This is a genomic window from Brevibacillus sp. NL20B1, from assembly GCF_018195675.1.
Lineage (GTDB): Bacteria > Bacillota > Bacilli > Brevibacillales > Brevibacillaceae > Brevibacillus > Brevibacillus aydinogluensis.
Genome location: NZ_JAGTPT010000014.1, coordinates 1 through 57671 on the forward strand (window position 1 = coordinate 1; position 57671 = coordinate 57671).

Annotated in this window: 50 protein-coding genes and 2 tRNA genes (1 of these 52 running past the window's edge); 13 read left to right on the forward strand and 39 right to left on the reverse strand. The window is 50.7% G+C overall.

Annotation, left to right across the window (positions count from 1 at the left end; translation table 11 throughout):
* The 22 genes from KDN35_RS11070 to KDN35_RS11170 all read right to left on the reverse strand — a co-directional run.
* On the reverse strand, positions 1 to 222 hold a 222-nt coding region (locus KDN35_RS11070), incomplete at its 3' end, for an SRA domain-containing endonuclease (RefSeq protein ID WP_481752771.1).
* Positions 223 to 515: 293 nt separating this feature from the next.
* The gene (locus tag KDN35_RS11075) at positions 516 to 908 is read right to left on the reverse strand and encodes a VOC family protein (RefSeq protein ID WP_212132725.1); all 393 of its coding nucleotides are present in this window, start codon (positions 906 to 908) and stop codon (positions 516 to 518) included.
* Between the two features lie 364 nt (positions 909 to 1272).
* Complete coding sequence (locus KDN35_RS20240) at positions 1273 to 1662, reverse strand: hypothetical protein (protein WP_481752772.1); 390 nt, start codon at positions 1660 to 1662, stop codon at positions 1273 to 1275.
* A 93-nt stretch (positions 1663 to 1755) separates the two neighbouring features.
* Positions 1756 to 2553, reverse strand: coding sequence for a phosphoadenosine phosphosulfate reductase domain-containing protein (locus KDN35_RS11080; RefSeq protein WP_249179046.1), 798 nt, complete (start codon positions 2551 to 2553; stop codon positions 1756 to 1758).
* 14 nt (positions 2554 to 2567) lie between these two features.
* Positions 2568 to 5942, reverse strand: coding sequence for a hypothetical protein (locus KDN35_RS11085; RefSeq protein WP_212132726.1), 3375 nt, complete (start codon positions 5940 to 5942; stop codon positions 2568 to 2570).
* Complete coding sequence (locus KDN35_RS11090) at positions 5943 to 6818, reverse strand: DUF4007 family protein (RefSeq protein ID WP_212132727.1); 876 nt, start codon at positions 6816 to 6818, stop codon at positions 5943 to 5945.
* 19 nt (positions 6819 to 6837) lie between these two features.
* Entirely contained in the window at positions 6838 to 11847 is a 5010-nt protein-coding gene (locus KDN35_RS11095; protein WP_212132728.1) for an FtsK/SpoIIIE domain-containing protein, read from the reverse strand.
* Positions 11840 to 13441, reverse strand: a complete 1602-nt coding sequence (locus KDN35_RS11100; protein WP_212132729.1) for a hypothetical protein — start codon at positions 13439 to 13441, stop codon at positions 11840 to 11842. The genes KDN35_RS11095 and KDN35_RS11100 overlap by 8 nt, the downstream gene beginning before the upstream one ends.
* Positions 13442 to 13471: 30 nt before the next feature.
* Positions 13472 to 15145 carry a hypothetical protein gene (locus KDN35_RS11105; RefSeq protein WP_212132730.1) on the reverse strand — a complete coding sequence of 558 codons (1674 nt, stop codon included), beginning with the start codon at positions 15143 to 15145 and terminating at the stop codon, positions 13472 to 13474.
* A 1159-nt stretch (positions 15146 to 16304) separates the two neighbouring features.
* Positions 16305 to 16994 carry a glycosyltransferase family 2 protein gene (locus tag KDN35_RS11110; RefSeq protein WP_171564469.1) on the reverse strand — a complete coding sequence of 230 codons (690 nt, stop codon included), beginning with the start codon at positions 16992 to 16994 and terminating at the stop codon, positions 16305 to 16307.
* Positions 16960 to 18435 (reverse strand): alkaline phosphatase family protein, encoded by a 1476-nt coding sequence (locus KDN35_RS11115; RefSeq protein ID WP_171564470.1) that lies wholly within the window; start codon positions 18433 to 18435, stop codon positions 16960 to 16962. Before KDN35_RS11115 ends, KDN35_RS11110 begins: the two co-directional genes overlap by 35 nt.
* Positions 18432 to 19379, reverse strand: coding sequence for an NAD-dependent epimerase/dehydratase family protein (locus KDN35_RS11120; RefSeq protein ID WP_212132731.1), 948 nt, complete (start codon positions 19377 to 19379; stop codon positions 18432 to 18434). Before KDN35_RS11120 ends, KDN35_RS11115 begins: the two co-directional genes overlap by 4 nt.
* Positions 19376 to 20302 carry an FTR1 family iron permease gene (locus KDN35_RS11125; RefSeq protein WP_212132732.1) on the reverse strand — a complete coding sequence of 309 codons (927 nt, stop codon included), beginning with the start codon at positions 20300 to 20302 and terminating at the stop codon, positions 19376 to 19378. Before KDN35_RS11125 ends, KDN35_RS11120 begins: the two co-directional genes overlap by 4 nt.
* 5 nt (positions 20303 to 20307) lie before the next feature.
* Positions 20308 to 21849 (reverse strand): glycosyltransferase family 39 protein, encoded by a 1542-nt coding sequence (locus KDN35_RS11130; protein ID WP_212132733.1) that lies wholly within the window; start codon positions 21847 to 21849, stop codon positions 20308 to 20310.
* Positions 21850 to 21852: 3 nt separating this feature from the next.
* On the reverse strand, positions 21853 to 22617 hold the full coding sequence (locus KDN35_RS11135) for a hypothetical protein (protein ID WP_249179047.1): 765 nt from the start codon (positions 22615 to 22617) through the stop codon (positions 21853 to 21855).
* Between the two features lie 42 nt (positions 22618 to 22659).
* Positions 22660 to 23835 carry a hypothetical protein gene (locus KDN35_RS11140; protein WP_212132734.1) on the reverse strand — a complete coding sequence of 392 codons (1176 nt, stop codon included), beginning with the start codon at positions 23833 to 23835 and terminating at the stop codon, positions 22660 to 22662.
* 104 nt (positions 23836 to 23939) lie between these two features.
* Positions 23940 to 25244, reverse strand: coding sequence for a UDP-glucose dehydrogenase family protein (locus KDN35_RS11145; protein WP_212132735.1), 1305 nt, complete (start codon positions 25242 to 25244; stop codon positions 23940 to 23942).
* Positions 25237 to 26184, reverse strand: coding sequence for a lysylphosphatidylglycerol synthase transmembrane domain-containing protein (locus KDN35_RS11150; protein ID WP_349290974.1), 948 nt, complete (start codon positions 26182 to 26184; stop codon positions 25237 to 25239). Before KDN35_RS11150 ends, KDN35_RS11145 begins: the two co-directional genes overlap by 8 nt.
* Positions 26185 to 26664: 480 nt before the next feature.
* Positions 26665 to 28191: a restriction endonuclease gene (locus KDN35_RS11155; RefSeq protein WP_212132737.1), complete on the reverse strand. Its 1527-nt coding sequence runs from the start codon at positions 28189 to 28191 to the stop codon at positions 26665 to 26667.
* 679 nt (positions 28192 to 28870) lie between these two features.
* Positions 28871 to 28946: transfer RNA gene (locus KDN35_RS11160), tRNA-Val, on the reverse strand.
* 32 nt (positions 28947 to 28978) lie between these two features.
* A tRNA-Ile gene (locus KDN35_RS11165) sits at positions 28979 to 29055 on the reverse strand.
* Positions 29056 to 29336: 281 nt separating this feature from the next.
* A complete protein-coding gene (locus tag KDN35_RS11170; RefSeq protein ID WP_171564492.1) occupies positions 29337 to 29897 on the reverse strand; it encodes a phosphatidylglycerophosphatase A family protein in 561 nt (186 codons plus the stop codon).
* A 220-nt stretch (positions 29898 to 30117) separates the two neighbouring features.
* Between KDN35_RS11170 and KDN35_RS11175 the strand changes: the two genes are divergently transcribed.
* Entirely contained in the window at positions 30118 to 30822 is a 705-nt protein-coding gene (locus KDN35_RS11175; protein WP_212132738.1) for an alpha/beta hydrolase, read from the forward strand.
* Positions 30823 to 30824: 2 nt separating this feature from the next.
* Here KDN35_RS11175 and KDN35_RS11180 read toward each other — a convergent pair whose 3' ends face one another.
* Entirely contained in the window at positions 30825 to 30983 is a 159-nt protein-coding gene (locus tag KDN35_RS11180) for a hypothetical protein (protein ID WP_171564494.1), read from the reverse strand.
* Positions 30984 to 31135: 152 nt separating this feature from the next.
* On the opposite strand from KDN35_RS11180, the gene KDN35_RS11185 reads away from it, so the two are divergent.
* Complete coding sequence (locus KDN35_RS11185; protein ID WP_171564495.1) at positions 31136 to 31645, forward strand: 2'-5' RNA ligase family protein; 510 nt, start codon at positions 31136 to 31138, stop codon at positions 31643 to 31645.
* 110 nt (positions 31646 to 31755) lie between these two features.
* The gene (locus tag KDN35_RS11190) at positions 31756 to 32211 is read left to right on the forward strand and encodes a GNAT family N-acetyltransferase (protein ID WP_171564496.1); all 456 of its coding nucleotides are present in this window, start codon (positions 31756 to 31758) and stop codon (positions 32209 to 32211) included.
* 54 nt (positions 32212 to 32265) lie between these two features.
* Here the strand turns inward: KDN35_RS11190 and KDN35_RS11195 are convergent, their stop codons facing one another.
* Entirely contained in the window at positions 32266 to 33108 is an 843-nt protein-coding gene (locus tag KDN35_RS11195) for a PHP domain-containing protein (RefSeq protein WP_212132739.1), read from the reverse strand.
* Between the two features lie 108 nt (positions 33109 to 33216).
* Here KDN35_RS11195 and KDN35_RS11200 point away from each other — a divergent pair, with 108 nt between their 5' ends.
* Entirely contained in the window at positions 33217 to 33579 is a 363-nt protein-coding gene (locus tag KDN35_RS11200; RefSeq protein WP_171564498.1) for a YugN family protein, read from the forward strand.
* On the opposite strand, the gene KDN35_RS11205 is transcribed toward KDN35_RS11200, so the two are convergent.
* Positions 33570 to 34475 carry an MBL fold metallo-hydrolase gene (locus KDN35_RS11205; protein ID WP_481752773.1) on the reverse strand — a complete coding sequence of 302 codons (906 nt, stop codon included), beginning with the start codon at positions 34473 to 34475 and terminating at the stop codon, positions 33570 to 33572. The genes KDN35_RS11200 and KDN35_RS11205 overlap by 10 nt on opposite strands.
* Before the next feature lie 45 nt (positions 34476 to 34520).
* The gene (locus KDN35_RS11210) at positions 34521 to 35156 is read right to left on the reverse strand and encodes a YitT family protein (RefSeq protein ID WP_212132740.1); all 636 of its coding nucleotides are present in this window, start codon (positions 35154 to 35156) and stop codon (positions 34521 to 34523) included.
* A 260-nt stretch (positions 35157 to 35416) separates the two neighbouring features.
* On the opposite strand from KDN35_RS11210, the gene KDN35_RS11215 reads away from it, so the two are divergent.
* Both KDN35_RS11215 and KDN35_RS11220 read left to right on the forward strand, forming a co-directional pair.
* Entirely contained in the window at positions 35417 to 36787 is a 1371-nt protein-coding gene (locus KDN35_RS11215; protein WP_171564500.1) for a hemolysin family protein, read from the forward strand.
* Positions 36788 to 37271: 484 nt separating this feature from the next.
* Positions 37272 to 39638, forward strand: a complete 2367-nt coding sequence (locus KDN35_RS11220) for an ATP-dependent helicase (protein WP_212132741.1) — start codon at positions 37272 to 37274, stop codon at positions 39636 to 39638.
* A gap of 158 nt (positions 39639 to 39796) precedes the next feature.
* On the opposite strand, the gene KDN35_RS11225 is transcribed toward KDN35_RS11220, so the two are convergent.
* The 4 genes from KDN35_RS11225 to KDN35_RS11240 form a co-directional block, all read right to left on the reverse strand.
* Complete coding sequence (locus tag KDN35_RS11225) at positions 39797 to 41032, reverse strand: MFS transporter (protein WP_212132742.1); 1236 nt, start codon at positions 41030 to 41032, stop codon at positions 39797 to 39799.
* 136 nt (positions 41033 to 41168) lie between these two features.
* Positions 41169 to 41942, reverse strand: a complete 774-nt coding sequence (gene fabI, locus KDN35_RS11230; protein ID WP_212132743.1) for an enoyl-ACP reductase FabI — start codon at positions 41940 to 41942, stop codon at positions 41169 to 41171.
* Positions 41943 to 42048: 106 nt separating this feature from the next.
* Complete coding sequence (locus KDN35_RS11235) at positions 42049 to 42216, reverse strand: hypothetical protein (protein WP_212132744.1); 168 nt, start codon at positions 42214 to 42216, stop codon at positions 42049 to 42051.
* Positions 42217 to 42288: 72 nt separating this feature from the next.
* Positions 42289 to 43011, reverse strand: a complete 723-nt coding sequence (locus tag KDN35_RS11240) for a ZIP family metal transporter (protein WP_171567026.1) — start codon at positions 43009 to 43011, stop codon at positions 42289 to 42291.
* A gap of 305 nt (positions 43012 to 43316) precedes the next feature.
* Between KDN35_RS11240 and KDN35_RS11245 the strand changes: the two genes are divergently transcribed.
* The 6 genes from KDN35_RS11245 (at position 43317) to KDN35_RS11270 (ending at position 48364) form a co-directional block, all read left to right on the forward strand.
* Positions 43317 to 43934, forward strand: coding sequence for a MerR family transcriptional regulator (locus KDN35_RS11245; protein WP_212132745.1), 618 nt, complete (start codon positions 43317 to 43319; stop codon positions 43932 to 43934).
* A gap of 707 nt (positions 43935 to 44641) precedes the next feature.
* The gene (locus KDN35_RS11250) at positions 44642 to 45163 is read left to right on the forward strand and encodes an ADP-heptose synthase (protein ID WP_171567030.1); all 522 of its coding nucleotides are present in this window, start codon (positions 44642 to 44644) and stop codon (positions 45161 to 45163) included.
* 147 nt (positions 45164 to 45310) lie between these two features.
* Entirely contained in the window at positions 45311 to 46738 is a 1428-nt protein-coding gene (pdxR, locus tag KDN35_RS11255; RefSeq protein ID WP_212132746.1) for a MocR-like pyridoxine biosynthesis transcription factor PdxR, read from the forward strand.
* On the forward strand, positions 46735 to 47469 hold the full coding sequence (locus KDN35_RS11260) for an AzlC family ABC transporter permease (protein ID WP_171567034.1): 735 nt from the start codon (positions 46735 to 46737) through the stop codon (positions 47467 to 47469). Before pdxR ends, KDN35_RS11260 begins: the two co-directional genes overlap by 4 nt.
* Complete coding sequence (locus KDN35_RS11265) at positions 47466 to 47786, forward strand: AzlD domain-containing protein (RefSeq protein WP_171567036.1); 321 nt, start codon at positions 47466 to 47468, stop codon at positions 47784 to 47786. The genes KDN35_RS11260 and KDN35_RS11265 overlap by 4 nt, the downstream gene beginning before the upstream one ends.
* A 98-nt stretch (positions 47787 to 47884) precedes the next feature.
* Positions 47885 to 48364, forward strand: a complete 480-nt coding sequence (locus tag KDN35_RS11270) for a chemotaxis protein CheW (protein WP_171567037.1) — start codon at positions 47885 to 47887, stop codon at positions 48362 to 48364.
* Positions 48365 to 48508: 144 nt separating this feature from the next.
* On the opposite strand, the gene KDN35_RS11275 is transcribed toward KDN35_RS11270, so the two are convergent.
* From KDN35_RS11275 to KDN35_RS11300, 6 genes are all read right to left on the reverse strand, one after another.
* Positions 48509 to 49177, reverse strand: coding sequence for a hypothetical protein (locus KDN35_RS11275; RefSeq protein ID WP_171567039.1), 669 nt, complete (start codon positions 49175 to 49177; stop codon positions 48509 to 48511).
* A 192-nt stretch (positions 49178 to 49369) separates the two neighbouring features.
* Entirely contained in the window at positions 49370 to 49780 is a 411-nt protein-coding gene (locus KDN35_RS11280; RefSeq protein ID WP_249179048.1) for a hypothetical protein, read from the reverse strand.
* Positions 49781 to 50044: 264 nt separating this feature from the next.
* Entirely contained in the window at positions 50045 to 51094 is a 1050-nt protein-coding gene (locus KDN35_RS11285; RefSeq protein WP_171567042.1) for a hypothetical protein, read from the reverse strand.
* Positions 51091 to 51891 carry a 5'/3'-nucleotidase SurE gene (gene surE, locus KDN35_RS11290; RefSeq protein WP_171567043.1) on the reverse strand — a complete coding sequence of 267 codons (801 nt, stop codon included), beginning with the start codon at positions 51889 to 51891 and terminating at the stop codon, positions 51091 to 51093. Before surE ends, KDN35_RS11285 begins: the two co-directional genes overlap by 4 nt.
* A gap of 204 nt (positions 51892 to 52095) precedes the next feature.
* Positions 52096 to 52521 (reverse strand): tellurite resistance TerB family protein, encoded by a 426-nt coding sequence (locus KDN35_RS11295; protein WP_171567045.1) that lies wholly within the window; start codon positions 52519 to 52521, stop codon positions 52096 to 52098.
* A 116-nt stretch (positions 52522 to 52637) separates the two neighbouring features.
* Positions 52638 to 54443 (reverse strand): SgrR family transcriptional regulator, encoded by a 1806-nt coding sequence (locus KDN35_RS11300; RefSeq protein WP_212132747.1) that lies wholly within the window; start codon positions 54441 to 54443, stop codon positions 52638 to 52640.
* Positions 54444 to 54567: 124 nt separating this feature from the next.
* Between KDN35_RS11300 and KDN35_RS11305 the strand changes: the two genes are divergently transcribed.
* A complete protein-coding gene (locus KDN35_RS11305) occupies positions 54568 to 55803 on the forward strand; it encodes an MDR family MFS transporter (protein ID WP_212132748.1) in 1236 nt (411 codons plus the stop codon).
* Between the two features lie 10 nt (positions 55804 to 55813).
* On the opposite strand, the gene KDN35_RS11310 is transcribed toward KDN35_RS11305, so the two are convergent.
* The 3 genes in view from KDN35_RS11310 to KDN35_RS11320 are tightly spaced (at most 21 nt apart) and all read right to left on the reverse strand, a layout consistent with a single transcriptional unit that may run on beyond the window.
* Positions 55814 to 56608, reverse strand: a complete 795-nt coding sequence (locus KDN35_RS11310; protein WP_171567050.1) for an ABC transporter ATP-binding protein — start codon at positions 56606 to 56608, stop codon at positions 55814 to 55816.
* Positions 56601 to 57533, reverse strand: coding sequence for an ABC transporter permease (locus KDN35_RS11315; protein ID WP_171567052.1), 933 nt, complete (start codon positions 57531 to 57533; stop codon positions 56601 to 56603). Before KDN35_RS11315 ends, KDN35_RS11310 begins: the two co-directional genes overlap by 8 nt.
* A gap of 21 nt (positions 57534 to 57554) precedes the next feature.
* Positions 57555 to 57671, reverse strand: the end of a protein-coding gene (locus KDN35_RS11320; protein ID WP_171567053.1) for an ABC transporter substrate-binding protein. It continues 915 nt past the right edge of the window; 117 of the gene's 1032 nt are visible here — the last part of the coding sequence; its start codon lies off the right edge, out of view — the gene reads right to left on this strand; its stop codon occupies positions 57555 to 57557.

Consider the following 57671-nt stretch of genomic DNA (forward strand, 5'->3'; position numbering starts at 1 on the left):
ACCGGTATAGAGGAATATGCCATTTTCTGTCCAGCCATCTTTGTAGCCATATTCTTCTCCTCTGTCCCCTGTGAAGATCATGATAAAAGGGTGTTTCGAAGGTGTTGATATCCCACCGTATCGTTGGCCGCCATACATGTCATGCAAATCACGTCGACGATACTCTTTACCTGTCTTGAAAACGTCTACCATTTTACTTTGGGACTTATCTCGTAAATTCATCGCAGTCACTCCACAAAAAACGACATGATCTAGTAAAATTTTACACCAATAGTTTCAATAATAGTAGATCATTGGCCCCAACAATTCAATATCACTAGCATGTACGTACGTAAATCAGGGTGTTTCACATAAAAACTACTTGGGATAACCTCCTACTTTAGGATCACAAATCATCTCCCTCACCATTTCTGGCCGCCCGCAACTGTAAACAAAAAAACATCAGGGATTTCTCTGATTCCAAAGAGAATTACCCTGATGTTTCTGCTCTTGTCCGAATCGGTCAAATCGATGAGCTACTTTTCTTCGCCGACGTAGTTGGCAATCTCGATCAAATTCTGGTCGGGATCGCGCAGGTAGACAGAGAGGATCGGCCCTGTCGCTCCCGTCCGTCGCACCGGTCCTTCAACGATCTGCCCGCCGTGCGACACAATGTGGCGGATCACCTCGTCAAGCGGCGTCTCGGTGATAAAGCACACATCGGCTGACCCCGGGGTCGGGTGCAGCGCTTTCGGTTCAAACTCCTTGCCCGCCTCATGCAGATTGATTTTCTGCTGCCCGAACTGCAGCGCCTTCCTGCCGTTGCCAAACGTGACCTCTTCCATTCCCAATATTGTCGTGTAAAAACGGACCGTCGCATCGATATCCTTGACGGTCAAGACAAAATGGTCCAGCCGGTCAATCTTCATTTGTTCCGCCTCCTGTCAAACTCTCACGTTTTTCCAGGGTGAGAAAAGGATGATGGTGGAGTTCGCCTGCTTCTTGCCGACATAGCCACCGTCTATTAGCCAGCTTGGCTCGTCTGACTATTTTCGAAGGGGGTATATTTGAGTTTCTCATTCTAGTGAACCTAGATCAATTATTATCCTGCAGTTTCGTTATTCGACACAAAAATAGTGTAGACCTTGTGCCTTTGACACTTTGTCTACACCATGAACTCTTGAATATCTCAAGGGTAATTTGTTTCTTAATACCATTACACCAGATGTTGTAGTTATATCAGTTTACTGTGTTCTAGCACTATATTCACAGAATTTCGCTTGAAAGCGTTAATTAATGTAAATAATAAACGCTCTTTCCAATACAATATATAAGTGTAGCCCTGGTTAATGGCTCCAAGGTTATTTTATCAATAAAAGTCTCAGTTACATAAGGATTATAGTACGCCTTTTTCCACGGCAGGTCATTTCCTATTTCTTCCTTACAACAAACTGTACCTCGAATGAAAGCATGAACATTTTTTCTTCGTTCTTTGAGTACTCTTTCACGTCCTTTAGGATAGACAATAAACGTAGCAGAATTTAAAAATATATCATTAACATAGGCAATAACTCTTCTTGTGGTAGCATCCCGCACGGAAACACATTGTTTCGGGATATGATACGCGATAAGCACAGTTTTCCCACTCAATGAACAGCTATCAATTAAATATGGAACAGACATACTGATCAGCACTCCATACTTATTAATACTAATCAGTATGCTTTAACAGATGGTTTTTATACCTAATTTATATTTATTTTTAACTAACAAAATTTACACTGTGCATACGCATGGTACAGTATCTTCCTCTTGGCAAAGGTATTTATCTACTCCTTCACGTTCCAATAACTCACGGAATTGCCTTAATGTGAATGGTCCTCCATTTCGTTTGAGGATTGATACGTCCTTATTAAAAGTCTGTCGAAAACGTTCCTCCATCTCTTCCTGTTCATAAAATACATCAGGCCAAATCTTGTAAAGTTGAGCATAATGCCTAAATCCCCCTCGGACGCATCGCCCACCACAATTGGCATGCGCAAATCCTAATTTATACATTTCCGGTAAACGAATTCCCCACTCCTCCTCGATGATTTGCTTAACATTTACTTCTTCCTTAAAAGTTGTAATCAATGGGAAACGGGTTTCAACAGGTTCCAATGGGTAATGTTCATAAAATTGCTTTAAATTTTCCGCTCGATGTTGTTCATGGCGACCAATCCCAAAGTAAAGGATTGGTTCTAGTCCATGATCAGAACGCAGTTCTTCTATAAATATTACTGTTTGTCGCACTTTTAATTCTTCAGAGCACTTTGCCAATCGGGAATTACCCATATATCGGTAATCATAGAATACTTCCTCTGGAGTTCTACCATCCGTTCGGTACGTAATTTCTAATCCAATATAGTCTGCAACTTCGTGCATAAAACGATAATTATCTTCATGTTCCCATAAGGTATTCGTAAAGAACAGAATGCAGTTTTCTTTCCCAAACGTTTGAACCATATGGTATGCAACGAAGGCCGAAGAGGCACCCCCACTGAACATTGAGACGTGTACAGGTTTTCTCTTCATTAGTACTTACTCCTTTAGATTTCTTGTAATAGTTTCCATAAAAGATATTTTAATTCTTGCTCTGTTATATCGCGTCCAGCGTACTTTAACATATTTTTAATATTTGCATACAAAAGCTGTGACTTCTTGGATAGCTCTATAGGGTGCATAGTGCCTATGTACGCTGCCGCCTGTTCAAGCAAAAATTCGTTTTTAGCCCGTCCGGTCCGTATCGTTAAAAGCTCCCACTCATGCTTAAATTGTTTTAAAAACATTGATTGAGTAGTATCAGACCATTCGCTTCGATGAACACCTACTAAATGTTCCGCAATCTCATCAATCCCCCGATCCTTTGCTCTCTCAATCGACAAAGTAACAAGTTTGCTGTTCATCTCTACCGAATCAATCACTGTTTTCCCAATAGCATCTAATAGCATTTCAAAAGACTGATAGCCTGTCATCTCCAGTAGAGTTTGGGTTAACTCCAAGCGATTCGTTTCCATAAATGTTTCAATTTCGCTTTTTATTGCATCCAAACGATCTTGCAAATCCATTAATTGTTCAATAAGACGGAAAGGATCGATTTCTCCAGCTCGAATGATTGATTTAAATTGAATCGCATCTTCAGACATCTGGTTAGTCACTTGTGTAAATTTTGGTAAGGAACGTAACCATTTTACCATTATATCTGCTACAACAGTGAGGTGATTGGATTCCTTATCAATTTCAAATAAATGTCCAATGCTTTCTAGCACACTTCGATGTTCGGGTCTAATCTCAATAAAAATGTATTCGTAGTCTTCAGCGCGCTCGAACATTTCGAAGATAACTTCTCCTCTTAAATGAGGAACATGCATACCGTAAGAATAAAAGATTAGTTGATCCCAATAATCTCTTAACAATGCAACGCACAACAAAGGGATGATCGGTTTCCTAATACCGAACGGAGAATCAGAGAACAATTGTACAACTTTGTTTAAACGCCCCTTTGGATTTTGTTTTAAATACTGAATTAGACAGTTTCGAAGTTTCTCTAATGAAAGCGAAGTGAATTGAATGATGCCATCCGTACTTACCTTATAACCATGGTTTTTTAAAACACTAGTGTAAATCAAATAGTTAGGCCCGAATCCTTCAATAGCAAGGTTCGGCTCATAAGGGCAGGAAATCAACCTATTTACCACATCTATTGCCGCTCTCTTTTGAACATGCGTGATTTGGTTACGGTTAAACGACTCATTTCGTATTTCAGGTGTATCTGGGTAAAGTTCAAACATTAATTCTGAAACAAAATGTTCCAAATGTGCTTGCGAATGCACATAGATTTTTTCTTGGTTCTTCCACCACCTCAACGTTTCATCAAATTGTTGATAACGTCGAGAAAACTTGCGTATAAAATGAACAGTCTCCTGCATCAGATGAGTGAGTTCGAATCGAACTCGATTATCTTCTGCTGAGAGAGATGGGTCTTGTAGCATTTTCTCTAACGCTTCATAACGATAAAGAAATTGCTCAATGTCGCGTATTGTAAAGTTTGGAACACAAAATATTCCTTTCAAAGGCATAGTAGTACTATCTTTTAATTTTTCCTGTATGGCCTCTTTCTGTTCTAAATGATCTAACAAGATGTAATATATGTACCCATCAGCATTAGATTGACTATCTTGTTTGATACTACCGTTAAGCAATTCTGTAGCCCAAATCCAGCAAACCCGAGCGTAACGGGTCATACTTTTTTCATCATTATATTCTTGTGCCAATACATATCGATTTTCTAGAACATGTTCTAAAATTTCACCTTTTTTCTTACTACTCATGGCACAAGTTTGAATTCGTTGATTGATGAGTGATTCTAAATCAAGTGAACTACCTTCTACAAGTTCCCACTGGCCTAGTATTTTATTAAATCTAACGACTTTTAATCTAACCATTTCGTTCAAGACTTTTTCTATTTCGGAAAACTCGATTCCTAAAGCATAGGCCATAAATTCAGTTGTTAATGACTGCTTGGATCTCGCGTTTACGATATTCCAAAGTGTCATAAGCTTCAAAATACGATGCATTACTATATTCGTATCAGAAGTAACAGAAACGAGTTTATTGTACAGTGCAACTTCAGGTATTGGACCGCCACTTTCTCCTTGAAAAAAATACAAGAATAGCTTGTCAGCAAAGTAATAACCTTGATCGGTATTAATGTGATGAAGTAAAGAATAAGGGTCTCTACTTTCAAAGAATGAGAACATCGTCCGTTCATTCTGTCCCAAAACATGTGAAAGTAATGGAAGTAAAAAAACAGAAACCGGGTGCAATGGATACATGTTACAAATAACATGCTGTTCAACTTGATAAGGAGACATTTCTGGAAACAGCGAATACTGTAGCGTATTTCTTACGATTTCTTCAACGAGTGCTGTATCAACATCTTCTTTATTGATAGTTGCAATGGCCTGTTGTGCTAGTCGTAAAAAAGTAGCAGAATCTGTCTCTACCGGATATATTCGAAATCGTTTTTCAACCTTCTCAAACTCAGCTTGAATCCATTCACTATGCGCGAGAGAATAATATCGTATGTTTTTATGTCCAATAAACACAACATGAAAGTTATCTCGACTGTTGGCCAGTTCAGCCATCTCTTGTAAATCTTGCATTGTATCTAACACACGAGAATTAGAAATTGACTGTAGTAAACGTCCAAATTCGTCATAGACAATAAACAGCCCAAGTCCTCTATCTCGTAATTCATCTAATAAATGCTGTAGATGTTCAACCATAGGACCGTCAAAATCGCTAACAAAAACGGCCCCTGCGCTTAGTTCAGAGTAGATTACTTTAAAACCTTCGATCAATTTTTCGTCATATCGCTGTATAGCATAAAGCCAATCATTTACAGAGTAACCCAAACTAGATACATATTGACAAAAACGATTATAGGTTACAGGAAATTCTTTTTCCCACTTTTGAATGACACGTTGAATAGTCCTGACCTCGCTGAAAACATTGATTTCGATTTGGTGCTCTCGTAATGCTTTCATTATGGCCGATAGTATAGCTTGTTTAAAATTCCCTCTATTTCCACTAAGAATAACAGGTATGTAGCGAACCTTAGTCTTCGCTTTTAACCATTGACATAGTTCTGGATCAATTGATTGAGCTTGTTCTATTAATCGATTACTATTTTCGTGAGACAACCCTCCAATAAGCCAATTGATAAGCAGAACTGATAACAAGGATTTTCCGGTACCATAAGGGCCTATCACAAAATGAGAATGCATTCCGTTTTCAGTTTGCAAGCCTTCAATTATTCCCCGAAAAATTTGGGAATGGGAAGGTGTTAGGATATAGTAGTCAACTAAATTTGGATTTTGGAGATCTAATTGCAAATGAATGCTTGATTTGAAGGTCTTCACTTACAGCGTCACTCTCCTCTGGTACGCCATTTCCAAGAAGTTATATCTATCAATTGAAGGGATATGAAGCTCATAAATCTGATTTGTTCTTACAAACTTGATTTCATAGAAATCGTCCGCTTCCATTTGTTCGATAACTTGTAACATTTGATTAATCGACAAATTAAATATTTTTCCCCACAAACCACTTCTAAGTTGCAATTCATCCAGCGTGACACTGAATGAATTCGATTTAAAACACCAGTCTAGTAACAAAAAATACAATGCATCTAAACCGATCCGTTCTAATTTTGGTTGACTTTTCATCCACACACCACGATGTTCTTCTATAAGCCCCAAAGACGACAATGGACTTGCGATAACCTCTTCTGGATCGGCAAACTGGACTGTCCCAATAGTATAAACTTGTTTTATGCATTCAATATCGCGTCGAATGGAACTGTCTGAAACCGGGCGTCTAGAAATCATCGACGCCCAGTTTCTCAATTGTTCTTGAAGTTCTTGTGTTGTACTTGTTCCCATAGAGAATTCATTAAAAAACCAATACCAACTTGTAGCCAAATCCTTTCGAGAAATTAAAAAATAATGTAGCAAAGCCCGCGTTAGAGGTAATCGTATAAAACGGTCATACTTATAAAATAGCTGCCCAAATTCTGTTAATTCGTGTATAACATATTTGCTTGAAACCTTATTTTCTCTAATAATGTTTGTTGCTAATGCCCAAAATTTCAGTGACTTAAACATGTTGCGGCCTAAGCCTATTTTTTCGAAACCAAAATCATCAAAGAAAAAGCGTGGGTCTTGATTAACCATCTTCGCTGCTTTTGATAACCAGTTTACACGAAGGTGAAAACTTTGATGCTGACCAAATCCCATCGTCTCGACAGCCTTTCTCTTATGTTGTCAATGTCTTTGAACTAAAATGTTGCAATAACGCTCGTTTAACAGTAGTTGTTAGGAAGGGACTTTTACCACGCAACACTTGCCCTGATGTTATTTTTGCTAAAAAATCACCTTTACCACCTAATTTCTCCGCCCCTTCTTCATCCAAAATTACTCCCGATGCATTGTGATCTGCCATTTTTAGAGCTAATCGTGCGCCAAAGTTATTGCGAATGTTGGTTGGTATAATATCCGCCTTTGGATTCTGGGTACAAACAAGGAGATGAATACCAGCTGCACGCGCTTTATTGCCAAGACGTTCAATAGCATTTTCTACTCTCTTCTTTAAGGCAGCGTCTTGTAACATAAAATCAGCGAACTCATCAAAAATCACGATCATACGTGGTAAAGAACTATTTGTTGCTTCAATATATTGATCGATACTTGTAACATATTCGTTTTTAAACATTTCATAGCGCTGTTCCATCTCTTGAACTACTTGCTCCAACATATCTACTGCTTCCCTTAAGTCAGTTAAAACCGCTCTTGTATGAGCACATCTTTCAAATATGCTAAATTCTACTTTTTTGGGGTCAATAAATATAAATCTTACATTTTCTTGGGTATACAAACACATAATAGATAGAATTATAGAGTTGATCGTAACACTCTTTCCGCTACCTGTTTGGCCTCCAATTAATAGATGTGCCGTCTCAGAGTTCGCGAAGTCAAAATAAATTATGTCATTAAGAGGACCAACACCCAAAGGTGCAACCATGCGACCTGATAATCTAACTTTTTCTAAAGTAAACTGCTCTCGAACCAAGGCCATAAACTTTTCAAAATAGATAGTTTGTGGCTTTTCGCGATTAATATCAATGTTTAATCCTCTATTATTTATAAAAATATGTGGACTGGAGTTTAATTGCAGCCACAATTGGACATCGTCGGCCTTATGTTTGATTTTATTCACGGACAAATTACTCGGGATGTCCACAAGCATTCGAATAACACTCGAACCAATAATTGTCTCTCGTACACGAATCGGTATTCCATTCGCATCAAAATTGACTCGCAATTTTTTGGCGTAACGTTCAGCAAGTTCTGCTATATTATCCTCCTCATCATCGTATGTTAGCTGCAAGTTCTGTAACGCAGATTGTTCAGGATACAATGCTACTTCATTCATCTCTGTTAACTCAATCTCATCTTGTAAGGTCTCAACAGCTTCTTCTTTTGTTACAGCTACCAGATCGAATACTGACGTATTATCTTCTTTTAAAATCACATCTTGATCAACTTTATCTCTACCAAATTCATTATTTTGTTCTTGTAGCTCTAGATATTCAGGCACGACATTTTCTTGCTTAGCCCCCAAAGCTCTCAAAATGTATGAACGATTGTATATATTCGTTACTGTGTCTTCCGCTTGCTGTTCAGAAACCTTTCCATCAATCATACTGGTAGCAAACGGATAATCCACTAAATTTGAAGTATACACATAGATATCAATCGAACCTGAAACAGTAGTATGAATTCGTTCCAAAGGTAATTGTTGTAACGTCTTTAATAAATGTGCATCGGAAACAGAGTAGGTACTCAGCTCGACCAAATATCGAACCAATTCTTTGCGCCAATATTCAGCACTAATTCTTAGCTCAGACAAATTAACCAGGCGCTTGTATTGTTCATTACCGGCCTTAATTTGCTTAATTGCATCATAACGTTCCTTATCTAATAGCGTATGGTTAATAAATTTAATCTCAATTAGCTCAAATTGAATTGAAATACCATTTTCGGATGGGTAAATATTGATTCGAATAACATCTGGACGCCGTTGATTTTTTTGGAACCAGGGTAATTCATCGCAAAGTGCCCAAACCTGTAAACCATTGTCATTTTCTGCACGTGCCTCACAAGCCAGGTACAACCCTAAAAGTTCATGTGCGAATTTACCCGGACCGATAGCTTTCATGACAACGCCACCAGAAATGTCCTTTACCCGATCAATGGCTCGAATTATAATGTCCCGTTCAATATCCTGATTCTTTAATAACGCAACATATTTATGGTACAAACGATCATAGTAATCGTGATCGTTCGTTTGATTAGCTAGTTTTCGAATGTATTTGGAAGACGAGAGGATCGATTTATATCTTCTTTGTTTACCTGCTCCTGATTTGTATCTGATAATTTGCGCCTTAGATGAGACTTTCCTAAGCAACGACTTATCCATAAACCGATCAATTATCAAAGACCAATTAGCTTTTCCGTGAATATAATTAATCAGATACATATCTTCCTGACTAGATATAGAAACGATACTTTTCAGAAGATAATCCTCATTCGCAGGTAAAATTTGTTGTGTATGCAATGTATATTGCAACTTATAAAATTGTTGCATCACCTCAGGCAACTGCTCACTGACAATAGCTAATCGCTTAACAGCTTCCTCTTTTTTCAATGGTTCTTGACAGATAGTACCAAACCAATTATCAGTAGTCTGTACGGAAACCTTTTCAAATTTGTACTGTATGTTATTGCTTTGACCAAAATAGTTAAGCAAAATTGCAATGTCAACATCACTCATCGCACCATTAATAGCTTCGGTAATCTTGTTAACATTTTGTTCTCCTATCACTTGGATTTCCAGTAATGGAATTTTACTATCGGAAACAATAAATTCTTCACGCAGTGCCATCCATCCATTTAGGTATTGATGAAATTTTGCAGCTTCCCTATCACTATGAACAAGAATCTTCATTTTCCGAACATCTGTTTGCTTAAATATAAGCTCTACAGCATGCGTTACGTACTCGGGATGGGGACAATATAAGAATAATATGTCCAAACAATCTTTCGCATATGGATATACTTCTAAGTAGTTTTTTACACAAGCTACCAATTCATCTGCCATCGCATCCATTAAATATTCCGTATCTTCGCTATGTCCGTTTAAAATAAACGTCCCTTCTCCACACAATTCTTGTTGTTCAAGTAGAAAAGCATCATAACCTTCGGCGGTAAAATACTGAGGTGCGAGAGCAGAGTTCTTCTCAAATACATATTGTAAGTACTCATTTAATTCTTCCACGCTTATAGATTGAGCAAAATTTGGATCCTTCCACTTTAGTAACTCTTCTTGTATAAAGGTTAGCCGTTTTACAAAACTAAGAAGTCGTATTGGATTGAGTAATGTTAATACTCGTTTTATTGGTTTACCAACTTGTCCCTTTTTACAAGTAAATGTATCAATGCTTCCTAAACATCCGATGTATTGAAAAATATGTCGTGATAGCAATACAGAATGGTTCACGCGTAAAAGAAGATGATATAGTTCTCTCTCTAATTCGTTTATAGAAATCGAACCTAATCCATTTTCCAATGACTCCCGTATCCAGTTATTAAAACGATTAATAAAGTTAACAAAATCTTGGATATCGTCTTGCTTTATTTCGCCTGTTGTAACATATTCTTTTACTTGTTCTTGTACTGAAACCGCGAGATCAATGGTTTCGGCCTGTTCATCCGCATAAGTTTTTATGTACGGAACAAATCCGTTTTCTTGAAAGATTTGAATTAGGGAACGGAGTTCACTTCGCTTAGAATTTACCCATTTATACCTTCTTATGTTTCTTTCGTCCCCAATAATCAAAGAGAGTTCAAATTGGACACCATCATCTTTGGATCTTGCATCTCTTTCCTCGAGTTGGTTCAAATGTTCCGAGTTAAGTTTAATAAGAGGAATATATCGTGTAATATTTTTCAGATAAAACTTTAATAAATCTTTACTCCCCTTTGGTACATCACCAATAATGGTTAATTCAAAACACCAGTTATCAGATGTGCTTTCAGAAAGATTCTCTTCTAATAGTGAAAAACTTTCGCAAATCAATCCTTGTAACCAGTCTGTATAAACATGCGGATTTCGAACTTTCTCTATAAAACGGGTTAACTTTTTCTGCAAAGCTGGTGCTGTATTTAGCTCTTCAGAAAACTCCTCCATGAATGTCTGAATTGACTCTATTTGTTCTTCACTCTTGATGTCTTCAATGACTTCTTGAACCAATTGTTTCTGTGATTCATTTAGATTTAGCTGTTCGGTAAATTCAGCAACTTCAGCATCAAGCTTTTTCTTTCTTGCTTTGAATGTGAACAGCTTACTTACAAAATCATATTCATAAGACAATAATTCATTACTTTGTCGGTGTATAAAGCTTAATGCTTGATCACGAAGAGTTTCTGGAGTTGCCTTTTCCCAAATATCATCATTGAAATTATTACTTTGTTCCGCTTCCAAAAATTCGTAAACGCGGTCAATTAATTTGTCTGTATCTAACTCTCTCCCTTCTTGCTGTAACCGAGACAAATAGTAATTTTTTTTGAGTCGCCCTAAAGAAGATTTTTGGATTGTAAGTCTGGTATCAACAAATAATTGCAATTTGGGTAGATTGCTTTGAATACGATCAATAATCGATTTAGACTTCTCGTCCGAAATAATTGAATAAGTAAATGCCAGCACGTGTTGAAGCTGAGGATCAGCTACTTGTTTATATAACTCAAAAAAGTCAATGAGTTTCTCGGCTTCTTGAGGATAAATTTCATACTGTTGAACTAAAAGTTCCATCAGAACTTCTAATCCCTCTTTACTGAGTAAACGTGCTTCGTCGATGGAAAAGATGTTCTCGAGGCTTTGAGCTTCAGTAGACATATCATTTAGAATAAGTAACAGAGCTTGCTGATGTTTAGTGTTGTTTCTCAACCATGTGGTCGTTTCGTGTTGCTTACATGCAAAATGAGAGAATTGTTCAATTTGAGATATGGTGCGGATAATTGGTTGATAAAATTTCCTTAGATCATCCTCCCTTTTTTCCATCCAATACAATAAACCGTGAACTGCAGATGGATGTATTCCTGTTATTTTGATAAATAGTTTATCTGCATTATTTTGCTTTTGTTTTTGAAAGTATTTAATTATAAGCTCTGTGGTCCACTGTCCTAATAATTGGTACATGTCAAGCATATCCTACTTCCTCCATCCGTTTTACTGGAGAATATGGGTTTCGAATCATAGCAGTAGCATCGGAATATTCCACTAATAAGCCATTGCGACGCAGTTTCTCACGCAGGGCTTTCTCGTTTTCCTGAAAGTATCGGACATTTAGTCTTGACCTTTCGTATAATCCGCTTTGACGAGCTTGAACTTCCCCAATTACAACTCCAAATCGTTGGTAGATTTGATCCAAAAAAGCGTGAAATTCCATTTTGTTACCTGGCCCAACCATAGTAAAAACAAGTGATTGAATAAACGTATCTGAAATTGTATATCTATAATTCACTCCTGAGCCCCTGCGATATGTTGCAAGCCCACCATCTCTAGTTAAAACTCTTGTAATATTTAGCTGATCCTTTTTTAATCTGTTTGAAACAACATCTTTAACTACATCGTATAGGCGGCCGTACAGATCATTTTCCGAATCGCACGATTTTAGAACTGATTCAATCACTTTTTTTGCAGTCCTAAGCTTGTCCAAACCAAGGCGCTTGAAAAACGCATCAGTATCGTTTTTCCATTCAATTAATTTTTCGTTTACTGAATCTGTATTACCAATAGCTTCCCGATACTTTCTTTCAAATTCCTTTTCAAACCGCTTCTTAATAAGGTTTTCATGCTCTTTAAATGTCTGAGCAGATAACTGGGTCACATGTGTATTAAGTCCATCTAAACAATCAAAGAAATAAAGCAAATTATTATCTCCAACGTCTTGGGCTCTTACATGCATATATCTTGTCAACTGAAAACACACAAGGCTTACTAGCAACCGGAATAATTCATAAATTTCTACATCGTTCTGAAGCAATAGAGCTAATTCATCGGCGAAATCTTTAAATATTGGCATCCTCGTATCTGGAAGGTACGGAACATTCTCTTCGTTTTGAATACTTGACCTAAGTTTGGAGAATTTATCATCCACATGACCTTCTTTTTCTCCTAATGAACTTTGAATACTTTCCACTACACGATAGATCATTTTGTTTTTATTCAAAAGTTCTCGAAATCTTTCCTCAATGAACCGACGTTGTCCATCATTCTCTTCGGTTCCATATGCAAGCATTAAAAAATATAATTCTCCACCACGAGCAAAAAAGTTTCGTTCAATCATCATTTGTGAAGACTCTTTTTTTCGAAGCTCAAAAAACAATAATGACTCATGAAGCGGATACAATGTCCGAGCATACCATGATCGATCTGCTTCTTCACCGTTCAAATTATAAAGCTCTACTTCTAAACTTCTTAAGAACTTTCGGAGAACAGTTAAATTATTCTCATCAGGAAACGTCTCTTTTAACTTTTCAAGTTCCGCATCCTGTAGTGTGACAATGTCACGAACGCTGCCCTCCTTTACTCCTTGAAAGATAAATTTTCGCAAACTTACCGATTTACGTTGTTTATACTCAATGGCATCAAAATTATAGTCCGTTCCATAAAGTACATTTAAAAACTCGAGAACATATTCTGGTCCCCTTTGTCCCTCCTTAAACCGGTGCCCCCATATATGGGCGGAAAGTTGCGAAGTAAATTTATCAATAGAATGATTTGATTGGTTAAGCCCCATTGATTCCCCTCCCAAATAAAAATTCTAGTATTACGGTAAGTCGATTATATGGGGTACAAATTCACCTGTTTCGTTATTCAAAGCAAGAACTGTCAATTGATATTCATCTACGTCACTGTTCTTAATTAACTCGTTTTTAAACGTATTAATTAAGATTTCAACATCTTGTTTTAATGTGACAAATAGGCCACCGTTTGCTATTCGAAGCAAATACTCGAAAACCGGTAATTGAACTTCTAGATTGCAGCCGTTCACCTGTAAAATGAACTTAGATGGCAGAAAATCTATGTCGTCACGTCCCTTCATTTCTATTATTTTTAACGATGAAAGTGAAATAGCTTGATGAATCATTAGATGTTCATTGACCACTAGTAATTGGGTTTCCCTTTTGGAAACCAACCTTTTAGAAAATATTCGATTCAATCCGGTAATAAGATCTTTTCTAATATTGTATTGCGTTTGTTTATCATTCAAAGCTTTTAGATAACGATAGAAGTACCGATAAGGTATTAATAACTCACGCGTATCATTAACTTGCGGACCAATTTCAAAGAAATACTTCCTACGAAATCGAGGCATGTAATTAAATAAAAATTTTTGTTCATCCTCCCGATGATGAGTACGATACAAATTAATATGTTTTTTATAAAAACCAAATAGCATGTCTAAGTCATTATTAAATATTTGACTATGTAAACTTTCGATTTGTTCATCCCCACTCATATCTCCGTTTAAAATAAAATCATCAACAATGGAAACGGAGGTGTTACCGGGATCAAAATAACGAAAATGACGAATTGCACCCAATTCACCTGAGCTAACATCCGGCATATGTAACCCATAAAAGTTTTCGTAATAGACATAATTAGCGAGGACCTCTAAATTCTTATAAGATGCATTTAATATATCTTGGCAGGTCAGTCCTCCCGTCAAAACATAACTTATATGAATCAATATCTCTCGCATGGTCACGTGGATTCCCAGACAATCCAACAGTCGGTATTGCTCAACTAAGCGCTCTTTAATCTGATCAACTGAAGTCCGAACGTGATTTAGATAAATGATACATTGTGTTTGCTTTGGACATTTTTTACAAGCATTCCAATTCTCATTTTTATTCCATTCGTCTAATATTCTTTTTGCATAAATGGATGATGTTACATCTTGAAGATTAATTAAATGTAATTGGTCATCATTATGTTCATGTGATGAAAAACGATTAGATACCATTCGACTCAGCTGTTGCAGTTCTGGATGACTTATTAAAGATTTCGTTAACTTCCCCTCATTGGCAGCAATTAAGTAATACACTCGATTTGAGTGATCGCTTAATACTTGATCCTGAAGAGAGTGCAACTCTTTAAAAATGATGTCTTCCTTTAATTCCGATAAATCTTTAACGATGCGTATGCAACCATTTTCATAAGGAACATCAACTATTCCACACTCGGGCCATTCAGTCAGAGTTTGACCAGAAAACGTTTCGTAAACAGTACGACATAGACGTGTTTTTCCGTCACCGGCATTTCCAGTCAAAATTAGACTTCTTGGATTTTTATCAAACAACTTAATGATAAAATCTTCAATATTAGTTTTAATTTTAAATTGAAAAGAGGCCTTTGAATCTGTATATTCATCATAGATCTTAGCGTGATTGGGAGATAAGACATTATACTGATCTAAATAGGTTACAAATTCATTCATTTTCACTATACCCCCGTCAACTACTAACTTGCCCTAAACACCTCATGCCATTACACCCAAATGTACAGAAATCACCAATATAGTCTATTGCAATTTACTTTTTTATATAACGTAACAATTGAGACTTTTTTCCTACACCATAAATACCATATATTTCGATGAATATCCAGACTGTAAATCATCAAATTCAACAATATTCATTCTATTTATCTTGTGCATATTTCTCTGTGTAAGTAACTTATTTTTGTGGAATCGTTAAAAAAAGGATAATGATTTCAACCACTTCAAGTCCTAGTAAACATTCTCTAGGACTTGAATGATTAAAACCTATTTTTGAAAATCCTCTAGTGCTTGAAACAAAGTTAGGTCCAATGCTCCTACAGGTGTATCACCTATCTCAAAAAACTGTTTTTGCGAAAACTAGTATGCATATAGTCACGCTGTAACCACGAAAAAAGAAACCATATCGCATATATTTTCGGCTTTAAGCAGCTCAGTTGCTATAGAAGTTAGGTACCTTTTGTTCCCTCTTTACATTACACATGTGAACTCCCTCGTCTACATGGCAATTAGGAAGTTTGTTTACAATTTGAAACCCCATAAAATGAGGCACAACTTAGTACGTGGCCAAGACAGCTTCTACGGCTTTTTGTTTCATTTTGCGTTCCAACTTCTGCAGGAACATCCCCAAAACTCAGTTGCTGCATATGGCCCCTCCAATATGGTGGGGAGGGCCCTGGACTAGCGGAGGCGGTTGCTGTGATCAGAACGGCTGGTCATGTGCTGTTGGCAGCGTGTCACCGTTTACTGTGTTCTACAAGCCAACGGGATCGTTTTCGTAAATACTTTATCGATACTCAATTGTGACGGTCGTACGGTTAACTTCACGTTGCGGCTGGCGAATTTGCGCTTTTTCTTTGGAGTATGTCAAACTTCATAACGATTTTTTTGCGGTCACGCTGGATGTTCATAAAGGGGGTAACCATTTTCCCTCACAATTCCTTATGAACAGCATAAACTGGCTTGCGCTGATATGACGGATTACCATGATGCGGCAACCGCTCAACCGTCCCCTGGTTAATCCCGGGGTTTTTTGTTAAATGATCGACAACAGCAAAAAACCCTTGATTTCTCAAGGGTTTGACGAGCGACAAGTTTGCTATTGCCTTCTCCATTCGCGCCAGATCGCAGGGAATACGTTGGTCACATACCCTTTGAAGGTGATAAATGACTCCCCGGTCTGACGGACTTTATAGGGGATATCCACTTCACGCAAGCGGTATCCCTTACGCAAAATATTCATCGTCATCACTTGGGCGTAATTGTAATCGTGAATGATCTCCAGGTCCCTAAGGACTGATCGGGAAAAGGCGCGAAAGCCTGTCTGTCCGTCCGTGATCCATTGACGCAAAAGGATGACCTGCAATGCGGTGAAAAAATAGTTTCCCAGCCTCCTGTGCAGCTTCATGCCTTTGACCCGTCGCATGAAGCGGGAGGCCAATACATAGTCTGCCTGGCCGTCAAGAATCGGGGCAACCACACGCGGGATATGGTCCGCCGGGTACTCGTCGTCCGCATCGATCATCACTGCCAAATCCGCGCCCAATTCATAGGCTTTCTTCAGACCTGCTCGTACCGCTGCACCCAATCCCCGATTGGTGGAAAAGCGAAGGATGTGCTCTACTCCTGCTGCCTTGGCCACTTCCTCTGTCCGATCCGTCGAGCCATCGTTTACCACCAACACTTCCACCTGGACATCATGCTGAAAATGTCTGGGTACCTTGCCGATCACACGGGCAATCGATTCTTCCTCGTTAAATGCGGGGATGACGATGATCAGTTTTTTCATGCTGTGTTCCACCATCCTGTACAAACGCTTCGTGTAATACTGGTCCTCTCGCATGGTCTGGAATCGGGACACCCAAGAGCGCGCTGATCGTGGCAGCGACAGATACGATGCTGCGGAACTCGTTTACTCGTTGTCCCTGCTTGATCATGGGACCATGCATCATGAAAGGAACGAATCGCTCTCCTTCATCGAGATGCCCATGTCCGCCAATCCCGTTTCCTTGTCCGTGGTCAGCCATGACAATAAACGCCGTATCATCCAAAAGCCCGCGCTCTCCCAGCCAGGAGTGGAAGTCTGCGATTAACTTGTCCGCTTCGTGAATCTTTTGCAGATATTCGGGGTAATGCACCCCCCGGCTGTGCCCCGTTTGATCGACGGCAATCATCTGGACGATAAACAGATCCGGTTGTTCTCGTTCATAGATCACTTTTGCCTGATTCATAATCTTGTAGTCAACGATATCGTTGTGAGAAACAGCCGTGAAACTCTCCACGTCATCGCCGAAGGCATCAATCAGATGGGCGCAGCCGAACAGAATGCCTTTTTTCCCTTGCTTCTTCAACACATCGAAAATACTCTCCACCTTCACCCCAAGGCTCCACACCATGTTGGATCGGATACCGTGCTCCCGTGGATACGTACCTGTGAACATGGAGGAGAAGCATGTCACGGTCCGGGCTGGATAGATCGTCTCCATCGTCTCATAAACTGTACCTTCCCGCATGAGTTGATGAAGGAATGGCGCATCCGCCTGATACAGCTTGTCCTTTCGGCAACCGTCAATCACCACGATCACCACTCGCTTGGCCAGGGGTTTTTCAGGAAGCTCATTTGGCGTGACATAATGCGGATACTCCTTGGGCTTCCAGTTAAACAGGAAACGATGAACCAGGTACGCGTAAACGGCCAATATGATCGTGAAAACGAGTACCTTTCCTCCCGTTCCTCCCCCCGGTTCCGCCTGATAAAGCGCCGTAAACAGGATCAATTGCAGGGTGAATTTCGGTACCTGCTCCAGTACATTGCCGCTCGTCGAATCACTGTTGATCAAAAAGAGCCGCCATATCCGCAAAAAGTTCCACCAGGTGGTCCCGATCCGCAGGTGATAATAAAGCGTTCCCCAGAAAAAGACCGTAAAAAACACGTACATACCAAGCGCAAACCAGATGAGATTCCCATCCATTACACCAAACAGGATGCCGCCCGCAAGCAGGGGAACCAACAAAAACCAGCGCAGATGAAGCGGAAAATCAAACAAATAATACACCACAAAAACAGGCAGCATGTATACAAAAGCATGGAAAAAGGACGCTGCCTGCAGATCCGTCGCGTGGTACATCAAAAAAACGCCAAGCACAAACACGGGCGTGAATGTCTTGCCTTCGTTCAAGACATTCCAGCATCGTGCCATGACAACCTCGATTGCGGAAGCCTTCTTCATCTCTTCACTCCTTCCTCCCAAAACCAGTCAGCAAACAACCGGATTCCCTCTGAAAGCGATACCTGTGCCCGAAATTCCAGCTCCTGCTCGGCACGGGTCGTGTCAGCCCACGTGAGCGGCACATCGCCAGCAGGAAGGTCTCTCCACTCAATCACGGCACGTTTGCCTATTGCCTTCTCCAGTTCTGCCACCAGTTTCTCCAACGGAACCACGCACCCATTCCCCAGGTTATAGGTTCGATTCACAGCTTGGGGACGAAAGCAGGCGCGGACAATGCCGTCGGCAATATCTGACACATAGGTGTAGTCTCGTCCCATTGCGCCCCGGTACAAGGTAATCGGTTCTCCATTCATCATCTTCATGACAAATTTCCAGAGAGCCATGTCCGGTCGTTGCTCGGGGCCGTACACCGTAAACGGGCGAACGATCGTCACAGGCAGATGATACAGCCTCTGATAGGTGCGGCAGTACATCTCGGCCGCTGCCTTCGCTGCGGCATAAGGCGAGACAGGTCGCAGCTCATCATCCTCCCGGCAAGGACGATTGACAGCCGGTCCGTATACGGAGGAAGAGGAAGCAAAGACAAACCGGGATACTCCGAACTGAGCAGCCAGGGAAAGCACATGAACCGACCCCTTCACATCCACGTCCACGTACTTGGCAGGATGGACAAGCGACGGTTGAACCCCCGGCATGGCAGCGAGGTGAATCACGCGATCAGGCTGAAAAAAATGAAATACCTTTTCCAACTCCGAAAAGGTAAGGATATCGACATGGCGCCATTGCACATGCGGCAACTTCAACAGCTTGTTCAGGCGCTCCTTTTTCCATTTGGGATCATAGTAGGGGTCGAGTGAATCCACGATGAGAACCTGATGATCGTGAAGTTTTTCCACGACATGGGAGCCGATAAAACCGGCTCCCCCTGTAATTAATATCTTCATGCTTTTACTTCCTTTGTCTGTACAGTCTGTTCACGTGTCTTCCCTTGCGGCAGTTCAGGTTTGTGCTCTCCGCGACCGCGCAGCAGCAAATACAATACCAGGAAATATCCCCAATAAATCAAGAACTCTTCGAGCGAAGGTGAGGACGAGTACCCGAACAGCGCCTTCAGGAAAATACCGACCTGCCCGGAAATGAGCGGTTCTTGACCGTGATCCCGGATGTAATGTTCTTCATCGATGGGATGCTCCGGCATAAACCACGTCAGATCATACAATTGCGGCGCCACAGAGCCGATGACATGCATGTCCTGAAGGATGGAAAACCCCTGGACGAATAATCCTGCGGCGATCAAAACGATAAATACACCCGTAATCTTGAAGAACGTCTTGAGCTGAATCCGCATCGTACCTTTGAAAAAGAAGTAGGTCACGACAGCAGCCAGAAGGATACCGGCAAATGAACCCCATGTCTGCATGGCTTTGCCGATGTCTCCGCCCGTAATCGCGGCGAAGAAAAAGACGGTCTCCACACCTTCGCGAAGAACGACGAGAAAAGCGTGAACCACCATGCCGACGACATTACCGGTGGTAATAAACTGGCTGTATTTTCCCTGCAACTTGCCGGAGACTTCCTTGGATTGCTCCGCCATCCAGAACACCATTTGGGTCAGCAAAACTCCGGAAACGAGCATGATCCCTGCTTTCATATAGTTCTGGGAACCCATTGAGGCGAACCCGTCCAGCACGACCTGGAAGAGCAGTGCCATCCCCAAAGAGGCAACAATCGCGAGCGATGCGCCGAGCCAGACGTGCTTGACGTACTCCGGATGATGTACCCGCTTCAGATACGAGGTAATAATTCCGACGATTAACAATGCCTCCAGCGCTTCTCGAAAGGTAATCAAAAATGCTTGCAATTCCACCCCGTTCACCTCCGCATGCTGTCATGAACCTGCTGCTGCCCGGTCTTGATCAGTCTGATCCACTCTTGTCTTTTATCCTGACGAACTTCGTACAAGACGATGTCATGGTACGTGGGATAGAGCCACTCATTTCCCCGAAATCGGGCTGCTTCCTTCACATATTCCTTCAGCTGTTCATTGTGAAATCCGTCCAATACACGATCTGTCAAATAAACATGATCGGGCAGCACGGAATACGAAAGGATGGAGGCCTGAAAATCGGACCACTTCCTGAGCCGGACAGTTGTAACAGAAGGATAAAGGTAACGTATGACGCGTTCTTCTTCATACGTATAAATGATACTCGATTCACCACGATCAGCTTGTGCCACATAATGGGCGAGTTGTGCCATTGGCGAATCCGTCACCGGCTGCTCACGGACCTGGATGACACCCACGGCAGCCGTACTTGCGGCCAGTGCTGTCAACAAGATGGGGGAGAACCGCCTCCACTGCTGCAAGCCCCAGACAATGCCCCAGATCAATGGAATCATCAATGGCAGGATATGACGAGGCTTCTCGACATTCTGGGCAAAAAAGGCCCAGAGGAGATAGGGAACGATCCACAGGAAAAGCAACACGATGTGTTCCTTGTTCCCTGTTTGTAACCAGCGCGTCTTTCCTGCCGCTATTCCACCCCCCGTGATTCCCGCACAAACAAGAATCAGGATGAGACAGCTGAACCATGAGTTCTGCTCGTTCCACGGCGCACCCAGCCCGGCGGCAAACCACTGCCGCCCAATCCAATAGAGAAGTCGCTCTCCCGCATCGCTTCCTGTGTACGCTCCTCCCCAATCGGAAAAATGACCTTCTGTGAATGCTGCTGCCAACCTCCAGAAACCTGTGAGGCTTCCCACATTCAGCACCAATCCGTACAGCCACAAAAGATTGACCAATAATGAAGAAACGATTGCACTGACAACATCGCCGTACCGCCGGGTATCCCTGCCGTACACGTACAATGCCCAGGCAAACACGGCTCCCAATGGCAGGTACGAGATCCTCACGCCGTACAATAAGCCCAGCAGGATTCCCGAGAACACCAGTACCAGTGCCCGCTTTTTCTCCGCCAAACCAGGGTCAACCACGACCAATGAGGCAGCTACGAGCCAGACAGCCAGCAAATTGCCGAAGCTGTCCGAAAGCGGTTGGGTTCCCAAGACCATACCAAGCGGGTTTACTGCCCAAAGAACCGCCACCCAGACAGCTGTCCGCTGATGGCTGCACCGCTTGACAATCGAATACAGCGGGAACACTGTGCAAGCGTTCGCAAGAGCAGATAAAAGGGACAGCGCCAAAAACGGATTCGCGATCAAACGCGCGAAGCCAATGGCAACCAACATGTATACCGGATAGCCGGGAAAATGCGGCTGCATCAGCGACAGATCGTAATTGTCCACGCCAAGGGCGAAGTCAACATCATCCCAGCCAGCCGGTCCATGTGCCAGAAATGGCAGGCGGATCACAAAGGCCAAGCACGCGATTCCAAACGGAAGCAGGACATTCATCTCTTATGTGCGCCGTTTTTGCATCGTGCGAACAACGATAAACAAGATCACGAGCACGATCAGGACAAGCGGCAGCCAATTCTTTAGATTGTCTGTTATGGTGGAGGTATCGTTCCCCACTTCATTTCCCGGACCTTGCCCAGGTGTGAAATGCCCCACTTTCAATTCAGGCATGTTGAAAAATGTCTGAAGGCTTTGCAAGATCTCATCCTTGTGAGTGATGAACGCCTGCTGATCCGGTTCCTTCACGCCAACCCCGAACAGCCCGGGATTCCCCAACGCCTGCAGTGTCAGATCAAAACTTTCCCGTACTTTCTGATCCAATGCCGCATCTTTTCCCTTGATGACAGGGGAAAGGGCATCATAGGTAGCCAACGCTTTGGCAAGCAGCAGTTTGCTCTGCTGATAGTTGGCGAATTCCTTCTCCGCGCTTTCCAGGCGCCTTGCAACGTTTAACACAAGCGTCTTCTGGTACGCACTGATTGCAGCCTGTTTATCCTGCGCCAGCAACGCTTGCGTGATCGCCTGACTCGGCTCCGGCCCCATGTGCATGTCCAGTTCCTGTTTGATGCTCTCAAAGGTCTTGGAAGCTCCTGCGTAGTCAGCCGGCGTTTGATTCAGTTTTGCCACGACTTGTTTGTAGTTCTCCGCCACAGCCTCTTCGTTTGGATTGCCGTATGAATACGCGAACGCCGCATGCGGCACAAGCGTAAACACCGCCAATAACAAAGCAAAGAGGGAGGACATGAACTTACGTGCATAAGACATTACCCAGCCCCCCTGCAAATCCACTTTTCTTATTCTGTTACATTATTTCCCGTATTTTTCAAGCAAGTCGAGCACAGGCTTGATCTGTTTGAAACTCTCATCTGCTTTTGCCTTGTCCTGAGCTTTTACGGCGTCAAGATACTGCTGCGCAAGTTTCTGGAGGGCATCCGCTTTCTCCGCACTGCCGAGAGCCTTCGGCAGATCCGTCTTGATCATATCGATGAACAGAGCTCCTTCGAGCGCGGTGATTGCTGCCTTGTCGTTGCCCCAGTTTTCAACAGACGCTTCATATTCACTCTTGGCTGTCTTCGCAATCGCGCGCACATACGCTTGATTGATTGTGTCGCCTTTGACGTTTTTCACGTCGTTGGAGAGATCGAACTGGCTGTTAATGAAATCCGCATCTTCTTTGTCGTGTTTCTCCAGGTAAGATTGCAGAGATTGGAAGAACGCCCAGCCTTCTGCCTGACCTACTCTCGCGTCATCCGCCTTGCCTTCTTTCACCAGTTTCTCAATCTTGTAGGCGTATCCTTTTTCAGCGCCCGATGCCAGGTAGAATGCTTTCATGATGGATTTGTCGACGACTTGCTTGCCAAGGTTAAACGCGAGATTGTCGCCTTTTTCAATGGCGCCTTCCATCTCGGCAAAACCAGCGTCAATTGCGCTGACGAGTTGTGTTTCATACGCATTGTCGCGCTTCTCGATCATCGCTTTCAGCACGCCGTTATAATATTCTTTTGCTTCGCCCAATTCTTTTTTCGCTTCGTCTTTGTTGGCGAATTGATCATTTGCTCCCTTGAACTCGTTGCGAATGGAAAGGAACGCTACTTTTTGCAGCAATTTATCGCCGATCTGGGCAACAACTTTTGCCGGCAGCTGACCGTCCTTGCCTGCGTTCAAAGCAGCAGTGATTTGTTCATTTACTTGTGCACTGTTCGCTTCATCCATGGATTGAACATGAGATTTTAATTTTTCGTCGTACAGTTTGATCGCTTTGTCCCAATCCACTTGTTCTGCTTTCAAGACTCCTACCAGTTCTTTGGTTGCACCGACAAGATCAGCAACCGCAGATTTCCTGGCCTCCTCTTGCGCAGCCGGTTGTTGTGTCGTTTGGGTCTGCGCATTGTCTTGAGGCTGCGCCGCAGGCTTGTCACCGCATCCAGCAAGCAGCAGGCTCATGACCAAAGCAGTCGTGGAAAGAACTTTTACCGGTTTCATGTTACGAGGTCCCCCTAAGGTGCGTTTTATTGATAATCATTATCACTCTCAGCAAAACTCATTGTAAAGATAATGAGACTCGTTGTCAATTAGCAAAGAAAAAATTATCGGCCAATCGCTATATAATCGAACCCCATCTGCTCCAGTTTCGCTCGTTGATAAAGAGAGCGAAAATCAAACATAACCTTGCGCGACAAGGCCTGAGCTACTCTGTCCAAATCAAGTTGGCGAAACGATGGCCAATCTGTGACGATTACGATTCCGTCCTGGCCGGCCGCTGCTTCGTACTCGTCTTCGGCGTAGAGACACGCATCTCCCCACAGCTGCCTGGCCTCATCCAGCGCCTGCGGATCATACAGCGTCAGTTCTGTCCCCAACTGCAGCAGTTGGTTGATGATGGGAATTGCCGGGGATTGACGCATGTCGCTGGTTCCCCCTTTGAAGGCTGTTCCCAGCACGCCAAGTTTGATGCCGTCCAGGGTGTTGTAATAATCGCTGATCTTCTGGACAGCGTAGCGATGCTGCATGCGGTTGCTCTCCATCACTGCTTCGATGATCGGCAGGGGCATCCCCCTCTCGCGGAAAAAGTGCGCAAAGGCTGCCGTGTCCTTTGGCAGGCAGGAGCCCCCGTAACCAGGACCCGGTTGAAGATAAGCCGGACCAATACGAGGGTCCTGGCCAATCGCCCGAGCGATTGTCAAGACATCTGCACCGACCAGATCACACACTCTGGAAATCTCATTGATAAACGCTACCTTCATCGCCAGAAAGCTGTTTGCGCTGTATTTGATCATCTCTGCTGTCTGAAAGTTGGTATAGATAAACGGTACCTCGCGTTCAATCAACGGCTGATAGATCCGCTGCAACCGCTCGATTGGAGCAGAGCGATCCGTCCCGATCACAACGCGATCAGGCCGCATAAAGTCGGCGATGGCCGATCCCTCCCGCAAAAATTCAGGGTTGGTCGCCACCTCAAAAGAACAAATGCCCGCCAGCCGTTCCCCGAGAAATTCCTTCACTCGCTGGGTCGTGCCCGGCGGGACTGTGCTCTTGATCACGATCAGTTTGTCTTCCGTCATGTGTTCGCTGATGGTGGACACGGCTGCGAACAGGTCGGACAGTTCGACGCTGCCATCAGGGAGACTGGGGGTTCCCACCGCGACAAAAATGACATCAGCGGATCGAATTGCAATGGAAGCATCGGGTGTAAACGTCAACAGTCCCTTCTGCATACTCTGGGCCATCCATTCTTCCAGTCCCGGTTCGAAGAAAGGAACCTGCCCTTTGTTCAGCGATTCGATCTTCTCCTTGTCCACATCGGTACAAACGACAGGCCATCCAAAAGCAGAAAGGCCGACCGCTGTTGTCAATCCGACATAACCCGCTCCCAACACGGCAACCTTATCCATTGCTCTCACCTCTGTTCCGATTCTTGCTGATCCAACTTCTCAATTCGCTCCATGGTATGGGGAGAGCGATCCACGCCCACAGCCCTGCCAGATAGGAAAAGGCAAACTTCCATCCGTGCGTCAGCAATGCCACCTCGTATGCTTGCTGCCAGCCCACACCAGCAGTCACCAGCGAAAACGTCATGACACTCTCATACGTACCCAACCCGCCAGGCGTAAAATGAAACAGCTGCCCTGCGATCGTCATGCTGTTTACCCAGAGACCTTTCAGTACGGAAAGATCGATGGACAAGGCATTCGTCACTCCCAGCACAACAAACGCTTCCAGCCCCCAGCTGGCAGCAATCGCCGCACAGATGAACCATCCTTTGGGGCCCGTAAAGGCTGTTTTGACGATCTGCACATGTTTTTTCAGCAAGGGCTTTTTCATCCCCCAGCGGAGCAAAACAACCAGACCTGCTGCCCCGATACCAGCGACCAGAAACAGAGTCGTCCACGCGTATGCGAGCCCCATCCAGAAGACGCCGATCCCCGCATATGCCGCCAGTACCAACAGATCAAGCGATCGCATCACCACGACAGAATGCAGGGATTCATCCCACTGCACATCCTTTTCTTTCGCCAGCAATCCAATTCGCACGGCGTCCCCTGCCTTGACGGGCAAAACGTGATTGATGAACAAACTGTAGAATTGCGCATACAAAAAGACAGAAAACGCGACATCCTTATTCACATACCATTTCCAGGCAAACGCTCTGAGACAAAAGGCCATCCCGTAGAGGAGCGCCATCCCCGCAAGCGTAAACGGATGGTGAAGCAATGTGAGGAGCTGTCTGTTTATCGCCTTCAGATCCAAGAAGAACACGCACAATCCCACAAATGCGGCAAACAACATCAGTTTACACACAAAAAAAAGCAGACGCTTCCCCATACTCATCATGTCCCTCTTCCCGCCTGGAGGTTTACGCACTTCCGTATTTCCAACAGAAAGATTATAAAGATCATAAAGGCAGTTCGCAATGATTGTCAGCTTCTCCCTGATTTTTCCGCCGGGCCAGAAAAAAACCCCCTGCGTTCCCAGGGGTTACAGTCTGTAGACAAAGTCCGCGGTGTTATGTGTGATGGTTTCCGCTCGCTCTCTTGATGACCAGCGAAGGAGTGGGTAGCGTCCGCTCCAAAACGCGGAACGGGCAGGAGGGCCAACATGTGGGTATTTCGAAGAAGTCAGACTTGTGCCCCCTGTCTTCCTCACGTCCTGCGCTTCTCCGCTGAGGAAGTCGTTAGAGGAGCTCGTCTCGGCCCCCATCACTCCATTTATTCCCCGACTTCGCGTAGCACGATAAGGGGAAGGACAGTGCCTTTCCTAATGTCCTATCGATGTAATACACACCATCAACCAATTTGAGTGAGAAAAGGGAATCTACCTTTGAAGCTGAATGGTTACGTTATAACCAAATTCTTGGAACATGTAAACTAAGTTTGAACCGTCTATCAAGGTAATCGGCTTATCTTTTGCAAACTCTCTAGAGTCATTCCCAAAGTAACTGGTTGTAACTAATATACCTTTTGTAGCCCCTTCCGCCATTAAAGTCCCATAAAGATCCCTGACGGCTGAAACAGGAACCACGTTATTATACCGTTTCGCCTGGATTACAAATTTTCCACCTCTTATCGGATCCGGATCAAAAGCTATTGCGTCGACTCCCCCATCACGACTCGCTTGTGTCACCTTTACTTCTGCACCGTCTTTGGAAAACACCCTGGCAAATAATTCTCTAACTAGGTGTTCAAAATCCTCCCAGTCCATGGTCGCAAGATTCGTTTCAGCGTTTAGACCAGCTAGAACATCTCTGGATTCAACGAACCTTGAATCCTCTTTCTTTATATCAAGAATGGGTCTTACCGGGGCTAGGTGTGCTAATGGGCCAGCGGAAATTCCTTTTAAGTTTCGGAAACATTCTTTGGGATCGACCCTTTCAAGATTTAATGCTTCGAACTCTTCTCGAGATGCCTGACAGGACATTATACAAGAACGAAAGTCATTGCCTGTTTTCGGATCAACACCACTTATCCACCCGTTAAAAACAACCGATTTTACGGCATTGATGTAAACAGATTCAAAGACCTCATGAATGGTTCGAAGGCAAATTTGATATAGAACATTTTCGTAGTAAATCTCAAATTCTTTCTTTTTCATTTCGACACGATCGATAGCTTTGCGAGAAGCAACATACTTGTATTGAATAACTTTGGGTACGGATTCTTGTGATGGTAATTCAAAGGAAATAATGATGGTACCACTTATCGGTTCATACTGAACTTCATAATCTCTTTCTAATCCTTCAGGATATGTAGAGCGTTCGAGTACCATATAAACATACTTTTCGATTGCATCTCCATGTCCTAATTCGAAATCGGTTTTAAACTGATCAATCAATTCGTTTTGTTCTTTCTGTTTAGCTAAAAACTCTTCTTTTCTTTTTTCATATTCTTTCAATCTGGTCTCGAACAAAGTTTTTGCCTCATCTACTTTTTTAAGTCGGGCTTCTTTCTTTGATTTGAAAAAGAATTCAAGGATCCGATTTTCCTTGGGCACATTTAATTCATTCAATATATTATCAAATTTCGGACTTTTTTCGATATCTTCATACTCGTTCTTCTCTTTTAATGCCTCCCAGTTTAGCTTATCATCTACTCTCAAAGTAGATTTGAGAATATTTTTGTAATCCTCAATCAACTTTTGTGCCTGTAAGGTATCAAATTCCGCCTGGCTTTTAAGGTCAGCTATTGCAGCTCGTTCTCTCTCTTTTAATTCCCTTTCTTTCCATTTTCGTAATTGTTCTTCCGCCTTAAATTGAACCTCTGCCTTGGTGGCCCCTTTTATTTCCTTATATACGCCTAAGTAACTATTCGTCACAATAGTACTATAATAATATTTTCGTGCCATACAGATACCCCCTAGCTATGACCGAGTGTCACTATAAATTTTCTCCAATTAGTTCCTTATTCCTACATGTATTATCGAACAAAATCGACAATATTAAAGAACCTCCTCTTAAGGAGGTTCCATTGAGTTCTTAACAAGAAATGAAATAGATACATGTTTTCAGTAATCTCACTTGTCTACATGCAACGCCTTTAGTCAATATGGCTGTATGAGGATAAACAAAAAATTAATGCAGCAACTCTTTATACCTATATCTAACGAAATACAATATCATCCCTACCTTAAGCAAGGTAGAATGTATAATCTGACCCCGATGATGCTTCAGCAATATAATCATCTCATAAAAATTAAAGTATATAGGGCCTTGTGACCAAGAACGTGGCATTGATCAGCCCAACGTATAAAAAAGAAGTTCTCTTTAAAATACCAATCAGTTCCGAAAGTTTTTTGGAGATTGCGAAGGAAAGCTCGTACTACATGATTTTTTCTCATCATAACATCGGGCAATTGAAAGAGGGAAATTCTTGGACTAGCTTGGGGTATGTTAATCTTGAGAAAGGATATCTGGTAAGATGTTTTGATCACTGTCCTAAGGACGGGGATCAGTAGCTCTTTTGGACCACAAAACGAAAAAAATCAAAAAACCCTTGATTTCTCAAGGGTTTCATCTACTTATGTATGGTGATCCGGACTGGGTTCGAACCAGCGACCCCCACCCTGTCAAGATGGTGCTCTCCCAACTGAGCTACCGGATCATGTTATGTAACTTTTACAATCGTCTGTCTCATGGTGGGCCCTGTAGGACTCGAACCTACGACCAATCGGTTATGAGCCGACCGCTCTGACCAACTGAGCTAAGGGCCCGAATCGTACCGGACGCCGATCACATGATTTAATATACCTGATTTCTTTTTCGATTTCAAGAGAAAAAATCAAAATTCCTGTAAAAAATTTTACCGGCATAGAAAGAACCATTCTCTGCCAGCTTCACGTGCAAGAGAATGGCCCTGTTCTCGCTTGGTTTTCCGGTAATGCTTCTGCATCATCTCTGCCTGAATGAGACCGTACTGCTCAAATGAGACCGCATTTCCCAAATGTTTCAGCATTTCGCGAAAGCTGACCCGGGAGCTGTCCGCCCCCCTTTTTCACCCAGCCTGATCCGCTTTCTGTTCCGCAATCCGGATCTCGGCCTGTTTGGCTTGCTCTTCCTGCTCGTCACGCAGGCGGTGGGCCATGCGGCTGGAGGCGTTGGCGGCGATGCTGGCGACGAGGTCGTCCAGGAAGGTGTGGACGCGGCCGGAGCGTTTGGTGTCCAGGCGTTGGATGACGCCGACCTTGTGTTTGTCCAGGTGGCCAAAGGTGGTGACGGCGATGCTGCCGTAGCCAAACACGGAGCCGAGCGCAAGGGTCTCATCGCAGCCGAACAGGCCTTCGTCTGTCGCGATGAGGGTTTGAAGCGGCTCGGACAGCATGCCTTTTTCCGCCAATGTATCCAATTCCACGCCGACGAGGATGGCGTGCTGCATTTCCCTTTTTTCCAAAACGGCTTTTACGCTCTCGATGCAGGGTTCCATGGTCAGGTCGGGATGGTACGGCGACTGCATCAGATAGACGATTTCGGCAATATCCTCTACCGTGACGCCGCGCTCTGCCAGGCGTGTCAGGGCGGCATTTCTGACTTCGCTGCTGTGTACGTGCTTCTTCATTGAGACAACCCCTTCCACGATTGAGTGAAGTCACTTTTTATCATAGTATCATACGCTGGCAGAATTGCGACAATCTTTCGGCTGGAAAGGTTTTTTGTCCGATGGAGGAGTTGGGAAAACATGGCCGGGCGGGTCGCCCCTCCCTCAGTTATGAAAACGATTTCCCTGTCCCCTTGGCTTTCGGTATAATGAACGCAGCCACGAAAAGGAGGACATCCCTGTGCCGCTGAATGAAATCACACTGACGAGCAACTTCCTGGGAACAACGGAACATCTCCTCATCTATACCCCTGAGCGGTACTCCCCGCTCTACTCCTATCCCGTGCTGTACGTGCAGGACGGCGAGGATTACCTGTCGCTGGGCCGGCTGGCGACGCTTCTGGAACAGCTCCACCGGGAAAAAGAAATCCCTGACCTTATTGCTGTGTTCCTGCCGGTGGACAAGTCCCGGCGGTACGCGCGTTACCATCCGGACGGTGATGAGCATCTGGCCTACCGGCGCTTTTTGGCTGTCGAGGCCGTTGGGTATGTGGACCGTCACTACTCCACTCACCCGCTGGGGCAGGCGCGAACGCTGCTGGGCGAGTCGTTGGGCGGCGTCGTGTCACTGTTTACGGCGTTGGCGTATCCGCACACGTTTGGCCAGGTGGCCTGCCAGTCTGCCGCGATGGACGAGGCGCTGAACCGGCGTGTCGCCGAAGCGGAGCTGCCCGCTTCCCTGCACGTCTACCTGGAAGTGGGAACGGAAGAAACGGCGGTGGAAACGTCGCGCGGGACGCTCAACCTGCTCGCGGCCAACGAACGACTGCGCGACATCCTGCAAACAAAAGGGGTCACCCTGGCTTATGAGACCTTTGCGGGTGACCACACGTGGGGATATTGGCAGGCCAACCTGCCGCGCATGCTGCGCGCGCTGTTTGGGTAAACTTACCGTGGCCGTTCTTTTTGCGTGCCGTCTTCCTTTCCTGGCGAGACGAGCGCCTCTTCGAATTCCGCTTTGCGGATGACGGTAATGATTGTAAAGGTGAGCAGCGCCAACAAAAACAAAACGAGGAACATAAAGGTAATCATCATGGCTGTTTTCATGATTATTGGGACACCTCCTTGCTGTTAACAGTCTGTCCCATCGTCGAAGGAATATACGGGTTGACGCATAACATTACACAAATGGCGAATTTTCTGTTAAAATAAGTGGATATGATGGCATGTTCAAAAACGTGAAGAAGGAGGGGTTCCATATGAAATACAGTATCGTCGTATTCCCATCCAGCCAGGTGCAAGAGATCGCCAACTCATACCGGAAACGTTACGACCCGACCTTTGATTTGATCCCGCCGTACATCCGACTGAAAGAGGCGTTTGAGCTGGAAGAAGACCGCCTGCCTAATCTCGTGAGCCACCTCGAACAGGTTGCCCAGTCGACAGATAGCTTTACCGCTCATTTCCACCGCATCTCGACGTTTCACCCGACCAGCAACGTGATCTACATTGCCGTGCAAAACAAGGAGCCGTTTGTGGCCCTGCACGAAAAGATTGTGAAGAAATGTGTCAATACTCCGGAAACATACGCCTACGTGCCTCATCTGACCATCGGGCGCGATCTGTCCAACGACGAGCTGCGCGACGTGACCAGCCAGCTGAGCATGCACAAGATCGACCTGACCTCGGAGATTGACAGCTTCCACTTGATTCGTCCGCTGGAGGACGGCACCTGGAGCGTATACCAAACGTTCCACTTGAAAAAATAACCGTGAGGCGATTATTCTCGCGGGCGGGATAGCAAGCGGGCGTTTGAGCGCAGCCCCCTTCACGGCTTGTGAAAAGAGAACTTCGGCGCAGAGCGAAAGGAAGCGTGACGATGAACCAGGTGTACCAAATCGAGACCGTCCAGTCTGACAAGCAGATGAACGATGCCCTGTCGGTGCGGCGGGCCGTGTTTGTCGAGGAGCAGCAGGTGCCGGAAGAGCTGGAGATTGACGAGCATGACCGGCCGGACACAGGGACCGTTCACTTCGTCGCCTACGCGGGGGAGACGCCCGTGGGAGCAAGCCGTTTGCGGCCGTATGCTCCCGGTGTGGGCAAAGTGGAGCGGGTTGCCGTGGTGAAAAGCGAGCGGGGCACCGGCCTGGGCCGGGAACTGATGCTGGCCGTGGAGCAAGCCGCCCGCCGTCTTGGCTACCACAGCCTCAAACTGAACGCCCAGACCCACGCCCAACGCTTTTACGAAAAGCTCGGCTACCAGGCGCACGGTGACGTGTTTGACGAAGCCGGCATTGAGCACATTGCCATGGTAAAGAAGCTGGATACGAAATAAGTGTAAAAAACAACCCCGCAGTCCTCATCGGACGCGGGGTTTCACTGTGCAGTGTTACCGCTTCCGCATCGCCGCAATCTCCCGCAGCCGTTCCACTGCGGAGACCGGTGCGGTGTGCGTACCCAGCATGGCGTGAAACGGCTCTTCGCCGCGCCAGCCGTGGAAGTCGGAGCCGCCGGTCATGACCAGGCCGTGTTGCTCAGCCCAAGTGCGATACCGCTCCCGTTCGGCCGCGTCGTTGTCCGGGTGCCATACTTCGATGCCGTCCAGGCCAAAGGCGATCAGTTCCTGCACCAGGTCATCGTCGTCGTACAGGCCGGGATGGGCGAGCACGGCGGCACCGCCGGCTTCCTTGATCAGCGTGATTGCCTCCTGGGGCGTGATGCGCGGAGGGTTCACGTAGGCGGCTCCCTCGCGGCCCAGGTACTTGGCAAATGCTTCGTCGATGGAGCCGACCACGCCCAGTTCCACCAGCTCTTCGGCGATGTGGGGCCGGCCGATGTTTTTGTCCTCCCCCTTCTTTCGCCGGTAGACGCTCTCCAGGGTGATCGGGATGCCCAACTCGCGCAGACGGGCGATCATCAGCTTGTTGCGCTCGTGCCGGGTCTCGCGCAGCCCGCGCAGCTTTTCCTGAAACGCCTCGTCGTCGTACGGGATGAAATAGCCGAGCACGTGGATGTCCTGTCCGTTGGCCGCAGAGCTTATCTCCACGCCGGGGATGACCTCGATGTTCCGCCCCGCGGCCGCTTCCAGTGCAGCGGAAATCCCCGCGACGGTGTCGTGGTCGGTGATGGCGACGGCGGCCAGTCCGGCTTCGGCGGCGAGACGGACGTTTTCCGCAGGCTCGCAGGTGCCGTCGGATGCGCGTGTATGGGTATGCAGATCGGCTTGTTTCACGTGATGTTCCACTCCTTCTGGTTTCTCCTGTTTGTAAGTCTGAATCGCCGCTCCTCCACATATGATTAGGCAACACACAATTTTGAGTGGTAGCCAAGGAGGATGTCCATGCGGTTAAAAAGCAAAAACCTGACCGGTGTTGTTCGGCCGCTGTCTTATGTCGACAAAATGCTCCGGCAGCAAGGATTTCACCGTTCCGGCGGCGACAGCCCCCCTACCTACGATGTCGTCATCTACGACTCAGCCACCAGCACTTCGTATTTTCTCCGCATTCCGACCAACTACACCAGCACTACCACCGGCAAGGGAGAATTGACCGTCAAATTGGGCCACCCTTATCTGGAAGCGAAGTTTTACATGCACACGACGGACGATGACCAGTTCGTGATTCCGAAAGAGATCCGCGAAGCCGCCGAGCACAAGCTGGCCGAAATCGCGGACTACTTGTCCCATCCCGCTGCTCAGCGCTGATCGCTCACTTTTCGGCTCCACAGCCATTGATTGGCGGCGAAGCGATAACCCACGCGCTCTTCCTTCATCAGTCCAATCAGGTAGCCCATCAGCGCGGTCCGGTACAGCACGTAGCTCGTGGCGTTTTCGATGGATATCTGCAAGCGTTCACACAGCAAGGCCAGTGTTTGTTCCAGCGTTCTCTCCTCCGCCAGCAGCTCTTCAATCACGTCGTACAGGCGGCGGTGCCAGTGAATGTTTTTCGTCAGGATCGCTTCCGGGGCGGTGGTGTAGGGACCGTGGCCCGGCAGGTAGCCGCGATAGCCGGATTCCAGCAGCTTCACCAGACTGCGCAGAGTCTCATGCGCATCGACGAGAAACGGCAGCTTGTGCTTTTTCAGTGTCTCCTCGCCGAAAAAGCTGTCGGCGGCAAAGCAGATGCCATCGCACACCAGACCCACCTGCTGCCAACTGTGTCCCGGCAAGGCGATGACCTCAAAGCGGACGCCGTCGATGTCCAGCCCGCCATCCACCGGCAGGAGGCGGTCCACCCGGGAGGCTTCCGCCAGCAAAAACTTGTTGCACAACTCCGCCAGCGGTTGGGCCCCCATCCCGAGGTAGATCGGTTCCAACTGCGGGTAGCGGATGATCGCCTCCTCCAGCGGCGGAGCGTATACGACCGCCTCCGGCCAGCAGGTGAGCAGGTAGGCATTGCCGCCGAAATGATCGGCATGGGCATGGGTCTGAACGATGGCAGACAGCGGCTGGGGCAGTGCCTCCAGCCCTTTTTTGATTTTCTTCGCGGTCTGCGTGTCCAATCCGGAATCGATCAGGATGGCGCCGCTTTTTCCCAGAACGAGGCCGATGTTGACGCTGCCGGGAAAGTAGCCGATCCGATCGGTAATCATTTCAGGCATATGTGAAGCCACAGGCGTTCCCTCTTTTCTTGTCTGGCTTTTTGCTTATTTTCTCCACGCGCCTCCCCCATCCCTTCCGATCGGCCCGATTACGACGTACGGCGCCGGCCTGCGGCGAATGCCGCTGAAGACATGGGTGCAGGACGCGACGGCGACAATCGTGATCAGGGAAAAGACGGTGCGTTCCCATCCGATCGCCGGCAGCGAACCGGCGACGATCAGTCCGTCGATGCAGAGAATCAGGAGCGCCACAGGCAGTCCGTACCGCCTCGCCACAAACTGGGCCAACAGGTCGGTGCCTCCCGTGTTGGTCTTGTACGCCAGCATCAGTCCGATGCCGGAGCCGATCAGCGCGCCGCCCCAGACGGCCGAGGCTGGCGTCGACCAGACGTTCCAGGACCGCAGTGGCGAAAAGACATCAATGAAAAAAGAAGAGATCAGCATACCGTGAAAGCTGTGGGCAAACAGGCTGCGGTCGAAGGCGAAGACGAGTGCGTAAACGGGCAGGCTGACCAGAATCATCACCAGTCCCGGGGGCACGTGCAGGTAGTACGTGGCCAACAGCCCCAGGCCGATCATGCCCCCATCCATCAGCTGGTGCGGAACGAGAAACAGGTTGACGCCCACGGCGACCAGCACGCTGCCCGCCAGGATTGCCACGCTTTTTTGCAGCCAGTACACACGCTTCTCCTCCCCGGACAGGGTTTCGCTTAACTCTATGTCAGAGCGGGTGCGGGTATGTATGGCAATTGTGCTGATGTGCCGGCACAAATCGGATGGTTTTGACTCTTCGCTTTTTCTGCTGGTATACTATCCAGTAACAGGATAGGTGCGAATGTTGGCCGTAGGGCGTTCGTACAAACATCATCTGACAATAACAAGTGGAGGTGAATTCTCCTGCTGTCGCAAAAGCGCTAGCGGATGCGAGAGGGGAGACATTATTGGAGAGTCCGATAGGTCCGATAGGGGAGATTGTGTTGAATCTGCTGCTCGTCGGCTTTCTGGTTTTTTTGAATGCCTTTTTTGTCGCAGCAGAATTCTCGCTGGTGAAAGTGCGCCAAACCCGTCTGGCCCAACTGGCAAGCGAGGGAAACAAGCGCGCCGCCTACGCGCAAAAGGTGACCCGCCAGTTGGACGCCTATCTGTCCGCGTGTCAGCTTGGCATTACGCTGGCATCGCTGGGACTGGGGTGGGTAGGTGAACCGGCCGTCGCCCATTTTGTCGAACCCGTTTTGGTTTCTTTAAACCTGCCACAATCCCTGGCAACGCCCATATCGCTGGCGATCGCCTTTGGGTTCATTACCTTCCTGCACATTATTTTCGGGGAGCTTGCTCCCAAGTCGCTGGCGATCCAGAGAGCGGAAACTACCTCCCTCTGGACAGCAGCGCCGCTGATGTTCTTTTACAAGCTCAGCTATCCGCTGATCTGGCTGCTGAACGGCACGGCCAACTTCTTCATCCGGCGGCTGGGCATCGAGCCCGCGGCGGAACACGACTCCGCCCATACGGAAGAAGAGATTCGCCTGCTCGTCAACCAGAGCCATAAAAGCGGCCACATCGACCAGACCGAATTGGCACTGGTGGACAACGTCTTTGCGTTTTCCGAGCGTCTGGCCCGGGAAATCATGATCCCGCGGATTGACATGGTCTGCCTCTACGATGACAACACGTTTGAGGAGAACCTGGAAATCATGCGCCAGTCAAGACACTCCCGGTTTCCGGTGGCCCACGAGGACAAGGACCGACTGATTGGGTTTGTCCACACCTCTGATTTTTACCTGTCGGCTCTCACCTATGGGAAAGCGGAGCTGAAGGATTTTCTCCGCCCGCTTTTGACCGTGCCGGAGTCCATGGAAATCAGCCACGTGCTGCGGCTGATGCAGAAACGCCGTTCGCAGATGGCAATCGTCATCGACGAGTACGGCGGCACCGCCGGACTGATTACCATGGAAGACATTCTGGAAGAGATTGTGGGCGACATTCAGGACGAATTTGACGAAAACGAACGTCCCGATATTGAAAGTTCCAACAACAACGAATGGTCCGTCTCCGGGAAGATGCTGCTCTCTGAGCTGAATGACATAATCCCCGTGGAGATGCACTCCGACGAGGTAGACACGATTGCCGGCTGGCTCTACAGCCAGTTGAACGAAGATGTGGCGGAAGGCAAGTCGGTCCGCTTGCAGGACTACCTCTTCACCATCACCGAGCTGGAAAACCACCGCATCACGCGGGTGAGCATCACCTACGTGGGCGAAAACGCACCACCGACAGAGAGCGACGAGACCGTTCTTTTACCCGCACAGTCGTGACGTATAGACAAAGACTGAAGACAAACTGCAGGAACGATCTTTCCATCGGTGTCAAGCCGAAAGGCCTGCACATTGATCAACCGAAGGTGGAGATAAAGTACATCGCATGGAGTGATGGGCCAAGCGAGCTCCTTTGACGACCGGCTCAGCGGAAAAACGAAGACGCGGGGATAAACAGGGGACACAAGTCTCACTTCAGCGAAACACCCAGATGTTTGCCCCCTGCCCGCGTCGCGTTTTGGAGCGGACTTCATCCGCTTCTTTGCTGGGCGTCAAGCGAGCGAGCGGGCCCGATCATCCATGCGCCACGGACTTTGTCTACACGCTGAAGTGTCCCCTGCCCGCAGGGGGCACTTCTTCTTTCCGGCTGTCGGCGGTACAAGACCGACAGCCCCCGTTTCCATCATCCGATGTTACCATTCACAGGCGTGTCAGCGCGGTAAGTCTGCCGTATCACACGCCGCATTCCGTACGAGGTGTCGCCATGAAAATCGCGCAGCTAGACGACCAGGTCATCCTGCTAACACCCGAGACATACCCTCGCATCCCCGCCTGGCGGCTGGCCGCTCGCCAGGGAAAAGTGCGCTGCCCCGTCTGCGGTTCGCATCTCAGTCTGATGGCGGGAATCAGTGCGGAACCCCGCTTTCTCCATCCCGCGGACAGCGATTGTGCCTGCAAAGGAAGTGACGATGCGGTGCACGAGCGGCTGGCTGCCAGTCCCGAGCTGGCGGCCGCTGTCGCAGCTGCGGCCGATCCCGCTCCGCGTGATGCCAACCCGCGTCAGGCGAACGCCGCCACGGTGGAAGAAGAAGACGGCGAATCGGTGCGGGTCGGCTCCTTTCGCCTGCCCAAACAGCGGACGATCGGCGGCAGCAGCGTGACGCCCGCGCCAAAACCGCCGCTGTTTCGCAAACGGCTGATGCCGAAAACGCGAATCCAACACCTGGCGGAACAGCAGAACGAACCGCTTCATCCCCGCCAGCAGCAGGCTGTCACGACCACGGATGGCCCCCTTCTCATCCTGGCAGGGGCGGGCAGCGGCAAGACGCGCGTGATGACAGCCCGGACCGCCCACCTGATCCGGGACAAAGGCGTCCCTCCCCGGCAGATCATGGTGGTCACGTTTACCACCAAGGCGGCGGATGAGATCCGGCAGCGGCTGGCCCGCCAGCTTCCCCGCGAGCAGGCGCGGGAGCTGATCGCCGGCACGTTTCACGGCATCTTTTACCGCATGCTGCTGTACCACCAGCCGGAACGCTGGGATCAGCGCCGCCTGCTGAAAAAAGATTGGCAAAAGTGGCGGCTGCTCAGGGAAAGCGGCCTGCTCGCCAGCCATCCCGAACTCCTGGGGCAAAAGGAACAGGACGTGCTAGACGCGTTTGGCGTGATTAGCCGCTGGAAAAACGAATACCTGCTGCCCGGCCAGTCCGTCTCGCAGGAAGCGGCAAACGACGCGGAGCGGCAGGCACACGAGCTGTACCCGCTGTACGAACAGGCGAAGCGGACGCTCGGCTGGTTTGACTTTGACGACATGTTGATCGGCTGTTACGAAATGCTGCGGGACGATGCGGAGATCCTGCGCCGCTATCAGGAGCGGATCACGCATGTGATGATCGACGAGTTTCAAGACATCAACCGCATCCAGTACGAAACCGTCAAGCTGCTTGCAGCGCCGCAAAACAATCTGTGCATCATCGGGGACGACGATCAGTCGATCTACGGATTTCGCGGCAGCGATCCGCAGTACATACTTGGTTTTACCCGCGATTATCCCCAGGCCCAAACGATTACGCTGGAAGTGAACTACCGCTCCCGCTCCGCCATCGTCGGGCTGGGCTACTCATTGATCGGCCATAACCGGGCGCGCTGGAAAAAAGACTGCCTGTCGTTTCACAGCGAGGAAGGGGAAACCTATCTGTTTGAGCCGGACGACGAGGAAGAACAGGCCTCGCGGATCGTGGACGAGATCTGCCACCGGATCGAGCAGGGGACCCCGCCCGGCGAGTGCGCCATCCTCTACCGCACCAGCGAGTCGGCCCGGCCGATCCTGGAGCGGCTGAGCGAAGCGGGCATCCCGTTTCACTACACGCAGGAGGAGGACTCCTTTTACCAGCGGCAGGCCGTTCGCTGGACGCTGGGCTATTTGCGGCTTGCGCTGGACCCGGACGATGCCGACGCGCTGCGGGAGATTCTCCCTACCCTCTACATTTCCCAGGAGATGTGGAACGCGGTGCGCAGCCAGGCCATTCTGGAGGATCTGCCGGTCCTGCACGTGCTGCCCCGCCTGCCGCAGTGGAAAGTCTACCAGCGCAAGCACCTGCAAACCGTGACCGACATCCTCGCCGCCTGCCGGGAATGTCCGCCCGCCCAGGCGCTGGAGCTGATTTACGAGGACGGCCGGCTGCGGGACTACCTGAAAAAGCGGGCCAAGGACCGGGAGGACAGCCGGGAGCGCTGGAGCGACGAACTGCAGCAGCTTTTGGCCGCGGCCAGGCGGCACGCCACCGTCGCCGAGTTTTTGCGCCATGTGGAACGCATGGCGGAACGGGAAAAGGAGTGGCGCCATGAGCGGCCACTCCCGGAGGAAGGTGTTCACGTTCTCAGCATTCACCGGGCCAAAGGACTGGAATTCGACCACGTGTTCCTGCCCGACCTGGTGGAAGGCGCTCTCCCTCACGAGTACGCGCTGGACGCCGTGCGCAAGGGAGAGTCGTCCGCCCTGGAGGAAGAGCGGCGCCTCCTATACGTGGCCATCACGCGGGCCCGCCATTCTCTCGCGGTCGGCATCCCCCGCGAGCGGTTCGGCCGGAAAACCAGGCCCTCCCGGTTCATCGCCGAAATGGGCGGATAGCCGGTCCAGTCCCCCGCCCATGTACATCAGCCATTCTTCCATCGACGCAATGATTGGAAACACAACAAACGGCTCCCTTCCGTACGTTTGGTACTAGCGTGCGGAAATGGGGAGCCTTTTATGCGTGCGGGGGTGGGCCGAGGGAGTGCCGTGCTCCCTTACGCCCCCGCCCGTTCTGCCTGGTCCGGCGCGACCTCGGCGGACGGCTGTCGTTCCTTCACGAACAGGATGATGATTGCCCCCAGCATCGGCCCGACGGCCAAGGCCAGGAAGGCGAAAACATAGCTGTTGGTCGCATCCAGAACGGCCCCCACCGCCAGCGGCGAGATCAGCGACCCGAGCTGCCAGATGGTATTGACGAAGCCGGTGGCCGTTCCCACCATCTCCGGCGGCACCAGCTCGCCGATGAACGTGTTCATGATCGGGCTGTAGACAAAGGCGGCCACGCCCAGGACCGCCGCCGCCGCGTACAACATCGCGACACTGGTGGTGGTGCCGAACCAGAGCAGCGCCGGGCCGAACAGGGCCAGGACGATAAAGAGCAGGGTCCTGCGCTGCACCTTCAGCACGTCGGCCAGGATGCCGATGACCGGTTTGCACAGGAGCGCGGTCATGCCGTACAGCGACATGATCACGCCCGCTTCCACCAGCGAGAGGTTCAGCCCTTTGTTCAGGTAGGTGTTGGCCCAGGTAGCCGTTCCCCAGGTGGCCCACATGGCGCAGAAGCCGGAAAAGCCGGTGATCATCAGGTTGCGGTTTTGAAACAGGCGCCCCACGTTTTTCCAGAAGTCGAGAGAGGATGGCGCCTGCGCACGCCGGGCGGCTGTCGGCGTGTTTTCCCGCAGGATCACATACCCCGCCGCCAGTCCGAACAGCGGCAGCAGCCCCGCCACCAGAAACGACGTCTGCCAGCCGTAGGCATTGGCCACAGCCGGGACAAACATGTTGACGACGGAGACCCCCAGCGAAGAGGCGGTCATGAAAAAGCCCATCGCCGTTCCCCGCCCTTTCGCCGGAAACCAGTCAAAAATCGCCCGGACACAGGCGGAAAAGACGGCGCCTGATCCCAGACCGGCCAGCACGCGCAGCGCGAAACCCGCCGCAAAATCGTGAATCAGGCCCATCGACGCAGTAAACACGCCCATGACAAAAAACGAGCTGAGCAGCACTTTCCGGTAGCCGAACCGGTCGGTCAAGAGTCCGCCCGGCAGTTGGGTGATCACGTACCCGATGTAAAAGGCGGTCATGTAGCTGCCCGCCTCCGCCTTGCTCAGCCCCAGCTCCTTGGATGCGAGCGGGATGATCGGCGGCCAGGAAAGCCTGTCCACAAAGGAAAACAAAAACGCCATCCAGACGATGACGAGAACGCCCATCCGCCATCTTCGTTCGTTCACGCTGCTTCACTCCTCCAGGAAATTTGCTTCTTAATTTGTATACAAAACATTCTGCCGCAGCCGTTCGGGCTGAGGAAAACGGGAAAACCCCTGCGTCCGGTCGAAAAAACCGGAGCAGGGGCTGCGTATCTGCCGTTTATCGTGCCATGATGTTGTAGCCGGCATCGACGTGGATGATTTCGCCCGTGATGCCGCGGGAGAGATGGCTGAACAGGAAGAGCGCCGTGTCGCCCACCTCGGATTGGTCCACGGTGCGGCGGAGCGGTGCTTTTTCCTCGATTTCCTTCAGCATGCTGTTGAAGTTGCGCACGCCTTTTGCCGCCAGGGTTCGGATCGGTCCGGCGGAAATGGCGTTGACGCGGATGTTGTCTTTGCCGAGGTCGCTCGCCAGATAGCGGACGCAGGCATCCAGCGCCGCTTTGGCAACGCCCATGACGTTGTAGTTGGCAACGACGCGCTCGCCGCCCAGATAGGTCAGGGTGACGATGCTTCCGCCTTCGGTCATCAGCGGACGAGCGGCACGCGTCACCGCAACCAGCGAGTAGGCGCTGATGTCCTGCGCCAGCGCGTAGCCGTCGCGGGACGTGTTGACAAACTCGCCTTCCAGCTCTTCCGTCTTGGCAAACGCGATGCAGTGAGCCAGTCCGTGGATGACGCCCACTTTTTCCTTGATTTGGGCGAACGCAGCTTCCACTTCTTCATCCTTGGTCACGTCGCAGTTAATCAAAATCGGCTCGCCGCCGAGGCTTTGGGCCAGCTGCGCCACGTTTTCCCGCAGCCGCTCCCCCTGATAGGTAAAGATCAGGTTGGCCCCGGCCTTGTGCAGGGACTGGGCAATTCCCCAGGCAATACTGCGGTGGTTGGCCACGCCCATGATAACGAAGTTCTTGCCTTGCAACAATGTATTCATTATGTATCGGCCCCTTTTCAACGTTTTTCCCCTGACATTATAACCGATCTTGTCCTCGGTTACGAGAGTCTGCTGGAAAAACGCGAAACGGGACCGCTTCCATCGGTTATTCTCCCTGCTGCATCGCTTTTGCCAAATCGTCCGCCGGAGCGGCTGCACTGTTGGAAAAGACCCAGGATTCTTCCACCGGATTGAGCGGCGTTCCGTTTGCCGGGAATTCCGCATGCAGCTGCGCCGGTTCGCCTGCCGGCGTCAAGTCTTCTCTGTTCTCCATGGATGATCGCTCCCTTCCGTCCAGGCTTTTTTGGCCCACAACCATTTTTAGGCTGGCTGGGGAGGCGGCTGTTTATGCATGAACATGCCCGCCCGGAAGCCAGACGGCTGTCACGAACAGGTACGCAACCATCCCGGCAAAAAAGTACACCCCCAATACCCGCCGTCCGTTCTGAATCAGCGGCACCAGATGGCTGGCCGAGACGTACAGGAAGACGCCGGTGGTAAGGGCTATCACCACGGAAGACCATCCGTCCGGGAAAATTTGTTCCACCGCCCCTACGCTGAATGCCCCCGCCAGTGTGGAGGCCCCCAGTGCGGCCGTCCCCCAGAACGCTTTCCACTGCGAGCGCGTCGCCGCCAGCACCAGTGAAGCAAAGATCACGCCGTCCGGCACCTTGTGCAGCACCATGGCCAGCAGGACGGAAAACCCGATGCGATGGTCCAGGTGATAGCTGGCGATCAGCGAGACGCCCTCCACGTACGCATGCAGCAGAAATCCGCTGAACAGGCCGATCAGGCGGGAGGAGCCGGCTTTCCGCTCCGCTCCTCCGATCAGCTCCAGCGCGAACAATAACGCAAACCCGAACATCACCAACGGCATGGCCCGCTCGCTTCCCCCTTCCATTGTATGGGGAAGCAAATCCAGCAGGGTAAGCGCCAACAGCAGACCGCCGCCGACGCTGACCATGGCGTACAGCGTCTCTTCCGACCAGGCGCGCAGGCACAGGAGAAGCCCGCCGATGCTGCTTGCGGCCGCTGCCACCGTAAGTATCACGATCAGATCCGGTTGCATGGCACGTCCCCTTTCATCCGGGGTGTCGGACGTGTGTCCCTTCCATTCTACGCGCGTGTCCCGGTCGTTATGCCTTTACCTGCGGCAGTACCCGCTAGAGATTCCCGGGGCAAAACGAAGAGCTGTGCTGCATGGCCCCGTCCTTGCTGCCATGCCCGGCGAACACATGACAAAAATCGCCAACCTGTCCGAATTAGCCGAAACGCCACTTGTTTTTAGAACCTTTGTCGATTCCCTTTTACCCGGAAAAATTGGTGCTATAATGGGGCCACGGGAATTCCTGATGGGATAAGGAGTGATTCGGGATGGATGTACAAGTGTGGATGGCTTCCAAGGAAGTGGCGGATCGGTTGGATGTTCACGTCCGGACGTTGCGAAACTGGTTGGAGATGTTCGTGCCGCCGCAGGAGCGGCAAAAAAATCCTCAGGGTCACTACCTGATCAGTGAAACAGGGTTTTCCTTGCTGAAAGAAGTCAAACAACGCAAGGACGAAGGCAACTACTCCCTGCGTGACATACAGCGTCAGTTGATTGAAGAAGGACGCATTCCGGCGGACATGCTGGCCGAGGAGGAAACGGCCGCCGCTCAGGAACAATCCGTTGTGGTGACCGGGCCAAAAGCAGCCGGCCTTCGCGAGATGGAGCTGACCGTGCAGGAGATGATCGTTCAGTTTCAGCATGAGCTGGCCCAACTGTCGTCATTGAACCAACTGCAGTCCACCATTTTGCAAAAAATCGCCGACATCGAGGAGATGCAAGAGTCGCTGCGGCTGGAGATGCGCCGCGTCACATTTGAAATGGATCTCATGCAGCAGCGCCTGACCCGGCGAAAAGAGCGGTTGGAGCGTCATCAAGCGCGCTGGTCGCTCAATCCGTTCCGCTGGTTTACGCGTTCCGACCGGAGCGCCGCAGCCAGGAACTAGCTGCATGCCCTGCCGTACTGTGTCGTATTCGGCATGACGGCAAAGGCAGGCAGAGTGGATCTCCAGACTGGACAAGCCTGCCGTCCTCTGCGTTTCCGGGAAAGCCAACAAGCTGAGACACAAGGGTCTCAGGTCAGCATACAGACAAAGTTCGTGGCACATGGGTGCTCGGGCCCGCTCGCTCTCTTGACGACCAGCAAAGAAGTGGATGATGTCCGCTGCAAAACGCGACGCGGGCAGGGGGCAAACATCTGGGGGTTTCGACGAAGTGAGACTTGTGCCCCCTGTTTTTCCCCGCGTCTAGCGTTTTTCCGCTGAGCCGGTCGTCAAAGGAGCTCGCTTGGCCCATCACTCCATGAGAAGTAATTTGTCTTCAGCTTTGGTTAATGAATGTGCAGGCCTTTCGGCCTGGAAACGATGGAAGATCGTTTCCTTGTGAACACTTACCAGATAAATAGTTTGTTTTCAGTCAGATGCTGAGACCCTTGTCTCAGCTTTTTTGTTGCCTTGTGTTTCATCTGGAATGCGGCTGCTTCCTTATGTTTCGATGCTGTTGCCGCCCTGCTGCGCTATTGCGAGCAGCAGGCCGTCAAGTTTTTCTCTGCCATGCTTCCCCCTTTACTGTCCAGCAGGTGTGCTCGGCCCCCTCCCCAGGGTTGTTGTCAACTTCCGATTTCAGTATGATGGTTACGAGGAGGGTTGTCGAAATGCCGAAACAATTCGTTATTGAAGCGATCATGCTGGCCATCTACGGGGAATTAATGGCACCGTCGCAACCTGTAGAGTATTACATACCCGCGTCGACAATCTACGAATTGGACGAGTTTTATCATAGCCCGGAACCGATCATGCCGATCCCGGCCGACGATCAGCACGTACGCAAGATCATGAAGGAAATGATTCAGTTCTTCTCCGATCCGTTCAACCGCAAGCGCATGGAAAAGGGCCTGATCGCTCCCTGGTCCATCGTGCCGTTTTCGTTTCCAAACGGCGTGACGCTCAACGTGGTCAAGGTAGACGACAACGCCATGTGGGGAGAACTGTTTGATCCGGTGGAGACCCAACTGCTGCTCACATCGATGCGTTTTGAGATACCGCTGATCACCGACCAGACGGATTACCAGGATCGGATTTTGGAATATGTCGTACCCGTTCAGTTTTACGATGTAGACGACTTTGAATTTGCCCTGGAACAAGGGATCTCGTTGGACGAGCTGCGGGAGCCGTAACCGGCTCCCCCCTTTTTTACGGACGGATTGGCCCCTATGGTCCAGTCCGTCTGTTTGGCTTTTTATTGCCGGAAAATTGGCTCTTTTATTTTATTACGGGAGCCGGTATAGTGGAGAGCAAAGCACAGACTGAAAAGGGGCGGCATCATGGGGCGAAAACCGATTTACACACGTGTGTACAATCAGCTGCGCTATCAAATATTAAGCGGCGAATTGGCAATTGGCTCCCCTTTGCCACCGGAGCGGAAACTGGCCGCGCAGTTGGGGGTGAGCCGCAATACGGTGGTTCGGGCCTATGCCGAACTGGAAGCGGAAGGATTCATCGCCAGCCGGATGGGCAGCGGCCGGTACGTGGAAGCCCTCCCGCCCGCTCCGCGCATCAGGCGGATTGACTGGAACAGCCAGCACGGTTACGAATCGCTGGCCGCCTCCCCGTCGCACATGGCGGAGCTGCTGGAGGTCACCGACCGCTGTCCGAATCCCATCAACTTTGCCCACGGTGACGGGGGCAAGCACACCTTGGCTTCCTCCCGCTTTTCCGACTACGTGAAGGCGACGGCAGAAGAGCTGCCTTCGTATTACTTTACCTCGGTGCAGGGGCTGCCCCAGCTCAGGGAACTGTTGGTGGAGTGGATGGGGATGGAGCAGATCTCATCTCCGGAGCAGGTGACGATTACCAGCGGCTCCCAGGAAGGCTTGTACCTGATCACCACCCTGCTGGCCCGGCCCGGCGACTGCATCGTTACGGAAATGCCCACCTATTTCGGCTCGCTGCAGCTCTTCCAGTCGCTTGGCCTGCAGATCGTGCCGGTGCCGCTGGATGCGGACGGCATGCGCATCGACGTCCTGGAAGGCGTACTGGCCCGCTGCCGGCCGCGCTTTCTCTACACGGTGCCGACGTATCACAATCCGACCGGCCGGACGCTGTCGCTTGAACGCCGCAAGCGGCTCCTGGCGCTGAGCGAACGATACGGCATTCCCATCGTCGAGGACGACGCCTACCGGCACCTGCATCTCGCGGAGGAACCGCCGCCGCCGTTGAAGGCGCTGGATGAGACCGGCAGCGTCATCTACCTGAACACGTTTTCCAAACTGCTGTTCCCCGGCCTGCGCATCGGCTGGGTGGCGGCCAGCCGTCCATTTGTGCGCTTGCTGACCCGGCTGAAGGAATTGTCGATCACCACCAATACGCTGGGACAGCTGGCAGTGGCCGCCTTTCTCCGCGACGGCGCGCTGCTCCCGCACCTGACGGACGCACGCCGCCAATACGCCGAGCAGGCGGCGATCATGGAACGCCATCTGGAACGGCTGGGGCCTCTCGGCATCCGCTGGGAACGGCCGGCCGGCGGGTTTTATTTCTGGCTGTCCCTGCCTGAAGAGATCAACCCCCGCCGGCTGATGACGCTCTGCCGGGAACAGGGGGTTCTGATTGCCTGCGGCGATATGTTTTTGCTGCGGGAGGCAGAACAGCCGTATATCCGGCTTTGCTTTACGCACGAACGGCCGGAACAGATCGACAGGGGGATGGCCATCATCGCCCGTCTGCTGCACGAACAAAAGGAGTTGATGACATGAACACGAGTGAACCCGCAGCGTGGAAGCAGGGTGTGCTGGACGCCCTGCCGATTACGGCCAGCTACGTCTTGTTTGGTGCCATCTTCGGCATGCTCTCCGGTCAGTCCGGCCTGGCCGCCTGGGAAAGCATGGCGATGTCACTATTCGTCTATTCAGGGGCAGCGCAGTTTGCGGCCAGCTCCATGATCGCCGAACACGCTGGCTTTTGGGCAATCATCTTGACGACTTGTCTGTTAAATGCACGCCACTTTTTGATGGGCCTGTCGCTGTCTCCCTACTATCAGCGCTTTTCGCCCGCCCAGGTGAATGCGCTCGCTTTTTTGCTGACCGACGAGCAGTACGCCATTACCCTTAACCGTTTTCGCCGCTATCCGAGCGACACGTCGTACATTCTCGGGGTCGGCCTTTCGCTGTACATTGCCTGGTGCCTGGGCACCTGGCTGGGAACAGTGGCCGGCCAGTGGATACCGGACCCGGCCGCTCTGGGCCTTGGTTTCAGCTTTACCGCGATGTTTGTGGCGCTCGCGTACTACCAGCTCTTGTCCGTTGTCCGCATCCTGACATTTGTGCTCTGCGGGGCGGCCGCCGTCGGGATGACGTTCGTGCTCCCCAACGGGCTGCCCGTTCTGGTCGCGGGCCTGCTCGCCTTTGCCATCGGCTATTTCCTGCCCGCGGCTGAACCGACCGAAACCGCTCAATCGCCGAACGTCAAGGAGGTGGAGTCGACGTGAGCACCCATCCGCTCCTGCTTTTTCTCGTGATGGCGGTGGCCACCTACCTGTCGCGTCGGGCGTTTCTCCGCTTGCCCAGCCGCCACTTTTCCGCCCGGCTGAAGAACGGCCTCAGCTTTATTCCGCTTGGCATCTTTGCCTCGCTCATCTTTCCCTCGCTGTTCGTGGCCGAGGGGCAACTGGCGGTGCAGCCGCTGTTTCTGATCGCCAGCGCGCTCTGCTTGGCCGTGATGGCGGTCAGCCGCAACGTCTTTATCAGCTTTGGCGTCAGCCTGGGACTGGTCGTCCTCGTGTCGCTCGGCGTAATCCCGCTCTGAGAAAACCGGGTAAATATTCCCACTCTCAGCGTTTGTCCATGGTACAATACGGGTAAAGAATGAAAGAATGGGATTGCGTTGCAGGAGGGACATGGGAGATGGAAACGTTGCAACATGTGGACGGTACAGACTGGAAAGCGGAAGGCGATTCCGTCCAATCCATTTTGTTTCAAATGGGGGACGAAACCTACAGCCTGCCGATCTCGCTGGTGCGGGAGATCATCAAGCCGCTGCCGGTAACCCGCTTCCCCAAGTCGCCGCCGTACGTGGAAGGCGTGATTGATCTGAGGGGACGGATTCTGCCAATCATCAACCTGCGCACGATGTTCGGTCTGGAGCCGCTGCCGCTGACGGAAGAGAGCCGGTTTATCGACCTGCAGCTGGAAGGGCTGAATGTGGGGATCGTCGTGGATGCCGTGTCGGAAGTCATCTACCTGTCCCGGCAGGTGATCGAACCGGCTCCCCCGATCGTAGCCGGAGTCGACGGCAAATACTTAAGCGGCATTGCCCGCGTGCAGGACAAGCTGATCATGCTGTTGGACGCGGACGAAATTTTTGCCCAGTGGAAAAAGGCTTGAAACCAAACAACGCCCCTGGTACGAAAAAAGCGTACAGGGGCGTTGTTTAGCTTGCATGCATAATGCTTTGGGACAGACGATGCCGTCTTGCCACGGACACGTTGATTCGTTCCCGGATCGAATAGCGATCGGCGCTCTTTTCCGCTACTCCCGGCCGCCGCTGGCCAGATACGAGTAATTGACCCAGACCATCTCCTCGATCCCGAGAATTTCCTTGAACAGATCGACGGAGTCGTACAGCATGGAGGAGCCGGTCTCCTCGTCCACTTCGGTCAGGAGCTGCAGGTCAAACAGCGAACGAATCTGCTGCACCTGCTTGGGTCCGACAAACCTGCTGAAACACTGGGGACGCACCCGGGTAATGCCTTTGCCCACTTCCCGTCGATACTGGTCGGACCGCACCACGCGATCCAGGATCTCCTCGTACTTTTGCCGCAGGTCGTCGTTTTCGCTGATGGCTTCCTCCACATCCACATGCGGATACAATCGGCCAAACTCCGCTTCCGCCAGCTCCACGTCCAGCGAATAGCTGATCGTGGCCGAGGATACCTCGTACCCGCCGTCAAACAGCCGAAAGCCCCATCCATTTTCTTCGGAGTCGTGAAACCAGAGCAGCGGCACGCAATGGCGGGACAACTGCAGGAGAAACTGCACGGTTTGATGCGTTTCCAGCCATTCGTCCTGCAGGAAAAAGGCGTTCCATTGGTGATTGACGTTTCTGTGGAAGTAAGGCTGACGCGATTTGGGCAGATCAGTCAGCACTTTCGGTTCGTATTTGCGCGGATACAAAATCCCCGTCGTAAACTCACCCATCCGTTTTCCACCGCTTTCTGGCAGGCTCCCCTTTTGGGCACATCGGTGTGAGCCATGGTTCTCCCTACCAGTTTATTCATCAGCCGCTTGTTTTTTGCCGTGATCTTTTATTGCCCGCTGGTGGGGAAAACGGTGTGGGCGGCGACGACCGGCCGCAAAATTCGACCATTGGTGCAGCTCAAGCGGAACTGATCAGGCCGCCATCACCTTTCCGGTCACAATGCCCAGGACCGTGCGGGCGTAGTCGCCCACCAAGCCGGAACCCGGCTTGCTTTCAAAGCGAAGCGTCAACTCCAGATGGCCGACGTGTCCAGCCGGCGGGACAATCCAGGACAATTCCGTTTCACCGGCAAGGATTTCTTCAATCCGCTGCTTCTTGGCTTCGATGTCCAGTTCCGGGTCGTGCGACAGCGAAAATTTCATCGTCACCGCGATCGGCTTGCATGGCCGCGACTCGGTCTGCGTTCCGACCTTGCCGCGGATTACGACCACGCCGGCATCTCCCCACAAGGTGTACTCCAGGATCGCCCGAAAATGCGGATGGACCTGCAGCTCCAGCGCGGGGAAGCCGCCGTCGACGCGCAGTGCAAACCGTTCGGCCAATTGTGCGACCTCCTCCTGAAAACGGCGGGCGCACTCCGAAACCGCCTCAAACACGCAAGGTTGAACAGAGTACATCCTACTCACCCTTCCCGGCAGAATATCTGTCCCTCTAACTTCGCAGCGCCGCTTGTCGTTTCCTTTGTGGAAACCTGACTACTTTACCCATATTTTCCCGAAACGACAAACATACCACTTTACAAGCGTGTTGAACGATCGGACAGGCCTCTTCACTGACGGCCGTGACGGACGGGCGTTTCGCTTTCCCTATCTCAGCTCGTACGGATTGGAAGCGGCAGGCCAGCGGGATGCGAACAAGTGCTGCAACTTTTCCTGCACGGCTTCGTCCAGTTCCAGGTGAAACAGCCGGCCGTTTTCCATACGAATCAGCGGATAGGCGCCCCACTCAAGGGGAACCGCCTCCTCGGTACGGACAAACTCCGGCAGCGCCAAGAGAAACCGGGCAAACGGGTTGGCCTCGTCGGCGGACATGTGCACCACCTCAAACACGTGCGACAAGGAAGGCGTGACGATCAGCCGGAGCATCTCTCCCTGCTCGGCAGCCCACACCGTAAAGGCGGTCTCGCGCACCTCGCTGCGGGCGTGGCGGCGCATGACCCAGACCGCCTGCTGGACAGCACTCATCAACAGGTGCTGGGCCCCTTCGTCTCCGTGCTTCTGGCGCAGGCGGGCGTAGTCGATCAGATAGGCGACGCCCGTCTCTTCCAGCACCTGATCGGGCAGTTCCAGTGCAGAAATGGTCTGCACCGCTTCTTCCTGCACGGCCGCTTCGCTGGGCACGTCTTCCGTCCGCCCTTCGTACAGGGAGCGAATCATCGCTTTCGCCCGCGATGCCTCCTGCGGCGAAAAGGTGATTGCTTCCGTGTAGATATGGGTGAGCAGGCCTGCTTCGTAGGAGAGGTAATGCAGCAGTGTTTGTTCCTGTTCCAGCATGCGAAGGGCCATGTGATGCTCCTCCGGCCGCTTGATGTCAAACGCGAGCGGGAAGCCGAGCGGCTGGATCGGATCATGGAGAGTCCAGATCACTGCGAGCAGCTTGTCGCGGTAGGTCTTGAACTCCACCGAGACGGCGTCCCGGGTCGCTTCGCTGAACGCGTCGACGCTCTCAAACACGAGGTACAGCTCCACGTCGCCTGCCGCGTTGAGACGGGCAAAGTAGGGCAGTCCTTCTTCGCCCGCCAGGCGGTACAAATCGGCAAAGTTGGTCGCATCCAGCACTTCCCCCTGCGTGGCTGCTGTCGGCGACCTCAGCGACGGATCGGGCACGACTTCCGGACGAAACGGCTGTCTTGTCATGATGTGCCCTGACCCCGCTGCTTCAGCAACGGCCACTCGGCCATGTCGGCCAACAGCGAGCGGTCCGTGGCGTCGATATGTACCGGCGTGACCGTTATATAGCCGTTTTTGACCAGATAGTAGTCGTCTGCATCGGACTGCTGCTGGCCATCCGGGTACTCCCGTGTCAGCCAGTATCCCTCGTCCTGCCGATCGAACTTGTCTTCGTAGTGGTGCAGGGCGAGCGCTGCCGGCGCGATTCCTTTTACCTGTTCGGGAGGCAGATGGGGGATGTTGATGTTGAAGAAAACGTCGGCGGGCAGCTTCTTCTCGGCCGCCTGCTCGCAGAACATGTGCAGCAGCGGACGAATCAGCTCGCCCACCTGGCCGAAGTCGTCCTGGGCGTACCAGTTGTCGTAGGAGAGAGCGACGCCGGGAACGCCGAGAATGACCGCTTCCCTTGCCCCGCTGCAGGTGCCCGAGTAGTAGATGTCACGGCCCAGGTTGGTACCGACATTGATGCCGGAAAAGACGATGTCCGGCCTACGCCGGTCTTCAAACAGCAGATGGCAGGCCGCCTTGACGCAGTCGGCCGGGTTGCCGTTGATCGCCCACGCCTTTACCGGCAGACCGTAAAAGGGGTGAGAGACAGGAGCCAGCGCGCTGCGGTAGGTGAGGCCGTGCCCTACCCCGCTCCGTTCTTCCGCCGGAGCCACAACGTAAATCTCCGCATTCTTCAGATCGAGGAGCGCTTCCGCCAGCCGCCTGATGCCCTGCGCTTCAATTCCGTCATCGTTGGTCAACAATATCCGCAACATGTTGTGTCCTCCTTCGTAGTGGCGCCGCCACCTCGAGTATTCTTCCTCGTCAAGCCACATCAAAGTGCCCGCAGGGGAGCTTATTGGCACTGCCTGCTTTTCTCCTTATTGTACCAAAAATGAAAAACGGACCCCAATCCACTGTGAGGTCCGCACATCGTTTTTCAGCTGCACGCGGTTCGCTTTCAGAGCGCCGCCTGCTGCCTAATCGTCGACGATCTTTTTCCAACGCTCCCGCCAGCGGATGCCTTCTTCGATCCACGCTTCCACCTGGGCGATCTTTCCCTCGGGAATCCCCAGCAGGCGAGCGATGCGGCGAATCTCGTTCGTTTCCGCCTGCGACAGCTTGTGGTCGATCAGCGCGATCCGGTACAGCTTGCGCAACAGCATCAGCTTCTCCGCCCGCGTCAGGTCCATCAAGTCAGCCACGATTGTCTCCGGCCGCTTGGGATAATCCATGTCATCCATGAGAATCTGCCGCTCTTTCAGCGTGAAATGCTCCGAATTGACAATCTCCTGAATCCGGGTCAATTCTTTATTGCCTATATATCCGTCGGCATGGCCAACGCAGATCATCAAGCGAATGGACGCAAACAAAATCTGTTTGTCCTTTTCGGTTTTGCTGTACAATCGTTTTTCCTCCCCCGAAACTCACTGCAATATCACTGCAAATGTGAGAAGCAGTATTTGCCTAATTATACGACGAAAGGGGTAAGCGGTTTCAGACAAAAATGTGACATTTTCTGTCACGCTCGGACAAACATGCGGGAAAAATCTGGCCAACCGTGCGCATTGAGTGAAAGGCCTGACCATCGGGGGTGGGCAAGCAGTTCGATGCGATTCCGGTACAGCGGCAAAAACACCCGCTGCCGAAGCAGCCAGGACACGATCGCCTGCATTTGCCGGCGCCGCTTTTTTTCATCGAAGGTGCGCGTAAGTTCCGCTGATCGGGCGGTCACTTCCCTGACGGCTTCCGGCGGCAGGTGGTGACACGGACTGAATGCCTGATCGTGCAAAAATTCCAAAAGCGACAGTTCTTCCCGCTCGTCGATGTTGGCGCTGTCCAGCACGAGATCGGCATGCCTGAATGTCTCGGGTCGGGCCATCTCTTCCGGCTCGACGTACACAATCCGAACATCGATGCCATAACGGGCGCAGCGCATCCGAATCCACTCCGCATCCTCGACGTGATCCTGGTCAGGATAGCTGACGAGCCGGAGGGGTTCTTCCCTGTAGCCGCTCGCCTGCAAGCGCCGCAAAATCTCGGCGTCACTCGTCTGCGGGAAACTTCGTACCTTGCGCCTCTCCTGTTCTCCCCAGATGACCGCCGGCTCCCGTAATCCTCCCAGTTCCTCCAGCAGCAGCCGGCGATCCAGGATACGGTCAAGGATCGACCGAAAGGCAGCAGACGTAACCGGCCCAGGCTTGATCATGTTGCACCCGAGGTACTGAAAGCAGCGCTCGCTGCGGGACACCTCCGTCCAGGTCGACCGCGAATCATCCTGTTTTTCCCTTCCCGGGACGTTGGCGAATACGATTTCGGGCCATCCGGCTTCCGTTTCGCCCGTCATGTCCGGGACGCACCAGATTTCGATCCGATCCGTAAACGGACGGCCGCCAAAATACGGCTCAAACGCCTCCAGCACCAGCATCGAGTCGTCATTGCGGACCACGCGAAACGGCCCGGTTCCCGATGGCATGCAGCCAAATTGCTCGCCCATCTGCTCCGTGTAGTCAAACGGGACGATGGAAGCAAACTCCTTGCTCAAGGCGTGCAGCAGCAGGCTGTCCGGATGGTGCAGCCTGATCCGCAGTGTGTACGCGTCAACCACGTCCACCGCACGGATCGACCGGACAAGCCATTGGTGCAGGGGAGATTTGTCCCGCAGGCGAAGCAGGGCATACCGCACATCCTCCGCCTCCAGCATTCTGCCGTGGTGAAACCAGACCCCTTTTCGCAGGATAAACGTCCACTCCGTTCCCTGGGGATTCGCCTCCCAGTACAAGGCAAGCCGGGGTTCAAAACGACCTTGCTGTGGATCAAAGTGAACAAGCGTATCAAATACATGTTTGGTCAGATGGGCTTCCGAACGCAGCAGCACGCGGGAGGGGTCCAGCATGGGCAGCGGCCTGCCCTGGGACAGCCGCAGCACGTCCTGTCTGCTTCCCGGACTCCTGCTGACATGCAGGCCAAACTGACTGCTCATCCAGCGCTGAAAACTTTCCTCCAGCTCGCCTAACTCCTCCCGATACCGGGCTACAAACACGCGTGCTCCGCGAATCTCTCCCTGACGGACCAGTTCCCTGGCGACAGAGAGCGCGGCGTCAGCGGGATGAATGCGAAACGTCAGCACGGACTGATGTCCCCTGCCCTTACCGGGCTGCCAGACAATCCACCCCCGCTGCGCTAACTTTTTTACCGTAGCCGCCGCATTGCGCGGGGTGCAGCACAAGATGGAAGCCGCACAGGCCAGCGAGAGGGTGATGGGCTTGTCGATCGCCGCCTGCGGGCAGCCGGCAAACAGCCGATGATAATGTTCAAACAGGATCATAATCATACACCGCCTCAAAACATGAAAAAACGACGTGTCGTTTTGTACGCTTTTTCTTTCGTTCCCCCCGGCGTACAATCGGGTACAATCCCAATCCCGATACAGAAAGGATACCAGGATAAACATGAAACGAACATCACTTTTCACTCGCTATCCGACCACGGTCTGGGTCCGGCTCTTCGGCGAACTGGTGACGCAGCTCTCTCTCAGCATGATTGCCCCTTTTCTGATCTTGTATCTGAACGAGCAGGCAGGCAGCTCCGTTCCCCTGACCATGCTGGTGATCGGGCTGCAGCCCGCCAGTGAAATCGCGCTGACGCTAATCGCAGGGGGTGTGACGGACCGGTACGGACGCAAATCCGTCATGCTGGTCGCTCTGGGCCTGCAGGCGCTGGCCATGCTGGGAATGGCGTTTGCCCACTCGCTTGCCGCCTTTGCCATCCTGTACATGATAAACGGTGCGGGCCGCTCCCTCTTCATCCCGGCGGCACGCGCCCTCCTGGCTGATACCGTCCCTCACAAGCTCCAGTCGGAAGCGTTCGCCCTGTTGAATACAGCCAGCTATATCGGCGCTGCGGCCGGTCCGCTTGTGGGCGTGCTGATCTATCAAAGCGACCCCAGCCTTGCCTTTCAATTGACGGCGTTTTCGCTGGTCCTCTACGCCGCGTGCGTCTGGTGGAAGATACCGGCGTCTGCGCCAGAAGTGTCGTCGTCGGCACGCACACCATCACCGGCCGCCGCCGGGGACTTGCCTGCTCCCGCCGCCCGGCACACAATCCGTCCCGCGCTGCACCTGATGCTGTTGGCCATGCCGATCAGCCTGTTCTACGCGCAAACGGAAACCAATCTGCAGCTGCATCTGAAGAATACATTCACCGATTATCTGGAACTGCTGGCCATGCTGGCCTCCACAAAAGCGGCCGCATCCATCTTCCTGGAATTTTGGCTGGTCAAATGGACGCAGCGCGTGTCCCCGCGAATCCTCATCACCGGTTCATACGTCTGCTTTGCCGCGGTCTCCGCAGCCTACGCCCAGTCCGACAGCGCGGCTGTACTGCTCGCCATCCAGCTCGTGCTCATTCTCGGCGAAAGCGTCGGTCTCAATCACCTGCTGACGCTGGTGGCACGGATCGCGCCGCCCTCCATGCGCGGCCGCTATTTTGCCATAACGGGGCTGCACTGGGACATCTCCCGCGCAGCGGGGCCTTATCTGGGCAGTCTGGTCCTACTACATTTCGGCGGCGCATGGCTGTTCGGCGCTTCGGCCGTGCTGCTGCTCATCGGGGCCCTGGCCCAGTACCTGTACCTGCAGCGAATGGAAAAAGCCTCCCCGTCACTTCGGGAAGGCTCAAGCATGTAAACGATGCGCGTTACGACAGCAGGTAGCGGTCTTCGCTGAACGATTCGCCACGCGCCGCTTCAAACGCCTGCAGCAGGTCCTGCGGCTTCATCTTCCGTTTTTTCTCCTCCGGAATGTCCAGAATGATGCTGCCCTCGTGCATCATCAAGAGACGGTTGCCCATGTTCAGCGCCTGTTCCATGTTATGCGTGACCATGATCGTCGTCAGCTGGTGCTGCTCCACGATCTTGCGGGTCAGCTCGACGATCAGCTGTGCGCGTTTCGGGTCCAGGGCCGCCGTGTGTTCGTCCAACAGCAGGATTTTCGGCTCCGTAAACGTCGCCATTAACAGGCTGAGCGCCTGGCGCTGGCCCCCGGAGAGGAAGCCCACCTTGGTCTTCAAACGGTTCTCCAGCCCCTGGTCGAGCTGTTTCAAGTGCTCGCGGAACAGCTCCCGCTTGCGGTTGGTAACGCCAAACGACAGTGTACGCCGCCGGCCGCGGCCGTAGGCGATGGCCAGGTTTTCCTCGATGGTCATGTTGGGTGCCGTGCCCGCCATCGGGTCTTGGAACACGCGGCCGACAAAGGTGGCACGCTGGTGCTCACCCAGCCGGGTGACGTCCTTGCCGTCAATCGTCACGGTGCCCTTGTCGGGAATCAATCCGCCGGAAATAATGTTCATCAGCGTCGATTTCCCGGCCCCGTTGCTGCCGATTACGGTGACAAAATCGCCGGGGGCGACGTGCAGGTTGATTTCCCGTAACGCCACCTTCTCGTTGACAGTTCCCTCGTTGAATACTTTGCGTACGCCGGAAATCCTAAGCATCGCCGTTCCCCCCTTTCACCGCACGGAACCCTTGTCTTTTCCACACGCCTTTGGCAAACGTCGGCACCGTCAGGGCGATGATCACGATCAGCGCGGTAATCAGCTTCATGTCGGACGGATTGAGCCCTTTGTTCAGCGCCAGGGCAATCACCAGCCGGTAGACCAGCGAGCCGCCGATGACGGCGATGGTCGCCCGGACAATGGAGGAGCTGCCAAACAACACTTCCCCGACAATAACGGAGGCCAGACCGATCACAATCATCCCGATCCCCATGCCCACGTCGGCAAAGCCCTGGTACTGCGCCACCAAGGCGCCGGAGACGGCCACCAGCGCGTTGGACAAGGCCAGGCCGATGATCGTGGTCGTGTCGGTGTTGATGCCGAAACTGCGGATCATCTTCGGATTGTCGCCCGTCGCCCTCAGATCGAGGCCAAGGTCGGTGTGCAGGAACCAATCAATCAGTGCTTTCAGCAGCAGAATACCAATGAAAAATACAATTGCCACACCGGTCAACAGCACCTCCCCGCCCACGGTCACATTGGGGACACCGAGGTTTTTGACAAACGTGTAAAGCGTTTCCTCGCGAAGAAGCGGCAGGTTGGCTTTCTCCATGATGCGCAGGTTGATCGAGTACAGCGCGATCATCGTCAAAATCCCGGCCAAGAGTCCATTGATTTTCCCCTTGGTGTGCAAAAGTCCCGTAAACACTCCCGCCGCTGCGCCGGCGACAAAGGCCGCCAGGGTGGCGAGAAACGGATTCGTGCCGTCAATGATCAGCTTGGCTGCCAGCGCACCGCCCAGCGCAAAGCTGCCGTCCACGGTCAGGTCAGGAAAATTCAAGATGCGAAAGGTCAGATACACGCCCAGGGCCATGATCGCAAACAGCAAGCCCTGTTCGATTGCTCCGAGATATGCCAGGTTCATAGCGTCCTCCTGTTGCTGCGATTATTGCTCGACCACTTCAGCTGCCCGGTCGAGCAGGGATTGCGGAAGGGGTACGCCCATTTTTTCCGCCGCTTTTTTGTTCAGCACCAGCTTCATCTCCGCCTGCTTCTCTACAGG

Excerpts from the sequence above, each read along its gene's own strand:
- KDN35_RS11075 (WP_212132725.1), bottom strand. The coding sequence starts at position 908 with ATGAAGATTGACCGGCTGGACCATTTTGTCTTGACCGTCAAGGATATC.
- KDN35_RS20240 (WP_481752772.1), bottom strand. The coding sequence starts at position 1,662 with ATGTCTGTTCCATATTTAATTGATAGCTGTTCATTGAGTGGGAAAACT.
- KDN35_RS11080 (WP_249179046.1), bottom strand. The coding sequence starts at position 2,553 with ATGAAGAGAAAACCTGTACACGTCTCAATGTTCAGTGGGGGTGCCTCT.
- KDN35_RS11090 (WP_212132727.1), bottom strand. The coding sequence starts at position 6,818 with ATGGGATTTGGTCAGCATCAAAGTTTTCACCTTCGTGTAAACTGGTTA.
- KDN35_RS11095 (WP_212132728.1), bottom strand. The coding sequence starts at position 11,847 with ATGCTTGACATGTACCAATTATTAGGACAGTGGACCACAGAGCTTATA.
- KDN35_RS11100 (WP_212132729.1), bottom strand. The coding sequence starts at position 13,441 with ATGGGGCTTAACCAATCAAATCATTCTATTGATAAATTTACTTCGCAA.
- KDN35_RS11105 (WP_212132730.1), bottom strand. The coding sequence starts at position 15,145 with ATGAATGAATTTGTAACCTATTTAGATCAGTATAATGTCTTATCTCCC.
- KDN35_RS11110 (WP_171564469.1), bottom strand. The coding sequence starts at position 16,994 with ATGAAAAAACTGATCATCGTCATCCCCGCATTTAACGAGGAAGAATCG.
- KDN35_RS11115 (WP_171564470.1), bottom strand. The coding sequence starts at position 18,435 with ATGAAGAAGGCTTCCGCAATCGAGGTTGTCATGGCACGATGCTGGAAT.
- KDN35_RS11120 (WP_212132731.1), bottom strand. The coding sequence starts at position 19,379 with ATGAAGATATTAATTACAGGGGGAGCCGGTTTTATCGGCTCCCATGTC.
- KDN35_RS11130 (WP_212132733.1), bottom strand. The coding sequence starts at position 21,849 with ATGAATGTCCTGCTTCCGTTTGGAATCGCGTGCTTGGCCTTTGTGATC.
- KDN35_RS11135 (WP_249179047.1), bottom strand. The coding sequence starts at position 22,617 with ATGTCTTATGCACGTAAGTTCATGTCCTCCCTCTTTGCTTTGTTATTG.
- KDN35_RS11140 (WP_212132734.1), bottom strand. The coding sequence starts at position 23,835 with ATGAAACCGGTAAAAGTTCTTTCCACGACTGCTTTGGTCATGAGCCTG.
- KDN35_RS11145 (WP_212132735.1), bottom strand. The coding sequence starts at position 25,244 with ATGGATAAGGTTGCCGTGTTGGGAGCGGGTTATGTCGGATTGACAACA.
- KDN35_RS11150 (WP_349290974.1), bottom strand. The coding sequence starts at position 26,184 with ATGATGAGTATGGGGAAGCGTCTGCTTTTTTTTGTGTGTAAACTGATG.
- KDN35_RS11155 (WP_212132737.1), bottom strand. The coding sequence starts at position 28,191 with ATGGCACGAAAATATTATTATAGTACTATTGTGACGAATAGTTACTTA.
- KDN35_RS11170 (WP_171564492.1), bottom strand. The coding sequence starts at position 29,897 with ATGAAGAAGCACGTACACAGCAGCGAAGTCAGAAATGCCGCCCTGACA.
- KDN35_RS11180 (WP_171564494.1), bottom strand. The coding sequence starts at position 30,983 with ATGAAAACAGCCATGATGATTACCTTTATGTTCCTCGTTTTGTTTTTG.
- KDN35_RS11185 (WP_171564495.1), top strand. The coding sequence starts at position 31,136 with ATGAAATACAGTATCGTCGTATTCCCATCCAGCCAGGTGCAAGAGATC.
- KDN35_RS11190 (WP_171564496.1), top strand. The coding sequence starts at position 31,756 with ATGAACCAGGTGTACCAAATCGAGACCGTCCAGTCTGACAAGCAGATG.
- KDN35_RS11200 (WP_171564498.1), top strand. The coding sequence starts at position 33,217 with ATGCGGTTAAAAAGCAAAAACCTGACCGGTGTTGTTCGGCCGCTGTCT.
- KDN35_RS11205 (WP_481752773.1), bottom strand. The coding sequence starts at position 34,475 with ATGCCTGAAATGATTACCGATCGGATCGGCTACTTTCCCGGCAGCGTC.
- KDN35_RS11220 (WP_212132741.1), top strand. The coding sequence starts at position 37,272 with ATGAAAATCGCGCAGCTAGACGACCAGGTCATCCTGCTAACACCCGAG.
- fabI (WP_212132743.1), bottom strand. The coding sequence starts at position 41,942 with ATGAATACATTGTTGCAAGGCAAGAACTTCGTTATCATGGGCGTGGCC.
- KDN35_RS11235 (WP_212132744.1), bottom strand. The coding sequence starts at position 42,216 with ATGGAGAACAGAGAAGACTTGACGCCGGCAGGCGAACCGGCGCAGCTG.
- KDN35_RS11240 (WP_171567026.1), bottom strand. The coding sequence starts at position 43,011 with ATGCAACCGGATCTGATCGTGATACTTACGGTGGCAGCGGCCGCAAGC.
- KDN35_RS11245 (WP_212132745.1), top strand. The coding sequence starts at position 43,317 with ATGGATGTACAAGTGTGGATGGCTTCCAAGGAAGTGGCGGATCGGTTG.
- KDN35_RS11250 (WP_171567030.1), top strand. The coding sequence starts at position 44,642 with ATGCCGAAACAATTCGTTATTGAAGCGATCATGCTGGCCATCTACGGG.
- pdxR (WP_212132746.1), top strand. The coding sequence starts at position 45,311 with ATGGGGCGAAAACCGATTTACACACGTGTGTACAATCAGCTGCGCTAT.
- KDN35_RS11260 (WP_171567034.1), top strand. The coding sequence starts at position 46,735 with ATGAACACGAGTGAACCCGCAGCGTGGAAGCAGGGTGTGCTGGACGCC.
- KDN35_RS11270 (WP_171567037.1), top strand. The coding sequence starts at position 47,885 with ATGGAAACGTTGCAACATGTGGACGGTACAGACTGGAAAGCGGAAGGC.
- KDN35_RS11275 (WP_171567039.1), bottom strand. The coding sequence starts at position 49,177 with ATGGGTGAGTTTACGACGGGGATTTTGTATCCGCGCAAATACGAACCG.
- KDN35_RS11285 (WP_171567042.1), bottom strand. The coding sequence starts at position 51,094 with ATGACAAGACAGCCGTTTCGTCCGGAAGTCGTGCCCGATCCGTCGCTG.
- surE (WP_171567043.1), bottom strand. The coding sequence starts at position 51,891 with ATGTTGCGGATATTGTTGACCAACGATGACGGAATTGAAGCGCAGGGC.
- KDN35_RS11300 (WP_212132747.1), bottom strand. The coding sequence starts at position 54,443 with ATGATCCTGTTTGAACATTATCATCGGCTGTTTGCCGGCTGCCCGCAG.
- KDN35_RS11305 (WP_212132748.1), top strand. The coding sequence starts at position 54,568 with ATGAAACGAACATCACTTTTCACTCGCTATCCGACCACGGTCTGGGTC.
- KDN35_RS11310 (WP_171567050.1), bottom strand. The coding sequence starts at position 56,608 with ATGCTTAGGATTTCCGGCGTACGCAAAGTATTCAACGAGGGAACTGTC.
- KDN35_RS11315 (WP_171567052.1), bottom strand. The coding sequence starts at position 57,533 with ATGAACCTGGCATATCTCGGAGCAATCGAACAGGGCTTGCTGTTTGCG.